Raw genomic sequence first — 57671 nt, 5'->3', positions numbered from 1 at the left:
GTTCGCCTATTCAGACACCTGGAGCGACGGCACTGCCTCATACCTCGCAATGATCACGCCACGCCTGATCCTGATGCGTGAACTGATGGCCGATACCGGGTCCATCTACGTGCATCTGGACTGGCATGTGGGGCATTACGTGAAGCTGGTCTTGGATGAGGTGTTTGGCAAAGAACATTTTCAAAATGAAATTACATGGCAAAGGACAGCATCACACAATGACACAACCGGAAAATTTGGTCGGACAAAAGACTCAATTTTCTTTTTCACAAAGAGCAGCAACTATCCATTCGAAAAACAATACCTTCCATATTCAAAAGAATACATAGACGCTGAATGGAATGAACTACCAGACGGAAGGTTTTGGAAATCGGAAAACATGCTCGATCCACAAGGAAGGATGGAATTGTTCGACTTCCACGGAACATCCGCAAGATGGAGGACCAACGCTGAAAAAATGGAGGTGCTTTGGAACGCACCTCAAACGGCGGTGCCCGGCAGTCATGGACGAATCAAACTGGGGCGTAATGGACTCCCAATCAAACGTTGCAAGATCGTTTTTTTAGACGAGCTTCCCGGGGTACCACTTAGCGACATTTGGACAGATATCTCGTACGTTGCGGGCGGTTCAGGACAAAGTCTCAACTATGGAACCCAAAAGCCTGAGAAACTTCTTGAAAGAATCATCCGATCTTCGTGTCCTGATAACGGAATCGTCGCTGATTTCAATGGAGGATCTGGCACCACTGCAGCTGCGGCAGAAAAACTAGGCCGCCGCTGGATCACCACCGATCTCGGCAAACCCGCCTGCATGATCATGCGCAAACGCCTGATCGACCAAGAGGCCAAGCCCTTCCTTTACCAGGCCATTGGCGACTACCAAGTCGAAGCAGCCAAAGCCACTTTAGGCCGCGATTTCCGCATCGGTGATTTGTCACAAATTGTGTTGTCGCTCTACGGTGCCCTGCCCCTGCCACCCGATGTGAACCCGCAGCGCAACCTTGGGCAAATCGCAGGCATGGCACTCGGCGCTGGCCGGGGCAGTAAAACCCTGGTGCTGGCCGACTCGCCAAACAAGCTCACCGGCATGGCCACACTCAAAAAGGCCATCGCACAGCGCGACAACCTCATGGGCGGTTGGGACCGTGTGGTGGTGCTGGGCTGGAACTTTGAGCCATCAATTGGCGAAACCATCACCGCGCTCAACGACAGCCGCCTCGAAGTGCTGGTCATCCCACCGGACCTGATGGACCGGCTCAAGAAGAAAGGCGGCATCGACAAGCTGCGCGGCCAAGTACGTTTCTCGTCATTGCAATACCTAACCATTGAGCCGATCACACGCATGGTGTCATCCAGTGCAGGCGATGAAACCCCGACCGAAACACTCACCGTCAAGCTCAAAAACTATGTGCTGCTCTCGCCCGAAGCCATCAATCTGGACGACGCCAACCGCCAAGCCTTGCAGCAAGTGGCCAACAAGGAGCCGCTGGCCCTGATCGAGTATTGGGCGGTGGACCCAGACTACGACGGCAAGGTGTTCCGCTCGGTCTGGCAAGACTACCGGGGCAACACCGCCAACGATGCCGATGTGTTGCGCGTGGTCACTCAGGCGCAGGTGAGCGTTCCTGCAAAAGCCGGGGCTCGCAAGGTGTGCGTGCGCGTGGTCGATGTGTTTGGTTTTGAAGCCGAAGTGGTGACCACTGTGGAGGCCGCATGAGCAGCACGACCCACAAAGCCGATGACCAATTGGCCCTGGCCGCAGGCCTGACCGCCAAAACCAATCAGCTATGCCTGGGACTGGAATCGGGTGCAGCAGAAATTCTGGAACTGGTCACCACCACCACGGCCGACTTGCTGGCCTGGTGGTTTGGCGAAGACATGGTGATGGCCCGAGGCGGCCTGAACTTTCACGCCGGACAAAAGCAGGCCATCTTGAACGCCATCGTGGCGCACGAGGTGCTGGGCGCTGACCTTGAGCGCTGGACGCTGTTGGACTTGTACCGCGCCGCTGCCCCCGATGCGCTGCTGACGGGCACGCGCCTTGCCGAAGTGTCTGCCGACAAACACGGCCACCCCAAGTACTGCCTGAAGATGGCCACGGGCACGGGCAAGACCTGGGTGTTGCAAGCGCTGATGATCTGGCAGCTGCTCAACAAAACCGCTGCACTGGCCGAAGGGATTGACGACCCACGTTTTACCCGTCAGTTCATGGTGGTGGCGCCGGGCCTGATTGTTTATGAGCGCTTGCTCGATGCGTTTTGCGGCAAGCTCATTCCAGGGGGCAATGGCTCGCGTGACTTCGCCAGTTCGGACATGGCCAAGTTTGCCGACCTGTTCATCCCCGAGGCGCACCGCGAATCGGTGTTTGCCTTTGTGCGCGGCAATGTGTGCAGCAAAAACGAGATCGGCCTCAAAGCCACTGGCAACGGCATGATCGCCATCACCAATTGGCACCTGCTGGCCGAAGGTGGCGATGTGACGGAAGACATCGAAGAAGTCGAAACGCTTGGCGCGCCCATGGCCCCGCAAGACGTGGTGGCCCAAGTGCTGCCGCTGACGCCAGGACGTGCCACAGGCAACAGCTTGGATGTATTGGACCGCCGCTATGCACGCGGCAATGTGCTGGAGTTTTTGGCCCAGCTGCCCGAGCTGATGGTCTTCAACGACGAAGCGCACCACATCCACGAGTTCAAACGTGAAGGCGAGACAACAGAAGTGGAATGGCAAAAAAGCCTAAGCCGCATCGCCCAGACCAAAGGCCGCCGCTTTGTGCAGGTGGACTTTTCGGCCACGCCTTACAACGACGTGGGCTCGGGCAAGAACAAACGCAAGGTGTTCTTTCCGCACATCGTGACCGACTTCGACCTCAAAAGCGCCATGCGTGCCGGGCTGGTCAAGTCGCTGGTGCTGGACCGCCGCAAGGAAATCGGCGCATTGCCGCTGGAGTTCAAAGCCGAACGCGACGAATCGGGTAACCCCGCCCTGAGCGAAGGCCAGCGCGTGATGCTGCGGGCAGGCTTGGCCAAGCTGCGCAAGCTCGAAAAAGACTTTGCGGCTATTGATCCGCAACGCCACCCCAAGATGCTGGTGGTCTGTGAAGACACCACCGTGTCGCCGCTGGTGGCCGAGTTCTTGCGCGACCAGGAAGGCCTGAACGAAGACGAGGTGATGACCATCGACTCGGGCAAAAAGGCCGAGCTGGGTGAAAAAGACTGGGCCCCTGTGCGCGAGCGCCTGTTCAGCGTGGACCACCACGCAACCCCGCGTGTGATCGTGAGCGTGCTGATGCTGCGCGAAGGCTTTGACGTGAATAACATCTGCGTCATCGTCCCGCTGCGCTCCAGCCAAGCGCAGATTTTGCTGGAGCAAACCATTGGGCGTGGCTTACGCCTGATGTGGCGCGATGCGGAATACAACGACATCAAACGCGAAAACCGCGAACTGATCGAGGCCAGCAAAGAACCCGGCAGCTTGCTCGATGTGCTGTCCATCGTGGAGCACCCGGCGTTTCAGTCTTTCTATGACGAGCTGATCAACGAAGGCCTGGCGGGCACCACAGGCGATGACGACGGTGACGGCAGATCGGCCACTGGCGACGTGATCGCCGCTGAGTTGCGCGAAGACTTTGAAGCCTTTGACTTCGGCATTCCGTTCATCCTGCAAGAAGCCGACGAGCTGCGCGACCATAACCAGATCGACGTGACCGCCCTGCCCGCCTTCACAGCCATGACGGCGGACCAGCTCAAGGGCATGCTGGGCAAGGGCGACACCTTTGTCTCGCAAGACCTGCAAAGCGCCACGCTGTTTGGCGACTACCGGGTGGACGGCGCGGTGATGAACGTGAGCGGCTACAACGATTACCTGTCGCGCCTGACGCGGCGCATCAGCCAGGCGCTGAGTGAGCCACTGCCCAAAGGCAACAAGATTGCCACGCACCTGGCCAAGCCCTATCTGCAAGTGAACACCGCCGAGCTGACGGGCTGGATTGACGACTACGTCTGGACGCAACTGTTTGCGGGCACCTTCAACCCGCTGGAAGATGAAAACTGGCGCTTGCTGCTGTTGCAGCCCGTGGTGGACCACATCACCAAAGTGTTTGCCGTCGGTTTGCTTGAATCGGAAGAAAAACACACCACAGGCCAGACCGAAGTGCATCTGCGCCATTTGAGCGAAGTGCCCAAAATCATGGTGCGCGAAAGTGCATCGCTGGAAGTGTCCAAATGCATCTACACCCGACTAGGCTGGCCCAGCCGCAACGGCGGGCTGGAACGCGCCTTCATCCACTGGGCACAAGCCGACACACAAGTGCTGGCGTTTTGCAAGATCAGCGAAAACCGCCACACCTTTGCACGCTTGCGCTACGTAAAAGACGACGGCCTGCCCGCCTTCTATTCACCCGACTTTCTGGTGCGCACCGCTGGCGCGGTGTATCTGGTCGAAACCAAAGGCCAGGAACAAACCATCCACCCCAACGTGCAACGCAAACTGAAAGCCGCGCTGGCTTGGTGCGAACGCATCAACAATCTCACAGAAGAACAACGCGGCGGACCGCCATGGCATTACGTGCTGCTGGGTGAGGCTGCGGTGTATGAGTGGCAAACAAAGAAGGCAAGGCTGGCGGAACTGCTGGACTTTGCACGGCTGCGGCCACTTGGTGAGGCTTCGTTGCAGCAGCGGTTGATTTGAGGGGCTGTTCTGTTACATGTACTGTCTTACTCGATCTGAAATTTCTCGGCCATTCCTGCAAAGGTTCATTTCCCAGTACTTTTATCCCCGTGACTTGATTCTTTGAAATTTTGGCCTTTTTTTGTGTTTACTTTGGTATCTAATCTTGCATTCCGTTCTGGTTTGCAGATTCGATATGCCCAATTTCAACCCATCCCCCAAAGTCCTCACCGTCACCAGCCCGGCCATCCCCCAAGTGGCAGGTGCTGCCGCCTTGGTGCCCCTGAAGCTCTCGGGCCATGAGGCCGTCAACTCCCTCTTTGAGTACACCCTCATCCTGCAAAGCCCAGACGCCTTGCAGTTTGCCGCCAACGACGCCAGCAACTTCCCCCTGCACGACATGGTCGGGCGCGAGATCACTTGCGCCATCGCACTGGACGGCCACGGCAGCTTTGTGGCCGGTCTGGCGGGCAACTTGGGCGCAGCCAACCAAGGCGCAGGCGTTCGCGAACTGTCTGGCCTCATCACCGCCGCCCGCCACCTGGGCACGGACAGCCGGCACGCACTGTACGCGCTCACCCTGCGCCCCTGGCTGCACCTGGCCACGCTGACCAGTGACTGCAAAGTCTTCCAAGACCAAACCCCGGTTGAAGTCATCCGCGCCGTCCTCTCTGACTACGCCTTTGCCACAGAAGTGCGGTTGATCGAGACGTATCCGGCCCGCGACTACTGCGTGCAGTACAACGAAACCGACTTTGAATTCATCACCCGCCTCATGCAAGAGTGGGGCATCAACTTCCACTTTGAGCACTCGGGCGGCGTGCACCGCCTCATCTTGAGTGACCACAACGGTGCCTTCAGCCCCCTGCAAAAGGACCAGAGCGACAGCGCTTACCACCGCATTGCCTACTACCCCCCTGGCCACAAGGTGGACGAGGAATACATCCACGCCTTCACCCCCACCGAGCGGCTCACAGCAGGCCAATACGCCAGCCGCGAATACGACTACACCCGCCCCAAAGTGGCCCTGGGCGCAAGCCAAGCCCAGCCCCGCGCCACTGGCCAGGCCAACCAAGAGGTGTACTTGTGGCGCGGGGGCAAAGTGCGCACAGGCCAAGCACCTGGGAATGACAGCGGCATCGGCAGCACCGCCAGCGGCAGCCTGCCGGGCAGCGACTACGCACAAGAAAACAAAGGCTCTGATACCGCCCAGGCCAACCAAACCGAGCCCCAAGGCCAACACCTGGCACGCCTGCGCATGCAAGCACTGCGCCAGGCAGGCCAACGCGCCAGCGGCGCAGGTCATGTGCGCGGCATCGCCACGGGCCACACCTTTGCCCTGCACAAACACCCGCAAGACGCGGCCAACATCGAATACCTGACCCTGTCCACCCACACCGTCATCGAAAACGTCAGCGAAGACACGGCGCGGGATAACAGTAGCAACAAGAACAACATCGGCCAAGCACTCATCCCGCAAGGCCTGTCAGACGCCCAACGCCTGTCTGGCCAATGGCGCATCGACGTGCGCTTTGAAGTGCAGCCCACCACCGAGCTGCTGCGCCCCGAAGGTATTCAGCCCAAACCCCACACCCACGGCCCCGAGACGGCCCTGGTCTGCGGGCCAGACGCCGACACCGCACAAAGCGACATCTACACCGATCCTTTAGGGCGCATCAAAGTTCAGTTTCCGTGGGACCGCTATGGCGCCAAGAACCACAACAGCAGCTGCTGGGTGCGGGTGTCTGCCGCTTGGGCGGGTAACCAACTGGGTGCCATGCACGTGCCGCGCATCGGGCAAGAAGTGATCGTGGACTTTCTGGGGGGCGACCCGGACCAGCCCATTTGCACCGGGCGGGTCTACAACCAGATGAACACGCCGCCTTGGGCGCTGCCTGCGCAGCAAGCGCTCAGCGGCTTCAGAAGCCGCGAGCTCAAGCCCGGCGGAGGCAACAGCGCAGCGGGCAGGTCCAACCACTTGGTGCTGGACGACACCGAACAAAAGATCCAGGCGCAAATCAAGAGCGACCACCAGCACAGCAGCTTGAGCCTGGGGCACATCACGCGCATCGAAGACAATGCGGGCCGCAAAGACCACCGTGGCGAAGGCTTTGAGCTGCGCACCGACGGACACGGCGCAGTCAGAGCCAAAGACGGCCTGCTCATCAGCACCGAGGGCCGACCCAACGCCAATGGCCACATCACCGACCTGAGCGAGACCACAGCGCGGCTGGCGCAAGGGCAAAGCCAGCACGACAGTCTGGGCGACTTGGCGCTGCAATACCAAGCGCAGGAAGAAGGCGACCAAGGCGACGTAGCCAAAGCCATTGAATTGCAAAACAAAGCCATTGCAGGGGACGGCAAAACAGAAGGCAAATTCCCTGAACTGCAAGAACCCCACCTGATCCTGTCCAGCCCAGCGGGCATCGAGAGCACCACACCGCAAAGCACGCACCAGCACAGCGGCCAGCACCACGCCATCACCAGCGGCGGGCACACCAGTGTGAGCGCGGGCAAGAGCCTGCTCGTCAGCGCCAAAGAGGCGATCCGGCTGTTTGCCTACAAAGCGGGCATGAAACTCATCGCCGTTGGGGCCGATGTAGAAATCAAATCACTCAGCCAAAACATCCATTTGCTGGCCAAGCTGGACATCACCCACACGGCCAACAGCATCGAGATCAACGCCAAAGAAGAAGTGCAAATGAACGGCGGCGGCAGCTACCGCCGCTGGAACGCCAGCGGCATCGAAGAAGGCACCAGCGGCAGCTGGACAGCGCATGCGGCAAGCCATGGCATGAATGGGCCGGCCAATGCGCCGGTGCAGCTGCAAGTGCCGCCGGTGATGCCTTTGACAGAGGAGTTGTGGCTGAATCTGTCAACGCAAGCCAATGCGTTGGGCGGTAGTTTGCAAGAAGGTGAGCCCTATGAACTGCTGCGCGATGGTTCGGTGGTGGCGCGGGGTGTGACCGATGAATGGGGGCGAGTCTTGGTCAAAAAACATACCGACGGCACTCAGCGTTACCAAGTTCGCTTGAGCAGTGGTGCCGTATTTGATGTGCCGGTTTCAAAAAGCTTGCAAAACCCAGCCCAAACCGCAAGCAATCAGGGCCAGCGGATGCAGCAAAGTGCGCCGCCCCAAAACTGAGCCGAGCCAGCCCAATTCACCGAAAGATCCATGGAGAACGACTTATGGCCAAACCTGCCCCCGACCTGCTCAAGACGCAAAACCCGCAGACCGTACACATCGACTTGCAAGGGCGTACAGCCACTTGCTCCTTTCAGTGGTTGCTGGAAAAAAGTCAAAGTCACCCCATTCGCACTGGCAACACTTTGCAAGCCTTCATTGGCGGTCAAGAGGGTTTTGCAGCCATTGCAGCCGATATTGAAGCGGCTTGCGAAAGCATCGATTTGGTGTGCTGGGGTTTTGATCCCGGCATGGCCTTGGTGCGCAAACAGTGTCTAACTGCCTATCCGTGGGCCAATGGTGAGCCCTACGGTGAACTGCTCAGGCGCAAAGCGGCGCAGGGTGTCAAAGTGCGTTTGCTGGTTTGGTACAACCCCAAAGGTTCAGCCAAGCAAAATTCACTGGTCGGTTACGTTAACACGGCAGAGTTTCTGGTGGGAGGTGTCATCAATCGGACCAGCCAAGAAATGCTGTCTACCACGCAAACCATGGCCGCTGGTGCGATGTGCTACCCCAGCTTTGCTGGCCCAGCCAAAGTAACATCCTCAGTCCAAGAGCAACGACAGGACTATTGCACCAAGTGGTGGCGTGAGGCTACCAGCGGACAGATTCCCAACCTGGAGGTGCGCTGCCGCGATGGCATAAGCGCCAAAGTGAAATCCAGCGTGGCTGACGAGGCCGATAAGCCGCAAGCAACGGCCAGCACCCATGGCGGTTTGGTGTCAGAGCAAATGCTGATCGAGGACAACGCCACCCACCACCAAAAGCCCATTTTGATTGACTACGCGCATGAAGACGGCAGTCATGCTGTGGGTTACATCATGGGTTTAAACAGCGTGAGTGACTATTGGGACACCCTAAAGCACCAAGCTGATGATCCCGCACGTGAAACAGACCACGAAGGCAAGAGCGACGATGCCGCCAAGGCTGCAGCCAAGCGGGGGCAACCAATCAGCCGAAAGCCACTGCAGGACTACGCGCTACGCATAGAAGGGGCTGCATTGGTTGATGTGAACAAAAACTTTTGTGCTGCTTGGAACCGAGCGCAACTGCTGCCCAAGCTGGCAGCAGCCAGCAACGCCCGCCATCAAGCAGTGCGAAGCGCGGACCTGAACGCTAGCCTGCAACCCAAGCGCCTGGCCAAAACGGGCAAAGATGCGCAGGCCTTGCGTTTGCAGGTGTTGCGCACGCAGCCCGAGGAAGGCTACACCGATGCAGAAAAAGCCTGGGCTTTTGACAAATCCATCAAGCACGCCTACTTCCAAGCCACCAGCTTTGCTCGCAACTACATCTATCTGGAAAACCAATATTTTTTCTACGAAGAGTGGGCCAGGCACCTGAAGGCCAACCGACAAGCGTTCATGGAGTGGACGCAAGCGGCAGGAAAAGCGAGCAAAGATGCGCGGCTGTTGCACCTGCTGGCTGTGATCCCCAAGCCAGAAGACGATGGCATGGTGCCGCGCACGTATGACACGTTCAAGAGCCTGGGGCAAGCGAACGCAATGCCAGGGCAAAAAGCGATGTACGACGCACAAGAAAAGGCCCATGCCGATCAACAGGTCTGGGATGAACGTTACAACGCGCTCCCCCCCGACAAAAAGCGCAGCGCATGGCAAGTGCTGGGGCCCCGGCCTGTGGGCGGCCTGGGCACCGTGGCGCAAGACGCACACAAGGTCAAAGAACCCAGCCTCAACAAGGAAGGCGTGCTCATGCAAGACGGCAAGAGCTTGGGCCTGAAGGTGCTGGTCTGCAACATGGTGGCCCCCAACCAAAGCGGCAACAAGGCGCTGGGCGTGGCGCGTGACATCTACATCCACAGCAAACTGTTGATGGTGGACGATTGCTTCATGACGCTGGGCAGCGCCAACCTGAACCTGCGCAGCATGTCGGCTGACAGCGAAATCAATGTGGCGACCGACTCGATTGCGCACACCCGGGCCTTGCGGCAAAGGGTGTGGGGGATGCAGACAGATGGTCAATTTGATGGTGGAGTGGGAACGCCCAAGTCAGATGAAATGGTTGAGATTTTTGAAAATTGGAAAAAGCTCGCCAAAGCAAATGCGGAGGCGATACTCCAAAAGAACGCAGCAAAAATCCAAGGCCACCTCGCCCAATTCGAAGACAAACGCGTGGCGTTTCATCGTTACGGCTGAAAGAGAGCGCCCATGACCGCCCCCCGCCGCCTGCACCCTGCCATCGTCCCCGTGGTCTTCTTCGCCTCGGTGTTCCTCATTCTGTTTGCTGTTTACCGCCTCATGCTGCCCACCGCCTACGCCCAGCCCTTCACCGCCCAATCTGACCTGGCCTTGCTGGCCGAGAAAGACGTGTTGCCGCGCAACATCCACCTCAAGGCCTTTGACCCGCACCGTGATGCAGAGGGTTTCACCTGTCGCATGCAGGCCGAGCACGCGCCCAAACTCACCCCTGCCGCGCAAGCTCTGCACGAAGAGGCTCTGCAACTGAGCAGCCCGGCGCTTTGGCCCAACGAGCGCAACTGGCCTCGGTCCATGCAGCTGTGGCAACAAGCGGCAGCCCAAGGCCACTGGAAAGCTGCGCTCATGCTGCTGCAAGTGGCCCGCAGCGGCCAGGGCATCAACAGCGAGAAAGGCCAGTTCAAGGTACCCGCGCCAGAGCCCGAAATCGTGCTGAAGGGCATGGAGGCGCTGATGCGCCAAGGCGTAGCCGATGCCTTCTTCTGGATGGGGGTATTCTGGGACGAAGGCTATGGCTTGCCCAGGATCGACACCAGCCGCGCCTGGGCCATGTGGGAGCTGGCCGCCGATCTGGGCAGCCCGCTGGCACAGACGCGCTTGGCGAAGGTGATGGGTTTTGCTGAGCGCGAACAGGAAAAGCCGAATGTGGCTGAGTGGGCCAACATGCCCCTGATGTTCCAACTGCTTGAATGTGCGCATGCTCAAGGACATGGTGAAGCCAGTCATTTGCTAGGGCTAAAGTTAGATGTTGCAGCCGACTCATCTAGGCGCCTGCCCCGCTTCAAAACCCCCGAAGAGCAATACCGCTACGCCCTGCAAGTGCTGCACGATGGCGTCAAGTTCGGCAGCGAAGATGCGGCGGGATATTTGTTTTCTTCCTTCGACCAAGGCGCCCCTTTGGTGGGCTCTGCATTCATCGATAAAGCACGAGCCAAGCGCTACATTGAATTTACTAAAGCCCTCTACAACAACCCCGACCTGCGTTTCCCCAACCTGGACCGCGTGCTGCCCCTGCCGCCCGCCAAGCTGCCGCACTGGAACATGGCCGATGTGGACGGCCTCATCCGCGCTGCGCAAGCCGTGCGCGTCACGCCCAAGCTGCCCCGGCAACCCGCCGCCAACGAACCAGGCCGCGCCCACATCCCCGAAGGCCACAGCCTGGTCATACCCGCTGACCGCAGCCAGTGGGCCGAGAAGCCCATCATGGGCTACAAAGACATCCTCTCAGCCCCCGGTGTGCGCACCGGCTTGTCCATGGCCGCATTCGAAGGCTACTACCAGCCCCTGCACATCTGGGCCACACACCCGCAATCTCGCCCGGCTGGCGGCATCCCGCCAGGCGAGTACGAATCGCTGCGCATGCGCGCCATGGCCGGTGTGCCCCCACTGCACTACCGCGCTGGCGAGCCACTGGACCTGCGCACTGCCGATGCCTGGAACATGAACCACTACTTTGCGCAAGAAGGCGATCACCGTTTGGTCTACTGGCGTTATGTGGGCCGTGCGCAAGCGGTCACGCCCCTGCAAGACCACCTGGCCAGCGCCGGGCTGGTGCAAGCCATCGCCCAAGCCACAGACACCCGCTGCGCCGACGGGCAAAGCTGCCCCACCAGCGGCATCTGGCAGCCCGAGGTGACGAACACCGAGCACCCGCTGGCCCAGGTCTTCAACGGCACGCTGGCAGGCGAGAGCTGGCGGCGTCAGGCCTTTGTGCCGTCAGGCCAAAACCTGCCCCAGTTCGCGGTGCAACTGGCCCCGGTGCTGGCCGAGGGCGAAGGTGCGCAGTTGCAGGTCAAGTGGCGGCTGATGGTGGCTTGTGAGGCGGGGTTTGAAAAGATCGCCTGAGTTGTTGCCTTGCGCCAGCAGGTTTCAAGTGCTGCACACCTGCGAGCGAAGGATCTGATCGCGTACCTTTCTGCGCTTTGAAATGCAGTTTCCCTGGGACCGCTACGGCGCCAAGAACCACATCAGCAGCTGCTGGGTGCGCGTGTCTGCCGCCTGGGCCGGTAACCAGCTGGGCGCCATGCAAGTGCCGCGCATCGTACAAGAAGTGATCGTTGATTTTCTGGGCGGAGACCCGGACCAGCCCATCTGCACCGGGTGGGTGTGTACGCCATGTAGCGACCAGGATAAATTCAGCCACCCAGTCACCTGGGTGTTGCGTTGATGTCTAAAGGCGGGTATCTCGGGCCTGCCCGTTAATACACCGGCTGATGCTGCTTCAAGTCCGCGATCACATCCGCTGTCAGCACAAACCCCGCGCCATAGAGTGCCGCCAATTCAGCACAGCGCTTGGCAAACGCATCCACGCCTTGGCCATAGATGAACTGCAGCGCGCCACCGGTCCAGGCCGGAAAGCCGATGCCGAAGATCGAGCCGATGTTGCCGTCGTGCACCGAGGTCAGCACGCCTTCTTGCAGGCAGCGGGCGGTTTCCACGGCTTGGCGGTACAGCAGGCGGTCTTTGATGTCTTGCTGGCTATAGGCCACGTCGGCTTTTTCAAAGCGGGTTTTCAGTTCAGGCCACAGCGTCTTTTTCTGGCCAGTGGGGTAGTCGTAAAAACCACCGCCTGCGGCGCGGCCGGGGCGTTTGAGTTCTTTGACCATGCGCTCGACCAGCAGCTCGCCGGGCGTGGCGGTGTGGGTTTTGCCTTCTTTGGCAAAGTCTTCTCGGGTTTGGTCCAGCACATGCACAGACAGCGACAGCGCCGTTTCGTCCAGCACGGCCAGCGGCCCCACGGGCATGCCCACTTGCATGGCCAGGTTCTCGATCACGGGGGCAGGGATGCCCTCGCCCAGCATGGCCGCGCCTTCCATCACAAAGGTGCCGAAGGTGCGGCTGGTGTAAAAGCCGCGCGAGTCGTTCACCACAATCGGCAGCTTGCCCAGCGCCTGCACGTAGTCGTATGCACGGGCGATGGTTTCGTCGTCGGTCTGCGCACCACGAATGATCTCCACCAACTGCATCTTGTCCACGGGGCTGAAGAAGTGGATGCCCACGAATTTCTCGGGCTTGGCGCTGGCAGTGGCCAAGCCGCTGATGGGCAAGGTCGAGGTGTTGCTGGCAAAGAAGCCACCTTCGGCCAGCATGGGCTCGGCCTCTTGCGTGACACGGGCTTTGAGTTCGCGGTTTTCAAACACGGCCTCGATGATCAGGTCGCAGCCCTTCAGGTCTGCAGCGCTGGCTGTGGGCTGAATCAACGACAACAAGGCCGCTTGTTTCTCAACCGCCATGCGGCCTTTGTCCACGCGTTTTTGCGTGAGCTTGTGGCTGTAGGCCTTGCCTTTTTCTGCGGCTTCCAAGCTCACATCTTTGAGCACCGTGGCGATGCCCCGGCTGGCTTGCGAATACGCAATGCCCGAACCCATCATGCCTGCGCCCAAGATGCCCACTTTTTGGGGCTTGTAGCGCGGTGCAGCCTTGGGGCGGCTTTGGCCGCCCTTGATGCTGTTCATGTTGAAGAAGAAGGTGTTGATCATGTTGCGCGCCACCTGGCTGGTCATGAGACCTGCGAGGTAACGGCTTTCAATGCGCATGGCGGTGTCAAAGTCCACCATGGCGCCTTCGACCATGGCGGCCAGCGCCGCTTCGGGTGCGGGGTACAGGCCGCGTGTTTTTTGTTTGAGCACGGCCGGGGCCACACTCAGCATGCCCGCGATCTTGGGGTTGCTGGGCGTGCCGCCGGGCATTTTGTAGTCTTTGCGGTCCCACAGGTGTTGGGCGGCTTCGGGCTGGCCTTGGCTTGCGGCAATGTGCGCCAAAGCGCGGGGGCGCAGCTGGTCGTCGCTGGCCACGATCTCGTGCACCAGGCCCAGTTTTTGCGCTTCTTCGGGGCCAAAGAGTTTGCTCTCCAGCACATAGGGCTGCGCGGCCAGCAGGCCCAGCTGGCGCGTCATCTTGGTGATGCCGCCGCCACCGGGAATCAAGCCCAGCGTGACTTCGGGCAGACCAAACTGCGTTTTGGGGTTGGCGGTGGCGATGCGGTGGTGGCCGATCAGCGCCACTTCCCAGCCGCCGCCCAGCGCCGTACCATTCAGGCAGCTGACCACGGGCACGCCCAGGGTTTCAATGGTGCGGAAGCTTTTCTTGATGCCTTCGATCTCGGCAAAGACACGCGGGCCGTCCGAGGCTTGCGAGCGCATCACGCCCTTGAGGTCGGCCCCCGCAAAGAAGGTCGACTTGGCCGAGGCCAGGATGACGCCCTTGATCTGGGCTTTGTCTTGGAGCACTTGCTCGGCCGCCTGGGCCAGATCGGCCTGCCATTGCAGGCACATGGTGTTGACCGGCGAGCCCTGCTCGTCAAAGGTGATGGTGGCGATGCCGTCCGCCAGTTCGTAGCGCAGTGTTTTCAAAATCATGATGGTGTCTCCCCGGTCAAACGCGTTCAACGATGGTGGCGATGCCCATGCCGCCGCCCACACACAAAGTGGCCATGCCGTACCGCAACTTGCGGCGGTGCAGCTCGTCGATCAGGATGCCAATGATCATCGCGCCCGTGGCGCCCAAGGGGTGGCCCATGGCAATGGCACCGCCGTTCACGTTCACTTTGTCGTGCGGGACATGCATCTCTTGCATGAACTTCATGGGCACAGCGGCAAAGGCTTCGTTCACCTCGAACAAATCGATCTGGTCAATCGTCAGGCCCGCCTTGGCCAGCGCCTTGCGGGCCGCTGGCATGGGGCCCGTCAGCATGATGGTCGGATCGGCCCCGGACAAAGCCACGGACACGATGCGCGCACGCGGTGTCAGGCCGTGGGTTTTGCCTGCGGCCTCGGACCCGATCAACACGGCGGCTGCGCCGTCCACGATGCCGGACGAGTTGCCCGCGTGGTGCACATGGTGGATGCGCTCGACCTGTGGGTAGCGCTGCAAAGCCACCGCGTCAAAGCCCATGTTGCCCAGCTGTTCAAACGAGGCTTTGAGGCCGGCCAGCGTTTCCACCGTGGTGCTGGGTTTGATGAATTCGTCTTGCGCCAGGATGACCTGACCGAGCTTGTCTTTGACCGGCACCACCGAGCCATCGAAGTAGCCCGCAGCACGCGCAGCCGTGGCGCGCCTTTGCGACTCGACCGCGAAGGCGTCCACATCGTGGCGGCTGAAGCCACTCATGGTGGCGATCAAGTCGGCGCCAATGCCTTGGGGCACAAACAGCGTGGCGCTGTTGGTTTCGGGGTCTTGCGCCCAAGCGCCGCCGTCCGCACCAATCGGCACGCGGCTCATGCTTTCAACGCCACCGGCCACGACCAGGTCTTCCCAGCCGCTGCGCACTTTCATGGCGGCCATGTTGACCGCTTCCAGGCCCGAGGCGCAAAAACGGTTGAGCTGCACGCCCGAGCAGCGCCAGTCCCAACCGGCCGCCAGCGCCGCCACTTTGGGGATGACCGAGCCCTGCTCGCCAATGGGCGAGACCACGCCCATGACCACATCGTCCACCGCAGCGGTGTCGAACTGGTTGCGGCTTTGCAGCTCGCGCAGGACGCCGCTCAAAAGACTGATCGGCTTGACTTCGTGCAGGCTGCCGTCTTTTTTGCCTTTGCCACGCGGTGTGCGTATGGCGTCATAAACAAATGCTTCGCTCATGCTGTCTCCTAGGGGTCATTTGGGGGTTAGCCCGCTGTTGTGAGGTTTGCCTTTCAGTATAGACTTTTACCAAGCAAACGCTTTGTAAAAATACCAACCCCCAAGTCTTGAAGGTGACACCATGATTGAACGCACACTGTTTTCCGCCGACCACGAAGCTTTTCGCGACAGCTTTCGCCGCTTCATGGACAAGGAAATCGCCCCCCACCACGACGCCTGGGAAGAACAAGGCTATGTGGACCGCGCCGTCTGGGACAAGGCCGGTGAAAACGGCTTTTTGTGCATGACCCTGCCCGAGGCCTATGGCGGCTCGGATGCCGACAAGCTGTATTCGGTGGTGCAGATGGAGGAACTCTCACGCGCAGGCTTTACCGGCATCGGCTACGGCCTGCACAGCGAGATCGTGGCCCCCTACATCCTGCATTACGGCACCGAAGCACAAAAGCAAAAGTACCTGCCCAAGCTGGCCAGCGGCGAGATGGTGGGCGCGATTGCCATGAGCGAACCGGCTGCGGGCTCGGACCTGCAGGGCGTGAAAACCACGGCCATGCTGCAAGCGGACGGCACGTATTTGATCAACGGCAGCAAGACCTTCATCACCAACGGCTGGCACGCCGACCTGGTGATTTTGGTGGCCAAGACCGACCCGGCTGCGGGTGCCAAGGGCACCAGCTTGTTCTTGATCGAGCGCGGCACACCCGGCTTTGAAAAAGGCAAGCGCTTGAAGAAGCTAGGACTCAAAGCGCAAGACACGTCCGAATTGTTTTTTGACAACGTGAAGGTCAGTGCCGACCAGCTGCTGGGCGGCACCGCCATGCAGGGCAAGGGCTTCATTTGCCTGATGGAGCAGCTGCCTTGGGAGCGCCTGCAAATCGCCATTGGCGGCATCGCGGCAGCGCAAGCGGCCATCGACTGGACGGTGCAGTACGTGAAAGACCGCAAGGTTTTTGGCCAGGCCGTGGGCAACTACCAAAACACCCGCTACACCCTGGCCGAGTTGCAGACCGAGGTGCAGGTAGCCCGCGTGTTTGTGGACAAATGCTGCGAGCTGGTCAACGTGGACAAACTCGACACCGCGACCGCCAGCATGGCCAAGTACTGGTGCTCGGACCTGCAATGCAAAGTGATGGACGAGTGTGTGCAGCTGCACGGCGGCTACGGCTACATGTGGGAATACCCCATCACCCGCGCCTATGCCGACGCCCGCGTGCAACGCATTTACGGCGGCACCAACGAGATCATGAAAGAAGTGATCTCGCGCAGCATGGGTTTGGCGGGACGTTGAAGGTGCCATCGCCAGCGAACATGATGTTGGCTTTTTGTAGGAGCTTGCCTGCAAGCGATCACCCCTGGATCACGCTCGCTCATCGCCAGCAGGGCTGGCCCCTACAAATGACAAATAAGCAAGCATGACTGAGCTGGCTGAACCCAAACGCGCGCGGGGTCGCCCCCGCAAGACCGAGAACGAGCGCGACGACGGCAACCGCCGCCAAGCGCTCATTGCGGCCGCAGCGCGCCTGTTTCACCTCAAGGGTTATGACGCCACCAGCACGAGAGAAATCGCTGCACAGGTGGGCATGCAGCCGGGCTCGCCCTTTTATCACTTTGGCAACAAACAAGACCTGCTGCTGGCCGTGATGGTGGAAGGCATGAAGCAAGCCATTGAGCGACAAAGGGCTGCCTGTGCAGCGCAAGGCCAAGACCTGAGCGCCCGTGAACAACTGCGCACCCTGATCCGCAACCAGTTCGATGTGCTGCTGGGTCCTGACAGCGATTTCATTCCGGTGATGCTGTACGAATGGCGTTCGCTGAACGACGCACAGCGTCAAACCATCACGCGCATCAAGGACGACTACGAAGCGGCCTGGAATCCGGTGCTGCAAGCCCTGCACAACAAGGGCCAGCTGCGGGCACCTGTGGGCCTGGCCCGACTCATGATTTTTGGCGCACTCAACTGGTCGGTGCAGTGGTATGAAGCCCCCAGCGCCACAGCCCCAAGCTCACCCACCCGACGCGCGACCCTCGATGAACTGACCGAATCGGCTTTGCAGCTGTTTCTGCGAGACGATGCGCCAGCCCCTGCAGCATAAACAGTCAAGCCATCCCCCCACGGAGACCCCCCATGCAATACACCCACGAACACCGCGAAATCCAGAATACGCTCAAGCGTTTCATCGAAGCCGAGATCAACCCCCATGTGGACGAGTGGGAAGCGGCCGAGATCTTTCCGGCGCACGAGGTCTTCAAAAAGATGGGCGACTTGGGGCTGCTGGGCCTGACCAAGCCCGAAGCCTTTGGTGGTGCGGGCCTCGACTACTCCTACAGCCTGGCCATGGCCGAAGCACTGGGGCACATCGACTGCGGCGGCATCCCCATGGCCATTGGCGTGCAGACCGACATGGCCACACCCGCTCTGGCCCGTTTTGGCAGCGACGAATTGCGGGCGCAATTTTTGGCACCGGCCATTGCGGGTGACATGGTGGGCTGTATCGGCGTGAGCGAGCCTGGTGCGGGCAGCGATGTGGCGGGCATCAAGACCGTGGCCCGCAAGGACGGCGACGACTACGTGATCAGCGGCCAGAAGATGTGGATCACCAACAGCCTGCAAGCCGACTGGATGTGCATGCTGGTCAACACCGGTGAAGGACCGATCCATAAAAACAAGAGTCTCGTCATGGTGCCCATGCGGGAAAACGGCAAGTTGCTGCCTGGCATCGAAGTGGGCAAAAAGATCAAAAAAATCGGCATGAACAGCAGCGACACCGGGCTGATTTATTTTGACGAAGTGCGCGTGCCGCAGCGCTACCGCATCGGCGCCGAAGGCCAAGGTTTCATCTACCAAATGCAACAGTTCCAGGAAGAACGCCTGTGGTGCGCGGCCAGCACGCTGCAATCGCTGACCAACTGCATCCAGTGGACGGTGGAATGGGCGCAAGAGAGAAAACTCTTCGGCTCGACCCTGGCAGACCAGCAATGGGTGCAGTTCAAACTGGCCGAACTCAAAGCTGATGTCGAGAGCCTGCGCGCGCTGACCTACCAGGCTTGCGAACACTACATTGCCGGTGAAGACGTGACCGAGTGGGCAACCATGGCCAAGCTCAAAGCCGGTCGCCTGAACCGCACCGTACCCGACACCTGTCTGCAGTTCTGGGGCGGCATGGGTTTCACCTGGGAGAACAAGGTCTCGCGCATGTACCGCGATGGGCGCCTGGCCTCGATCGGCGGCGGCGCAGACGAGGTCATGCTGGGCATCTTGGCCAAGATGATGGGCATTGCCAAACGGCCGCAAAAATGAGCTGCAAGGCCTGTTGATTCAGTGTCAAGGCGCTTGGACACTCCTGGCCGCTGAAAAGCGAGGCATCAGGCGAGCACGCCGCGCACATCACTCAGCAAGCTCAGCGGTTGTTTGGCCTGTTCATCGAGGTGCAAGCACGCTTGGCGGTGGGCTGCTTCAATCAAAGATGTCGTGCAGCCAGGATTTCTTGCGTTTGTAGCCGTCGCGGTCACCAAATCCATAACGCCCATCCCCATAGGCCTGTGTGTGCGGTTGAGCCGCAGCCGACTGGGGCGCATGTGGCACAGGCGCGGCGTGCGCAGGGCTGGCTGCAAGGGCGCGGTCAAGCAGTTTGTCCAGTTCGCCACGATCGAGCCAGATGCCCCGGCATGCAGGGCAATAGTCAATTTCAACACCTTGGCGCTCGGCCATGACCAGGGGTGTGTCGGTGCAAGTGGGGCATTTCATGATGACTCCTTTGAATTTGGACAGACGCAGCATGTGATTGGCTTGTGGGTGGATTCCCTTGCGTCATTTGTCAGTGCAGGACCACCCCAAACAAGGGCGAATGGCCATTCAAGGCAGCACCGTCTTGGCGCAAGGTGTCTGAACTTTATGCAGCTCAAGCACTCTGAAAAAGAAGACAATGCCTGATCAACCTTCTTAAAAAATCTGCTCATGCGCACCACCTTCAACTACAAGCACTTGTATTACTTCTGGGTCGTGGCCAAGGAGGGCGGCATCACTCGCGCTGCTGACAAGCTCGACATGGCCGTGCAAACCGTCAGTGCCCAGGTGCGCGAACTGGAGCGCTCTTTGGGTTACGCCTTGCTCAAACCCGCAGGTCGCGGCTTGGTGCTGACCGATGCGGGGATGGCGGCCATGCAGCAAGCCGATCAGATTTTTCAGCTGGGCGAAGATCTACCCGCCAAAGTGCGCGATGCCGTCAGCTCGCCCACCGTGCGTCTGGCCGCTGGCATATCGGATGGTCTGCCCAAGCTGGTGGTGCGCCGCTTGATGCAGCCCGTGATGAGCGAGCCAAATTTGCGCTTACTCTGCCACGAAGGCGAGTTTGACGAACTGCTGGGCGACCTGGCCTTGCACCGCCTGGACGTGGTGTTGTCGGACCGTCCTGCGCCCAGCAACGCCAACATCAAGCTTTACAACCACGCACTGGGCTCATCGCCTGTGTCCTGGTATGGCAGTGCAGCACTCTTTAAGTCGGCCAAAAAGAAGTTTCCGGCCAGCCTGGCCGATGTTCCGGTGCTGCTGCCCACTGGCCACACCGCTGTGCGCGCCCGGCTGGACCATTGGTTTGAACAACACGGTATTCGTCCACGCATCGTGGGCGAGTTCGAAGACAGCGCCTTGCTCAAGACCTTTGGTGAAAGCGGCATGGGCGTTTTCCCTGCCGTAGAGTGGGTGCACGACGAGCTGCTGGCGCACTACGATGTGCAGCGCCTGGGTCCCTGCGAAGGCGTGAAGGAAAACTTTTTCGCAATCGGCACAGAAAAGAAAGTGCATCACCCGTTGGTGCAAAGGCTCTTGCAAGCCAGCGACTCAGCCCATTGAGACTCGCAGACTCCGCAGCTTTAGACATGAAAAAGCCCTCAGAGCTTGTGACCCTGGGGGCTTCTTCAAGAGCGCAGCGCGTCAGGCTTTGGCCGACCGCACACTCAACAGCATAGTCGCGGCCAAGATGCCAACCACCACACCCAGCGAGACACCCACTGGAATCTTGAACACATCGATCAAGCACATCTTCGTGCCGATGAACACCAGGATCACAGCCAGACCGTAGTTGAGCAGGTGGAACTTGTTGGCCACTGCCGCCAGCAAGAAATACATGGCACGCAAACCCAGGATCGCGAACACGTTGCTGGTCAGCACGATGAAGGGGTCTGAAGTGATCGCAAAAATTGCCGGGATCGAATCCACCGCAAAGATCACATCGGTCAAGGCGATCAGACAGATCACCATGAACAAGGGGGTGGCGATTTTTTTACCATTTTCGATGGTCCAGAATTTTTCACCGTCGTAGTTTTTACTGACGGGCAAGACCTTGCGCAACAACTTGAGCGCCGGGTTGTCTTCCAGATCAGGTTCTTTGCCAGCAGCCCACCACATCTTGACACCCGTGAGGATCAGGAAAGCACCGAACACATAGAGCACCCAATGGAACTCGGACAGCAACCAACCGCCCACCAAAATCATGATGGTGCGCAGCACGATAGCACCGATGATGCCGATCATGAGCACACGCTTTTGGAAATTGCTGGGTACGGCAAAGTAAGTGAAGATCATCAGGAAGACAAAGATGTTGTCCACCGCCAATGATTTTTCAATCAGGTAACCGGTCAGGAATTCCAGCGATTTGGTGTTGGCAAGCTCCACCGAACCGGTGGTGTCCTTGATGGCCCACCAGAACAGCCCGTTGAACAAAAAGCTCAGCGCAATCCAGATCAGCGACCAATTGAGCGCTTCCTTGACACCAATGTCGTGGGCACCTTGCTTTTTCAGCACCACAAAATCCACGAACAGCGACACCAGAACGATGGCCACAAAGGTGGCCCAGAGCCACAGGGGGGCAACGGTTTCCATGAAATACCTCTTTGTTATTGAAGACACACATCAGCAGGACCGAGCCATAAACTGGCTTACAGATAGTTTCTCGCCACTTGAACTTCAGGTCCTTTTGAAGGTCTCTATTTTTACTGAATAAAATTACTTTTAATTCCTAAAAAACAAGAGTGTCAGACTGAATTTTCTTTCTGTTTTCTAATGCCGAGCATCGGCAACATGCCTGCATCGACCCACTGGACATGTCATGCCTGTATTCGACAACTTTCGGGCCTCCCTGAAAAAAGCATTGCCCACCCGCGAATCCCTAGCCCAACACACTTGGTTGCGTCCAGTCGCACATCACCTGCTGCAGCCACATCTGTGGCGCTTGCAACATGAATCGGTGGCAAGAGGCGTGGCCATTGGTACCTTTTGGGCGTTCGTGATTCCCTTGGGTCAGACTTTTGTCGCCGCAGCCCACTGTACTTGGTGGCGTGGCAACATCCCTGCGGCAGCGGTCATGACCATGCTGACCAACCCACTTACTTTCGGCTTTTGGCTGTGGCTGGCTTATCCGGTCGGTCATTTTTTCATGGGAGAGACCCTGCCGGCACCAGCCTTACCCAATTCAAGCTGGACCAGCAGTTTGCAAGAAGTCGGTGCCCCGGTGTTGTTGGGTATGGGTATTTTTGGTGTGGGCGGCGGCGCACTGTCTTATTTGCTGGTGAAACTCGGGTGGCGTCTGCGCGTGGCCGTCAGACGCCAACGCTCCAACTCGGGCAAATCACAGCCCTTTTGAGGGTAAAAACTTCAAAAAAAAATCGCCAGATCCTTGCGGGTGCTGGCGATTTTTCATGCAGCAGTTGCTGCTGGATTTACTTCTTGTCGCTGAAGTAGCCCGAGGTCACTTTCCAGCGGCCGTCGGTGATCTGCGACATGCGCGAAGCGTTGCTGCCCAAGCGCTTGGTGGCGGTGAAGGTCATCTCGCCAGTGCCGAAAATATCGGGTGGGATCACCATGGTGTCCATGGCTTTGATGATGCTTTCGGTGGTCACGTTGTTGCCGGACTTCTCGACCGCACGCAAGAACGAATCGATGGCGTTGTAACCATAAACCGAGAACACGGTTGGATCTTCGTTGAACTTGGTCTTGTACTTGTTGGCCCAGAAACGGATGGGCTGAGCGGCCTCGTCCAGATAGGGGTGCTGGGTCGACATGGTGGCGTAGAAACCATTCATGGCAGGACCGCCCAACTTGTGGATCAGGTCGGTATAAGCTGCACTCGAACCCAGGAAAGTGGGGTTGAAGCCCAAGCGGCGCGCGGTGGCAATGCCGCCAATGGTTTCACGGATGATGGTGCCCATGACCACAAAGTCGCACTTGGACGAGGCCAGCTTTTGCATCTGCGATGCAAAGTCGGTCGCGCCGCGCTTGTAGGTGGTGACTTCCGCGAACTGCATGCCCATGGTTTTGAGGCCAGCCTCGGCACCGCGGAACACTTCCAGACCGAATTCGTCGTCCTGGTGCATCGCGCAGATTTGCTTGGCGTTCTTTTCCTTGACCAGGATCGGCACACCCAGACGCATCTGGTCGTAGTAGGTGGCGGCAAACGAGTACTTGAGCTTGTGGAAGGGCTCGTACATTTCACGCGCGGCCGTGACGGGGAAGAAGTTGATCACGTTCTTCTGGAACTGAACAGGCATGGCCGCCATGTTTTGCGCGGTTCCGATGTGGCCGATCATGGCGAAAATCTTGTCCTGGTTAACCAGCTTTTGTGCGGCCAGCACGGCGCGGCGGGGGTCATAGGCCGAGTCTTCGACCAGCAGCTTGAACTTGCGGCCATTGATGCCGCCTTGCTCGTTGGCTTCGTCCACGCGCAGCATCATGCCCAGGCGCACCTGCTTGCCAAAGCCGGCCAGCGGGCCCGACAAATCCTGGATGGAGCCGAGCACGACTTCGTTTTTGGACACGCCTTGCGTCTGGGCCATGGCCGCGCCAGCGGTCAGGGCCATCGCAGCGGCGACGAGGCTGAGTTTGATTTTCATGTTGCAGGTCTCCTGTTGTAGAAAAGGGTGAGGTGAATCAGCGGTACATCGCCTCGATCTGGGGCGCGTATTTGTTCTCGACCAGTTTGCGCTTGAGCTTCATGGTCGGGGTCAGTTCTTCGTCTTCGGCCGTCAGTTGGGTGTCGAGCAGCCAGAATTTCTTGATCTGCTCCACGCGGGCAAACTTCTTGTTCACGCGGTCCACTTCGGCCTGGATCAGGGCCTGCACCTCGGCGCTGTGCGTGAGGCTGGCGTAGTTGGAGAAGGGCACGTCGTTGTCCTGCGCGTATTTCTCCACGTTTTCCTGGTCGATCATGATGATCACGGTCAAATAAGCCCGCTTGTCGCCAATCACCACCGCATCGGTGACGTAGGGCGAGAATTTCAGTTCATTTTCCAGCTCACTCGGGGTGATGTTCTTGCCCCCGGCTGTGATGATGATGTCTTTCATGCGATCGGTGATGCGGAAAAACCCTTCCTCGTCCACCACGCCCACGTCGCCCGTGTGCAGCCAACCATCGGCATCGATGGTCTCGGCGGTTTTTTCGGGCAGGTTCAGGTAACCCATGAACACATTGGGGCCGCGTACCAAAATTTCACTGGTCACCGGGTCCAGACGCATTTCGTTGTACTCGGCGGCCGGGCCAATCGAGCCGGGCTTGATCCGGTCAGCGGGCACACCCGTGGATGCACCGCAGGTCTCGGTCATGCCCCAGACTTCGAGCATGGGCAAGCCCAGCGCCAGATACCAGCGCACCAGATCCGGGGAAATGGGGGCCGCACCCGTCACCAAAAAGCGTGCGCGGTGGATGCCGATCATCTTGCGCACGTTGTTGAGCGCCAACAAACGCGCCACATGAAAGCGCAGCTTGAGGCTGGCGGGCACTGGCTTTTGTGCCAGCACCAAATCGGCCACTTGCTGGCCCACGCCAATGGACCAGCCGTAGACCGCTTGCTGTAAGCCGCCCGCTTCCTTGAGCGCGATCATCACGCCCGAGTAGAACTTTTCCCACACACGGGGCACGGCGGTGAACACGGTGGGCGCGATTTCGCGCACGTTTTCGGGCACGGTTTCAGGGTTCTCGACAAAGTTGAGCTTGGCCCCGGTGTACATCGAGAAATACTCGCCACCCATGCGCTCGGCGATGTGGCACAGCGGCAAGAAGCACATGCACTCGTCGCGCTCGTCGCGGGCAATCAAGGTGTTGTAGCCGCGCACGGTGTAGACCAAACCGTGGTGGCTGTGCATGCCGCCCTTGGGTTTGCCGGTGGTGCCCGAGGTGTAGACCAAGATGGCCAAATCTTCCGGTTTGCAGGCAGCGCTGCGCTGCATGAGCATGTCGGGGTGTTGCTGGGCATGTTCGCGGCCCAAGGCTTGCAGCTGTTTGAGGCTGATCACCATAGGGTCGTGGAAGTCGCGCAAACCGTCCATGTCGAAGACGACGATTTTTTGCAACAAGGGCAAGGTCTCGCGCACGGCCAGGGCCTTGTCGAGCTGCTCATCGTCTTCGACAAACAGCACGCGGGTGCCCGAGTCTTCGCACAGGTAATGCACCTGCTCGGCCGCGTCGGTCGGGTAAATGCCGTTGGACACGCCGCCCGCGCTCAGCACAGCCAGGTCGCACAGCACCCATTCGATGTTGGTGTTGGACAGGATGGAGGCGGTGTGCCGCGCCTCAAAGCCCAGCGCCATCAGGCCGTGGCCGATCTCGCGCACGGCTTGTGCGGTCTCGTTCCAGGTCCAGCTGCGCCAGATGCCCAAGTCTTTTTGGCGCATCCAGACATTCGGGCCGCGAGCGGCCACCGCGTTCCAGAAAATGGCGGGGATGGTCTCGCCCGCCATGACGACATTTTTTTGCGGCGCGATGCCGGAGGTGTCCCAGAGTTGGCTCATGTCTTATCTCCAGGTTTTCTTCTTTTTCCAGCGGCGGTCAGCGCGCACGCCTTCTTCCTTCATGCCCAAGTAGAACTCCTTGATGTCGTCCTTTTCACGCAAACGGGCGCAGCTGTCTTCCATGACGATGCGGCCGTTTTCCAGCACATAACCGTAGTCCGAGGCGTTGAGGGCCATGTTGGCGTTTTGCTCGACCAGCAAGATGGTGGTGCCACGCTCGCGGTTGATGCGCACCACGATCTCGAAGATTTCCTTGGTCAGTTTTGGGGACAGGCCCAAGCTGGGTTCGTCCAGCAAGATCAGATCGGGGTTGGCCATCAGCGCCCGGCTGATCGCCAGCATCTGCTGCTGCCCACCCGAGAGCAAGCCTGCGTCTTGCGCAGCGCGCTCGCGCAGGATGGGGAAGTAGTTGTACACGGCTTCCATGTCGCGCGCCACGCCATCGCGGTCCTTGCGGGTGAAGGCGCCCATGAGCAGGTTGTCGCGAATCGACAGCAGCGGAAACACCTCGCGCCCTTCGGGCACATGCATCAGGCCGCGCTGCACGATGATGGCCGGGTCTTGCGCTGTGATGCTTTGGCCCTTGAACTCGATCGAGCCCTTGCGCGGGTCGATGATGCCGCTGATGGTTTTGAGGATGGTGGTCTTGCCCGCGCCGTTGGAGCCTAGCACGGTGGCGATTTCGCCTTGGCGCACCTGCAGGCTCACGCCACGGATGGCCTTGATCGGGCCGTAGGCACTCTCGACGTTGAGCAGCTTGAGCATCACGTTGTCCGCTGCGGTCGCTGCCGCTGTGTTCAGGCTTGCTGCGCTCATGCGGCACCTCCAGGCACATAGTTTTCGCGGCGCAGTCCCGACACATCGTCCACCGAGCCCAAATAGGCCTCGATCACACCCGGGTCGCTTTGCACCTGGCTGGGCGTGCCGGTGGCCAGTTCTTCGCCCTGGCTCATGGCCAGCACGCGGTCCGAGACTTTGGACACCAGGCTCATGTCGTGCTCGACCATGAGCACGGTGATGCCCAGCTCGTTTTTGATATCCGAAATCCAGAACGCCATGTCCTCGGTTTCTTCGACATTCAGGCCTGACGACGGCTCGTCGAGCAGCAGCAATTTCGGCTCGGTGCACAAGGCCCGCGCCAGCTCGACCACTTTGCGCACGCCATACGGCAGGCCCGCCACCATCGAGTCGCGGTGGTGTTGCAGGTCCAGAAAATCGATGACCTCTTCGACCTTTTCACGCGCCTCGATCTCGGCCGCACGGGTTTTGCTGCTGAAGAACATCTCGCTCCAGACGCCCGTCTTTCGGTGCGTGTGGCGGCCAATCAGCAGGTTTTGCAGCACGGTGGCGTGCTCGAACAATTCAATGTTCTGAAACGTGCGGGCAATACCCAGGCCTGCAATCTGGTGCGGCTGCTGGTCGGTCAGGCGCAGCGTGCCTTGTGGCCCAGCGTAGTCGATCACGCCCGTGGTGGGCGTGTAAATGCGGCTGATCAGGTTGAACACGGTGGTCTTGCCTGCACCGTTGGGGCCGATCAGGGTGAAGACCTCGCCGCGCTTGACGTCGAAGCTGACCTTGTTCACGGCCAGCACGCCGCCAAAGCGCACGCTCAGGTCTTGTGCGGATAAAAGGATGTCTGCGTTCATTTCAGGCGGTCCGACTTCTGGAACGATTTCTGGCGCTTGAACAGGCCACGGCGGTAAAACGGGAACAACTGGAACCAGGTGCGCACCTTGAGCCAGCGGCCATACAGGCCCATGGGCTCAAACAACACAAAGGCGATCAACACCATGCCGTAGACCGTGCCCTGCAAGCCAGCTGCACCGCCAATGGCGGCTGGCAAAAAGTCTTTGCCCAGCGCAATCAGTTGTGGCATCACAATCAGGAAGATCGCGCCCAAAAACGCCCCGTGGATTGAGCCCAAGCCGCCAATCACCACCATCAAGAGCAAGTCAATCGACTGGATGATGCTGAACTGCTCGGGTGAGAGGAACTGGATTTTGTGCGCGTACAAAGCGCCGCCAATGCCCGCCAATGCGGCCGACAAGGCAAACGACAAGGTCTTGTACCGCGCCAGGTGGATGCCCATGCTTTGCGCCGAAATTTCGGAGTCACGGATGGCCACAAAAGCGCGGCCCGTGGACGAGCGCAGCAGGTTGACGATGGCCAGCGTGGCCCCCACCGTCACCACCAGGCAAAGGAAGTAAAACTCTTCGGTGCTGTCCAGTGTCCAGCCGCCCAGTGTGGGGTAGGTGACCATCAGGCCCGCATTGCCGCCCGTGACGCTTTCCCAGCGGGCCATGCCCTCTTCGACAATAAAGCCGAAAGCCAGTGTGGCCATGCCGAGGTAAATGCCTTTGACGCGCAGCGCAGGCAGGCCCACGATCACGCCCGCAATGGCCGAGAACACGCCCGCACACACCAGCGCCAGCGGAAACGGCACCCCGGCATTGACCATGACAGCCTGGGTGTAAGCCCCCACGCCCAAAAACGCAGCATGGCCCAGCGAGAACAAGCCCGTGAAACCCGCCAGCAGCATCAGGCCCAGGCCCACCACCGCGTAGATCAGCACAAAGGTCAGCTGCGCCAGCCAGTACTCTGGCACGGCCCAGGGTGCCACCACCAAAAAGATGGCCAGCAAGCTGTACCAGAACACATGGCCGCCGTGTTTGGCCAGGGTGATGTCCTGGTTGTATTCGGTTTTGAAGATGAAACGCATGCCGGAGCCTCAGACTTTCTTGCGCAGTTGCTCGCCGAACAAGCCATTGGGCTTGAGCACCAGCATGAGCAACACCACGATGTAGGGCGCGATGTCCTTGAAACCTTCGGGCAAATAAAAGCCCGAAAGCGACTCGACGATGCCGATCACCAGACCGCCCACGATGGCACCGGGCAAGCTGCCAAAGCCCCCCACCACCGCAGCCGGAAAGGCTTTGAGGCCAATGAAGCCCATGTTGGCGTGCACAAAGGTGATGGGTGCCAGGAGCAGACCGGCCACCGCCGCCACACCGGCCGCCAGCCCCCAGACCAGGCCGTTGATGCGCTTGACCGGGATGCCCATGTAATAAGCGGCCAACTGGTTTTGCGAGGCCGCCTGCATGGCGATGCCCAGCTTGCTGTACTTGAACATGGCAAACAGGCCCAGGCACAAGATGCCGGTGGCGCCAATCACCACCATTTGCTCGGCCGCGATCACCAAGCCACCCAGGCGCAACACCTCACCCGCATAGGGCACGGGCATGGTGTGGGTGTCGGTGCCCACATCGGGGATCATGGTGATCAGGCCGCGCAGCACATAGCCGACACCAATGGTCAGCATGACGATGGAAAAAGCCGGTTGCCCCAGGATGGGGCGAATGACCAGGCGCTCGACCAAGACACCAAAAATGCCCATGGCCACGATGGCTGCGGGCACCGCAATCCAGAAGGGAAAACCCAGCAGCGTCATGGCGGCCAGGCCCGAAAAAGCCCCCACCATCATCAGGTCGCCCTGGGCAAAGCTCACCGTTTCGGTGGCCTTGTAAATCAGCACAAAACCCAGGGCAATGAGTCCGTAAATACAGCCCTGGGCCACACCGCTGATCAGCAGTTGCAGCAATTGCACACCTGTCTCCTCTTGGTTCTGTCAAGCCGAGTCCGCTGAGCTGGGCCGGGCACTGTTTCAGCACCGTGCAAAGCATTTGCGAACGACCGTGCGATTATGTCTGTCTTACACGAGACTTTCCCTAGGGGTTGTCCCCCATTCGAACTCACACACAAGGCTTCAATATCCCTTCATGACAAATGCCATACGCATCGGATCCGGGCTCGGGTTCTACGGGGACAACTGGGAGCCCGTGGTCGCCAGCATCGAACGCGGCCAGGTGCAATTCATCGCCAGTGACCACCTGGCCGAATTGACCCTGGCCATCTTGCAAAAAGACCGCCAACGCGACCCCACACTGGGTTACGCCCGCGATGTGCTGCCCATGCTTTTGCGCCTGTGGCCTTTACAGATCTGGGCGCGCATGGTGCTGCACACGCCCTCCAAAGCCGTGGCCGATGGCTTTGGCAGATTGTTCCCCTGGATGGCTTTGAGCGGCCAGGCCTAAACCTGCGGCTTTCAGGGCATGAACAGCGCCAGCGCTTTGCTGGGCATTTGGCCCACCTTGATTCCGCGCGACCGAGTTCAAGTGCGTGTTGACATTCTGGAGCCCGGCGCATGACCATCGCACCTCTTGTGAAGAATCCCTTGGCCCGCATCGCCCATGCCCGCAGAGGCGGCAAAGCCGATTGGGTGGACTTTGTGGCCTGTTTGCCTGGAACGAGGCGGGCTATCGCCTCCTGGAACGCGAAGTCACAGCAGCCAAAGTGCAGGCGCACTTTGCGACTTGGCTCCCGGGCCAGGCGGACGCCTGGCCTTTGCCCAACATTCTGACCCTGAAGTTCGTGCTGCACGGCGCTTTGCAAGGCGGCGGCGCACGCAACCTGCGCCTGGACAACCTGGGCAAAGCCATGGGCGCGGCGCTCTTGCGCCTGGAAATCGAAGTCAGTGCAGAGGAACTTGAGCAGGCACAAAAAAGCCCCCGAAGGGGCTGGTGGCCAGAGGTGACATCGCCCCGGACTTGATCCGGGGTCCAGGCTTCAAACGCGCTCGATGATCAGCGCAATGCCTTGGCCCACGCCGATGCACATGGTGCACAGCGCATAGCGGCCAGCGGTTTGCTGCAGGCGGTTGATGGCGGTGGTGGCCAAGCGGGCACCGGATGCACCCAGCGGGTGACCCAAGGCAATCGCGCCGCCCCAGGCGTTCACGCGGGCGTCGTCGTCTTTCAGGCCCAACATGCGCAACACGGCCAGGCCTTGCGCGGCAAAGGCTTCGTTCAGTTCGATCACGTCCATGTGGTCGATGGTCAGGCCGGTTTGCGCCAGCACCTTGAGCGTGGCGGGCGCTGGGCCAATGCCCATGACGCGTGGGGCGACACCTGCCGTGGCCATGCCCACAATGCGGGCTTTGGGCGTCAAGCCGTTTTTGGCAGCGGTGGCTTCGTCGGCCAGCAACAAAGCGCAAGCGCCGTCGTTCACGCCCGAGGCATTGCCTGCGGTCACGGTGCCGTCCGGGCGCACCACGCCTTTGAGCTTGGCCAACGCTTCGAGGCTGGTTTCGCGGGGGTGTTCGTCGGTGTCCACCATGATCGCGTCGCCCTTTTTCTGGGGAATGCTCACACCCACAATTTCGCGAGCCAGATGACCGGCCTTGATGGCGGCCACGGCGCGCAGTTGGCTGTTGTAGGCCATCAGATCTTGCGCTTCGCGCTCAATCTTGTAATCGGTGGCCACGTTTTCGGCCGTCTCGGGCATGGAGTCCACGCCGAACTGGGCCTTCATCAGCTTGTTGATGAAGCGCCAGCCAATGGTGGTGTCGTACACGGCGTTGTTGCGGCTAAAAGCCGTTTCGGCCTTGGGCATGACAAACGGGGCGCGGCTCATGCTTTCCACGCCACCGGCGATCATCAAACCAGCTTCACCGGCCTTGATGGCGCGCGCGGCGGTGCCAATGGCATCCAGTCCTGAGCCGCACAGGCGGTTGATGGTCGCACCGGGCACGTCAATCGGCAAACCCGCCAGCAAGCTGGCCATGTGAGCCACGTTGCGGTTGTCTTCACCCGCCTGATTCGCGCAGCCGTACAGCACATCGGTCACGGCGGCCCAGTCCACGTTGGGGTTGCGCGCCATCAGGGCACGCAGGGGCACCGCGCCCAGGTCGTCGGTGCGCACGCTGCTCAAGGCACCGCCGTAGCGGCCAAAGGGGGTACGGATCGCGTCGCAAATGTAGGCTTGGTTCATTGTTGTCTCTTGAAGGTGGGAGGATTGTCTGCGTTTAACATGCAGTGTTGAGCTGACTTTTTCATTTTATGCCATTCACCGACCGATCGGTCGGTTTTTCCTCTGAACCATGTTGATCCAACCTTCTCAAGCCGATGTGCGGCGCTTTTTTTGTGGTGTCTACGCCAAAGCCCGCACGACTGCAACGCTCGAACCCATGGAAATGCTGGTCAGCCAGTGGATCGATGAGCACCCCGAATACCACGCCGAATTGGCGGATTTGGACGCCGCACTCTCCAGAATGCACCAAGCCGACCCCCACCGGGAAAACCCCTTTTTGCACCTCTCGATGCACCTGTCCATCAGCGAACAATGCAGCATCGACCAACCCCGGGGCATTCGCCAGGCGGTGGAACTGCTCACGCACCGACTCAACTCGCTGCACGACGCGCACCACCGGGCCATGGAATGCCTGGGACGCATGGTCCACGAAAGTCAGCTTTCAGGTCGCATGCCAGATGGCGCCGCCTACATTGACTGCGTGCAACGACACGCCACCCAAGACTGAAGCGCAGCCCCACTCGAACAACACGAACAAACAACAAAAAACCCGCCAAGGCGGGTTTTTTGTGGGGCATCAGGCTCAGCCCAGCCAGTTCAGCGGAACTTGGACTGGGGCACAACTTTCATGTCGCCATCCAAAGAACCAATGTAAGAGGCCATGGCTTTCAGTTCTGCATTGGAGAACTGCTTGGCAATGCCGCCCATCACGCCGTTGTTGCGGCCCCAAGTGGACTGGTTTTCGACTTTGTAGGACTTGAGCGCCACAAACAGGAAGTCTTTGTGCTGGCCTGCAATTTTGGGGTAGCTCGGGTCTATGGGCTTGGCGAAGTTGTCGCCGTGGCAAGAAATGCAAGCGCCCTTTTGCAACAAGGCAGCCACTTTGGCATCAGGTGCCTTGGGGGCTGTGGCCACAGGTTCGGTCTTGCCGTGCAATTCATAGTAAGCACCAAGATCGGCCATATCCTGATCGCTCAGGCTATCGGCAATGCCGCGCATGGTGGGGTGCTTGCGCTCACCTTTTTTGTAGGCATTGAGGGCGGACACAATGTATTTGGCGTTTTGGCCCGAGATCATGGGCACGCGATAGACCTCAGGGAAGCTGGCTTGGTAGCCTTTGATGCCATGGCAACCAATGCACATGGCAATTTTTTGCTCTGCAGCTTTGGCGTCGCCCTTGATCTCTTGGGCATGGGCAGATACAGCGGTCACAGAAGCGACAGCCAAGGCAAACATCGAGGTCAACAGCTGGTTCATTTTGCTTACACAATCCAAGTGATTGATAAAAATCAACTGCGGATTATATCGGGCTGGCCCTCATAATCCTGACAAGCCCCTTTCCCTTTTTTGAGAAGTTGACGCCATGAAATTCCAAGGTACCGAAAACTACGTCGCCACACCGGACCTGATGCTGGCCGTGAACGCCGCCATGACCCTCAAACGCCCCCTTTTGGTCAAGGGCGAACCCGGCACCGGCAAAACCATGCTGGCCGAAGAAGTGGCCGAAGCCTTGGGCTTGCCGCTGCTGCAGTGGCACATCAAATCAACCACCAAGGCCCAGCAAGGCCTCTACGAATACGACGCCGTCAGCCGTCTGCGCGACAGCCAACTGGGTGACGAAAAAGTCAAGGACATCGAGAACTACATCATCAAGGGCGTGCTGTGGCAAGCGTTCACTTCCGAAACGCCCGTGGCCATCCTGATCGACGAGATCGACAAGGCCGACATCGAATTCCCGAACGACCTGCTGCGCGAGATCGACCGCATGGAGTTCTATTGCTACGAGACGCGCCAGCTGATCAAGGCCAAGACCCGCCCGCTGGTGTTCATCACCTCCAACAATGAGAAAGAACTGCCCGACGCCTTTTTGCGCCGCTGCTTTTTCCACTACATCAAGTTCCCCGAAGCGGACACCATGCGCCAGATCGTGGATGTGCACTTCCCCACGCTCAAGAAAGACCTGCTGGCCCTGGCGCTCAAGACCTTTTACGACGTGCGCGGCCTGCCCGGCCTGAAGAAAAAGCCCTCGACCAGCGAACTGCTCGACTGGCTCAAACTATTGGTGGCGGAAGACATCCCGCTCGAAGCCTTGCAAAGCGCAGACCAAAAGGTGTCGGTGCCACCGCTGGTGGGCGCCTTGCTCAAGAACGAGCAGGACGTGACCCTGTTTGAAAAGCTGGTCTTCATGAACCAGCGTAACCGCTGAGACATGCCAGATGAGCTCCCCCAACCCCTTCCTTGAAGGCATTTCGGATGCCGTAGGCTTTGTCGGCGGTGCCTTGGCCGGTTACTGGGCTGGCCAATGGCTGGGTCTGAATATTTTCAGCGCCGGCTATGACAACGCCAGCATCGGCGGCATTTTGTTGGTGGGCCTGGGCGGTGGCGCAGGTCTGCACTTGGCGCGCTTTTGGCGCAGCAAACAAAAAGCCAAAGACACCGACCCATCATGAATCACTGGATCGCGCCCATGTCGCTCTCAGGTCAGCACGTTCAGCTCGTGCCTTTGTCACACGAGCACCGCGATGACCTGGCCGAAGCCGTGCGCGACGGCGATTTATGGAACCACTGGTACACCGCCATCCCCACGCCCGAAGGCATGGCAGCCGAAATCACCCGCCGCCTGGACTTGCAGGCCAAGGGCAGCATGTGCCCGTTTGCCGTGATCGACCCGGCAACTGGCCAGGCCGTGGGCATGACCACCTTCATGAACATCGACGCGGCCAACCGCCGGGTGGAAATTGGCTCCACCTGGTACCGCCAAAGCGTGCAGCGCACACCGCTGAACACCCAAGCCAAACGCTTGCTACTGGCCCATGCCTTTGAGCACCTCAACTGCATCGCGGTGGAGTTCCGCACGCATTTCTTCAACCAGCAAAGCCGCCGAGCCATCGAGCGCCTGGGCGCCAAGCTCGACGGCGTGCTGCGCAGCCACCAGATCAACCCGCACTCATCGGGCGCTGGCGCACTGCGGGACACTTGCGTGTACAGCATCATCGCCAGCGAATGGCCCAATGTGAAAACGCATCTGGATTACCAGTTGTGCCGTCATAGTGCGTGAACCATCATGAACAACCACATATTGCTTGAATTACTGGAATACAAATCTTGGGCCGACCAGGAACTGATGCACTGTCTGTGTGAAAACCAAGATCGGTTGGAGCCTGAAATGTTGAAAAAAACTGTTCGCCTGATGAATCACATTCATGTTGTGGACTGTATTTTTGCAGCGCACTTGACTGGACAAAAGCAAACCTTCACCAGCACCAACACCGATGCAACGCCAGAACCCGAAGCACTGACTTGGGCGATGCAAGAAACCAATCAGGCCTTGCTGAAGAACCTTCAAAAATTGCATGAATCAGAAGCGCTGTCACGCATCCATTTCCAATTTACAGATGGCGACCCTGGATGCATGAACCCCACAGAAATGCTTTTGCATGTTGGTGTCCACAGCACTTATCACCGCGGACAGGTGAGTCAAATGCTCAAGGATGCAGGCATTGCACCGCCTCGGGAACTACTGACGCGCAAGCTGCATGCGCAAGAACCAGAACGCAGAAAGGTTTGACGCATGCTGATCGATTTCTTCTACACCCTGCGCGCGGCCAAAGTGCCGGTGTCGGTGCGTGAATTCCTGACACTGCTCGAAGCGCTGCAAGCCAATGTGGTGGGCCCGGCCTCTGATGCTTGCAGCATCGACGACTTCTACCACCTGTCGCGCACCGTGATGGTCAAGGACGAAAAGCACTTCGACAAGTTCGACAAGGCTTTCGGCGCTTATTTCAAAGGCGTGGAGATGGTGACCGACTTCACCAAGGACGTGCCGCTCGACTGGCTGGAAAAAATCCTGCAAAAGGAACTCACGCCTGAGCAAAAAGCCGCCATCGAGAAAATGGGCTGGGACGAGTTGATGGACACGCTCAAAAAGCGCCTGGAAGAACAAAAGGAACGCCACGAGGGCGGCAACAAGTGGATCGGCACTGGGGGCACCTCACCCTTTGGCAACGGCGGCTACAACCCGCAGGGCATCCGCATCGGCGGCAAGGGCGGCAACAAAAGCGCGGTCAAGGTCTGGGACCAGCGGGCCTACAAAGACTATGACGACAGCCAAGAGCTGGGCACGCGCAACATCAAAGTGGCCCTGCGCCGCCTGCGCCGCTTTGCGCGTGAGGGTTCGCAAGAAGAGCTGGACCTGGACGGCACCATCCGCAAGACGGCGGCCAACGCGGGTTATCTGGACATCCTGATGCGCCCGGAGCGCCACAACAATGTGAAAGTGCTGCTGCTCATGGACGTGGGCGGCACCATGGACGAACACATCGCACGGGTCGAGGAAATGTTCTCTGCTGTGAAGGCCGAGTTCAAGCACCTGGATTTTTATTACTTCCACAACTGCGTGTATGACTTCATGTGGAAGAACAACAAGCGCCGCTACGCCGAGAAATTCCCGACCTGGGATATCCTGCGCAAGTACAACAAGGACTACAAGCTGATCTTCATCGGGGACGCCACCATGAGTCCCTATGAAATTTTGCAAAAAGGCGGCAGCGTTGAATACAACAACGAAGAAGCCGGGGCCGAATGGCTGCAGCGCCTGACGCACACCTTCCCCAAGTTCGCCTGGATCAACCCCGAGCCGCAAGGCGTGTGGCAATACCGCCAAAGCATCTCCATCATCCAGCAACTGATGAGCAACCGCATGTACCCGCTGACCTTGAAAGGGCTGGAGGACGCCATGCGTTTGCTCAGCAAGTGAGCCAAAGCGCTTTGCACCCTGGGCTGCGTGTGTGCAAGTTTTTTGCATGGCCAGGCAGTCTGATGCCCCAAACGATCAGCCCGCCCACTCACCCCATCGGGCACTGGCTGCGCGCCCTGTGCATGGCCGCATGCCTGTTGGCACCCTCCGCGCGGGCACAAACCAGCCAAGACACCCCACCCGTGCCTGCCACCCAGGCTTTTGAACTGGTGGTCCTGACGGAATCGGCCCCCATGGCCGCCTGGCTGAGCCAGCACCTGGATTTGCAGCGTTACCGCCACTTGAGCGATCTGGACGACGCCGAAATGGCCCGCCTGCTGCGCGACGCCGATGTGCAGGCGCGCGACTTGATGGCCACGCAAGGATTTTTCAACCCGTCCCTGGACTGGCTGCTGACGGCCACACCTGGCCGGGCACATTTTCGCCAAGTGCAGCTGACCGTCCTGTCGGGTCCGCAAGCACGCATTGGTCAAGTAGACATCCGCTGGCAAGGCGACATCGACAAGCGACCGGAAGCCGAGGCACAGCGCCGCGATGTGCTTCAGAAATGGGCCCTTCCGCCGGGGGAGGCTTTCACGCAAGAGGAATGGACCAATGCCAAAACAGGCGCTCTCAGGCAGTTGCTGGCCGAGCGTTACCCTGAGGGGCGCATCGCCCACAGCCAGGCGCTGGTCGACCCGGAAACCAACCTGGTCCAACTACAGATCACACTGGACTCCGGCCCCGCCATCCAACTGGGGCCACTGGTCATCACGGGCGCCGAACGCTACGGCAGTGAGCAGGTCGAACGCCTGGCGCGCCTGAGGCCGGGCAGTATTTATCGCCAAAGTGATTTGCTTGAAGCGCAGCAGCGCCTGGTGCTCAGTGGTTTTTACGACTCGGTGTTTGTGAGCCTGGACCCCGACAGTCAAGACACGGCGCGCCCCGTCAAAATCGAGCTGAAGGAAGCCTTGCGCCAAAAATGGGTGCTGGGCCTGGGGGTGCGCAGCGAAAGCGGTCTGCGCCTGACGGTCGAGCACACGCAGCACAAGTTGCCCGGACTGGAATGGCGCGCCGTGAGCAAACTGGCCCTGGACCGCCAATTGCAACGTGTCGGTGTCGATCTGCTGGCCCCACCGGACCCCAGTCTGTGGCGCTGGAACCTGTCTTTGCAACACGAGAATGAAATTCTGACCAGCTACACCGTGAGCAGCCAGCGTTTGCGGGCCGGGCGCATTCAGCTGAGTGAACGCATCGACCGCGCTTATTACGCCCAATACGACGGCGCCAACACCTCAGCCGACCTGGCCGGTCAACGTGAATCGGTCAGCCTCAACTACGCCTGGACTTGGCGGCGTTTTGACAGCCTGCCTTTTCCCAGCCAAGGCACCGGATGGGGCCTGGAGCTGGGTTACGGCGTGACTTTGGGCACGCCGCGTGAGCCCTTTGGGCGCTGGCTGGCGCGGGGCATGTGGCTATTGCCTTTGGGGTCGCAATCGGGCCGTCTGGCCCTGCGCGCTGAAACAGGCAGTGTGGTCAGCAAGAACGCCACCGCCCTGCCCACCACGCAATTGTTCATTGCAGGCGGCGACAACAGCGTGCGCGGTTATGCCCCGGGCAGCCTCGGCATCACACAAGCCAATGGCTCGATCAGACCGGGTCAATACCTGTCAGTGGGCAGCCTGGAGTGGCAGCGCCCCATCCGCTGGAACCAGCAACGCACCGACTGGGAAAGCGCCGTTTTTGTGGATGCGGGCGCCGTGGCTGACCAACCCTCTCAGCTGCATGCCCAGCTCGGTTATGGCGTGGGCGCCCGCTGGCGCAGCCCAGTGGGGCCCCTGCGCATTGACCTGGCCTATGGTCAAGCCACACAACAATGGCGTCTGCACCTGAGCGTGGGGTTCACGTTTTGATGCATACGCCTGAATCACACCCGCCAGAGACCTCGCCCGAGGCATCCAGCCCGGTGCCCCAGCAGGTGCACACAGGCCCACGCCCTGGGCGCTGGCGAAGGGGCATGGTTTTGTGGATGACGCTGTGCCTGTTGCTGGTCAGCGCCCTGGGTGCTGCATGGCTTTGGTCAGGCAGTCAGGGGTCTTTGGCCACCGCGCTCCACGGGATCAGTCGCCTTTTGCCCCAAGGGCAAACCTTGGTCAGCGCCCAGGTACACGGCAGCGTGCAGCGGGGCGGCCGTCTGGGGCTACTGCGCTGGCAACACAATGGGCTCGACGTCCAGCTGCACAACACCGAGCTGACGCTTGACTGGTCCAAACTGTGGCAGGGGCAACTGCCCTTGACCCGCTTGCACGCCGAGGAGTTGCGCATCGAGGACAACAGCCCACCCAGCTCGCAACCGGGCATGAGCCCCATGGTCTGGCCGTTGAAAGTCCAACTGCCTTGGCAAGTGGATGCACTGCATTGGGCAGGCCCCACGCCCCTGGAGGTTCGGGCTTTGGCGGGGCATTACGCCTTTGATGGTCAGCACCACCAGCTTCAACTGGCGCCCTTTGCCCTGGCCCAAGGCCAATACAGCCTGACGGCCCGGCTTCAAGCGGCAGCGCCCATGGCGCTGGATGTGCAGCTGCAAGGACAGGTGCAAAGCCCCGCCGCTGCGCGCACCCCCACCCTGACGCTGCAAGCCCACGCCAGCGTGCAAGGCCACTTGTTCGGCCCCCAAGCCCTGTTGCAGGTCAAGGCCCACTTGAGCCCTGAAACCCAAACGCCCTCAGACCTGCAATTGGACCTGCAGGCCCAAATTCACCCTTGGCAAAAACAAGTTGTGCAGCAAGCCCTGGGCCATTGGCAACTGGTGGACTTGGCGATGCTTTGGCCCGGCGCCCCGCAAACCCGCTTGAGCGGCCAAGCCAGCCTGATGCCCGATGCGGCAGGTTGGCAGTGGGCCACCCAATGGCGCAACGCCATCCCCGGCCCCTGGGACCGGCAACGCTTGCCACTGAGCCAACTCAATGCCAAGGGACGTTACGAACAAGGGCTGTGGCAAATCCTGCAACTGGACTCGCGCCTGGCCGGTGGTCATATTCAGGGACAGGGCCAACAAACCGCAACGGGCTGGACAGGGCACATGCAGGCCCAAGGACTGATCCCTTCGCAACTGCACAGCGCGCTGGCCCCGGAGCCGGTGCAAGGACACTTGAAGGCTCAGGACATCGGCACGGGTGGCGTGCACATCAGCGCAGATCTGCGCAGTCAGACAAACCCTGCACAAGGGGCGCGCTCGCCCGCCCCAGCCCTGCGCTGGGAACATCTGCACATTGAAGGTCTGTGGCAAGCTGCCCAGTGGGACATCCAGGCCCTGGACCTGCGCGCCGCTGACGCTCGATTGCAAGGCGAATTCAAAATCCAAATGCCGCAAGGGCGCACGCCCGCAGCCGCACAAGGTCAACTGCAGCTGAATGCGCCAGGCTTGAACGCCAAGGCCCAAGGCCAATTGGCCGCCAAAACGGGCACGGGCAGCCTCCACATTGATGTGCAAGATGCCGCGCTGAGTCAGGTCTGGCTCAGCCGCTGGCCCGGGGCCACAGAACAGCTGCGCGGTCTGCAAGCCTCGGGGCCGGCACACCTGCAGGCCCAGTGGCAAGGTGGCTACGCCCAAGAAGACACGCCTGTGCAAGTGCGCCTCCAGCTTCCGCGCCTGAAGGGGCAGACCAGCGAAGCCACCCCTTGGTTCATCCATCAAGCCCGCATTCAAGCCCAAGGCACCCTGAAAAAACTGGATATCCACACCCAAACACAACTGCAGCGGGGACGTTTGTCGGCGCAATCGGACACACGCCTAAGTGCAGCCCCTGAACCCACCGGGACCGCTTCGTCCCGCTTTGGCGCTTGGCAGGGCCAAATCATCAGTTCCACGGTCAAGGTGCAAAACGCGGGCTCAGCCCAGACTTGGCATGCCCAGCTCCAAGAGCCGCTGCCTTGGCAATGGTCGAATCGCGCACCCGGCCCGACAGGCCGCTGGGGTGCTGGCGCCTTCAGCGTCAAAGGCCCTGCGACAGGTCTGGCGCAACTGAGCTGGCGTGCAGGTCAATGGGCCGCCCCACAGCCTGGACATGGGGCCAAGCTTGAACTGAATGCCCGGCTGCAAGATGTACCGCTGAACTGGTTGCGTGGTCTCATCAGCACAGAACTCCAAACCGATGTCTTGTTGCAAGGCGAGCTGAACTGGTCGCAGCAAGAGCAATTGCGCATCCGCGCAGTGCTCGAACGCAGCGGGGGCGATTTGCGCATCGCAACAGACGGCGCGACAGGACAAAAACTGAACGCCGGATTGCGCCAAGCACGCTTGCAATTGCAGGTGGATGGCGAAGAAGTGCGCACCCAAATGCACTGGGACAGCGAACAAATGGGTCAAGCCCAGGCCCAAGCCCAAACCCGCCTGAGTGCCAACGCCAAAGGCTGGCACTGGCCAGAACAAGCCCCCTTGAGCGGTCAGCTGCAGGCCAACTTGCCCCGTGTGGGGGCCTGGTCCTTGCTCGCCCCACCCGGCTGGCGGGTGCAAGGCACGCTGAACGCCAGCGTCAGCTTGTCGGGCACGCGCGCGCTGCCACAGTGGCAAGGCCAGTTGCAAGCCGACAAGCTGGAGGTGCGCTCAGCCGTGCAAGGCATCGAATTCAGCCAAGGGCAACTGCGCGCCCAACTCCAAGGCCAGCAAGTGGAACTGACCCAGCTGAGCCTGCGTGGCGCTGGGGCCCAAGGCGGCGAACTGCAAACCCGTGGCTGGCTCAAATGGCTGCCACCGTCGAGCACGTCAACCACGGCGCCACATCACCCCTGGGGAGATGTGGAAATGGCCTTGCAATTGCACATGCAGAACCTGCGCGTGAGCAATCGGGCCGACCGCCGCCTGACGGTTTCTGGTGATGTCAAAGCACAGATGCAACAAGGTCGATTGCAACTGCGCGGTCAGGTGCAAGCTGATCAAGCCTTATTCATCTTGCCCGACGACAGCACGCCCAAGCTGGGCTCGGATGTGCTTGTCCTGGACAAGCGCCAAAACCTTAAAGCCAGCAAGACGGTGATCACCGGCACGTCCTGGATGGGGACCCCTGATGTGCAAGTGAGCCTGGATCTGGGACCAGACTTCCAAGTCAATGGCTTGGGACTGAGCACACGCCTGGCAGGCCAATTGGTCCTGGTCAGCAATTCGGCCAGCCTGGGTCAGCCTCGACTGACCGGTCAGGTGCGCACCGAAGGTGGCCGTTACAGGGCCTATGGTCAACAACTGGTGATTGACACTGGCTTGCTGCGCTTCACTGGACCCTATGACAACCCCAGCCTGGACATTCTGGCCATACGACCCAATTTGCCCCAGCGTGTGGGCGTTCTGATCACCGGTACCGCCTTGCAACCGCGCATTCGGCTGTATTCAGACCCTGACATGCCCGACGCCGACAAGCTGGCATGGCTTGTGCTAGGTCGATCCGCCGCAGGTGGCGGGGCGGAATCGGCGGTGCTGCAACAAGCGGCACTGGCCCTGCTGGGGGGCAATGGCAAGACACTCAACAGCGAATTGGCCGGCGCCCTGGGGCTCGATGAAATCTCGCTGGCCAAAGGCAGCCGCAGTGACGCCACCGCCACAGGTGCCGCCGTGACCCTGGGAAAACGACTGTCCAAAGATTTTTACATCGTTTATGAAACCAGTCTGCGCGGCACCTTTGGCAGCTTTTATGTGTTCTACGACCTGTCGCGCCGCCTGACACTGCGCGCCCAAACCGGTCAGGACAATGGACTTGATCTGATCTACACCATCCGCAAGGACTGAGGCTGGATGGCAGGCAGGGCCCGGTGAGCACGTCACTGCGCAGCGGTGCGGTGAAATCCTGGGGCCAGATGCGCGTTTCTTGCGCCTATCCACCCGCCCCGGTCATACCGTCAAGACAGCGGCTTATCAACGCCAAGCCGAGGCACAACACGGGCGACGCCGCAAAGGGCCAGAACTGGCGCCGATTACAATCAAGCCCGCTCAGCCACCGTAGTTCAATGGATAGAACGACTCCCTCCTAAGGTGTAAATACAGGTTCGATTCCTGTCGGGGGCACCAAACCTGAATCCGCACACGTTCAAAACGGTGCGGATTTTTTTATTCCCCCTCTGAAAACCCGTTTTCGTTGTCCATTGTGGTCCGTTGAAGTTTGCCACATTCCGGGGGCACATGGGGGCACATTAGGGGGCATCTTTTCTGAAAGTGGGGGCACATTTCAAAAAGCACCAGGGGCAAGGCCAGGCGGGCGCAGCGTAAAGCCGTGGGGGCACATGCCCGGCCCGTGGGGGCACATCGGGCAGTCGGTGGGGGCACATATCCGGCCCGCCGGGGGCACATCGGGCAGTCGGTGGGGGGCGCATGTCAGGCCCGCCGGGCACCACATGGCCACCGAATGACGATCATGCAAGGCCCGCCCAAAATACAACCCCCCTAGGAAAAAAATTGAAACTAGAAATTCATCAAGGCTCAAATCACCCGCCCGGGAACCCCCCAGGGAGTACCTTTGAGAATTTGCAGCGGTCAGGCATGACAGGGCGAAGACCCAGACAGCAGCGCCAGCAAGGGCGCAAAGTGGGGGCACATTTTGGGCGGTTTGCGTCTGTTTTGCTTCCCCCCCTTGCGTTTTTGTCTGGGGACAGTGGGGACAGTGGGGACACCGCATAAACAGGGGCTTGCGGCTGTCCCCACACTTTTTGAGCAGTGGGGACAGTGGGGACAAAATCGCAGTTATCAACAGCAGAAAAATACTTATCAACTGATTTTGATCAATAAATAAGCAGATTTCTTACAGCGACTGTTAAAAAGCATCACGTCAAACGGGAATCACATTTGAGGCCATCAACGTCCGGCCATCAGTCGGACAGATCGCCGCCGGGTCTGGATCGTGTGGGCGTGGCCAATGGTGGGCTTCGGTATTTGCCTTGCATGGTGCAGGGGTCGTGCCCTCAGCTTTGCAGCGCGAAGGGTGTTCCTGCCCGCCCCCCTATCGGCGGGCCACCAGTGCAGGCAAGGCCCGGCTTGCAACACAGCACCAGGCGAAGGGCTGGGCATGGGCAGTGGATCAAGCCACCGGCAGGCCGTGGCCACCAGCAGCCGCACCACGTCAACACCGAACAGCAGGCCAGCACCACAGCGCCGCCTGATCCGGGCCGGGGTCTTGCCCTTGCCCTTGCCCTTGCCCTTGCCCTTGCCAGCAGGCAAACCGCCCGGTCATCGCTGGCGCAGGGCATCGGGCTGGGTTGGATAGTGTGGGCGTGGCCAATGGCGGGGCTTCGGTATCTGCCTGCATGGTGCAGGGTCTGTGCCCTCGGCTTTGCAGCGCGAAGGGTGTTCCTGCCCGCCCCCTTATCGGCGGGCCATCAGCGCAGGCAAGGCCCGGCTTGCAACACAGCACCAGGCGAAGGGCTGGGCACCGTGGGCAGTGGATCGCCGCACCGGGCCAACACCTCAAAGCGCCCCACTGATAGGGGGGTCAGATTTTGACCCACCCCTTAGGACATTAGCGCCAGCAAGCAACCCGCCCGGCCATCGCTGGCGCAGGGCATCGGGCTGGGTTGGATCGTGCAGGCGCGGCCAATGGTGGGCTTCGGTGTCTGCCTTGCTTGGTGCAGGGGCCGTGCCCTCAGTTTTGCAGCGCGAAGGGTGTTCCTACCCGCCCCCCTTATCGGCGGGCCACCAGTGCAGGCAATCACCGGGGTGATTCCAAACGGAATCATCAAGACCAGCACCAGGCGAAGGGCTGGGCACCGTGGGCGCTGAAAACTGCATCACAGGTCAAGGGCGAAAATATCCGGGGTAATCAGGTAGCAGCGCATCAGGCCGATTGCAGGCAATCGCGGTTTGCAGTCGTATGCCCTGCCCTTTTCAGGCTTCAAACACCCGTGTTCAAGCAAGACACGGGCAACCGCCAAAGGATCAAAGCCCTTGCAAACCTCGCCCTTGAATGCCTCGGAAAATATGTAATAGGCGTTTTGGCGTTCTTCACCGCTGTCCGGCCTCGGTGCGCCGTACTCCATGGCCGGTAGGAATTCCCCATCCCTGCCCATCTCACGCCGATAACCAACACGGCTAATTGTTTTGGGGGCGTGGCTTTCTTCTTTTGTTCGGTTCCATGAGGTGAACCGTCCTTCACCGTGGGCTTCAAGAAATGCCCGCACTTGTCGCAGCATCGCGGTTACTTCACTGTTCCCAGCCCCGCCCCTTGCATCGACAAAGGCGTTAAAGCACGTCACCGCCGCCCGTTCGCTCTCGCCCTTTGGCCAGCCGGTCAACCCCGCCGCCGTGGCCATCTCACCAGCAACAGCCACCAAAGCAAAGCGCCGCCCTACACGTTGAACCTGTCCGTTTGCCGATTGGGGGATCATGCGCGAACACAGATCATCAATGCGCTTTTCCAGTGTGCTGGGTAGTGACGCTGAATGTTTGGTCAGCAAGCGCAGCCACTCTATCCCGGGGGCACCATGGAACATCTGCACAGCCTTGGAAATCTGAACAGCAAAATCACTCGGAATTGGATGATCGTGCAAACATTCAAACACACCGAAACCAGCGTGAGCGTCAGCGGGAATATCGGCCATTCGTGTTTCCTGTCCGGCCTTGATTTGATTGCCTGCCTCTGCCATGAATTGGGCCAGTGTCTTTTCGCCGCTACTCAAAAACAGCAACCGCCATTTAAGCCGTGGGCGTGGTGAACCGCTGCGAGTTGATCGGGCCTTTCCCATTCCGTTGCCCAGCATGTATGCCGTTTGACCAATGACGCGCGGGTCAATTTCCCCGATTTCATCCAACACCAAAAGGCAGTGATTGTGTTGCGCCGCCATGCCTTCAATGGCGTTGTCGGTTGCTCTCCATGACTGTTTGTAATTGGGGCCACCGTAAACACTTGCGGCCATAGATTGGGCAGATGATTTGCCGGTCGAACCATCGCCGCGAAGGTGAAAGCCGCCCGATTCAACCCCAGCGTGTTCCAGCAGGGGGCCAGCGAAGGCGCAGGCCACAGAAAAGGCCAGGCGTGAATTACCTACACACAGCGCCCCCACATTTTCACGCCATTGGTCAGCCGTTCCTTTGACTGTGAATGTGTTTTCAATGGCCTGATCGCTTTGGAACAAAATCCGTTCACCTTCATCGCCAATTGTTTCAGTAGGCAGAACAAAGGCCGGGCCGTGCCAGCCTGTTCGGTCGGTGCAAATGGTGAAGTCCTCAGGCTGGCGCGTCTGTATGTATTGGGTCAACAGGTTACGGGCTTGGGGGTTGGTTGAAATGCTCAAGCCTTGCGCCATCAGGTAAGCGCGATACTCACCGCCGTCAGCGGCCAGCATACGGGCGGGCATGGGCCATGATTTGACGCGCCCCAATGGATCGGCAAAGCGCAGGTGATAACCCCAGCCGCCGCCGTCTTGATCGCGGGTTCGGGCCAGTACATCCAAACGGCTGCACAGCCATTCGGGGCTTTTGGGTTTGCCGTACTTGTCAACACCCGCATAAAACACCCCTTCATTGGTCACGCTGAAACGGTCCCACTCGTTCGCAGGCTTGCCGCCCGTGTGGGCACCGCCGCCGCCGTGGTCATCGTTGCCGCCATCGCCACCAGCAGCGCCAGCACCGGCCCCGCTTGAAGGCTTTTTCTTTCGTGCTGGGGGCTTGGTCTTGCCGGGCGCATTTGCGGGGCGCGTGGCTTCGTCTGGTGCGCCCTGTGCGTCATCGGGCGCGTCATCCTGTGCGGCCAATGCTGCCAGTTCGTGATCGGCAATCGCAGACAACACACAGTCACGCACAGCGTCAAGGCCGTGGGCTTGGTGCATGTCGTTGAAGTCGCTTTGATCCGGGGCCAGATCGGCCGGAAAAATGGCCACACCTTGCACAGCCACCGCCGCCGCCGTGGCTTTGATCTTGCCGGGGTTGTTGCCCGTCTTGGTGTACGTGGCTTGGTCATCGTCACCACACAGCACCAGCAGCGCCGCCGGGTATTGCTGGCGCAGGGCGCGGGCCACTTTGTCCAGGTTGCCCGCATCGAAGGCCACAGCGCAGGGGTAGCCCGTGGCCTCGTGCAGACTTGCCGCCGTGGCGTAACCCTCTGCCACCAGGATCACCCGGACAGCCGCCGCCTGATCGCCGCCATGTTCGCCCGTCTGATCGCCATCACGGGCACCATCGCCAGCCACAGCAGCCGGGGCAGGCACCGCCCCCAGCATGTGCCAAAGGCCGGATTTACGGCCATCCTTCATGAACCGCTTTTGGCCGTCAGGCTTCACGTTTTGCAGGTTCCACAGCTTGCCCGTCAGATCACGCAGGGGCACCATCAAAGCGCCGTCAGCCGCCGTGTAGCGCAGGCCGTAACCCTTCACGCCTTTTCGCACCAGGTATGTGGATTCGCCTTGATCGCTGCCCGCCCCCCATGCGGTCAGGGCTGCAACAGCCACCGCCTCATGGCGCAGGCTTTGGGCTTCGGCTTCGCGGGCCATGGCTTCGGCCTGTTCGTGTTGTCGCTTGGCCAGCACTTCGGGCGAAGGCTTCGCCGCTGCCTGCCCGTCTTTGGGCAAGGTGTAGCCGTGTTGTTTGGCCAGGTGGATCAATGAACCCATGGTCACAGACCCGCCCGCCTTGAAGGACTTCCAGGCCGTCCGGCAATCGCTGGCCTTGAAGCCCGGGGCGGTTTCAGACCATTGGGCGAACAGGTCATAACCGCCGTCATCGGGGAATTCTGATTTGATCGCCATGCCTACCCGTGCCCATTCATCGCGGGGCAGGTTTGCCGGGATATGCGCCAGGGCTTGCCGGGTTGTTTCGTGTGTGTGGTGGTGGGTCATGGGTTGAAGTTCAATTCACATTGCCGGGTGTCCGTCACTGACAGCACGTAAAGCCCAACACGGTTCACGGAACCATCGGGGTTTGTGCGGACAGTCTTGTCTGTTTTGATCGGGTGTCCGTGTCTCCGTAGCTCAGAAACACGTTTGCGGGGATCGGGCGCGTTGCAGTCGGTGGACAGTTGATCCACCGTAGCCGGGCCGCTGGCCAGCCTGTGCAAGATCGCCAGGCGCTGCCCTTTGGTGTCGTTGTAGCGGGGCTGGGTGTTGGTGGTTTTGTCCATCACGTCACCGCCGCATTGGTAAGCGCCGGGCGCTGGCGCTGGGTCTTGCCGTGGGGCGGGTCAGCACCAGCTTTTGAAAGGCCGTGCCGCCCTGCCTGCCCTCGATCACGTCCAGGCCGTGCAAGCGCAGGCGCTGGGCTTGCAGGTCTTTGGGGTTGCTGGGCGTGTTGCTTTTCATGGCATCAATGGCCCGCATCAATGGCCCGCATCAATTGCCTGCATCGCTTGGTGCGTCCAGTGCCTTGGATTTATGCCCGGGTGGTGGGCTGTCCTCACGGCTTCAACCCTCACGCTCAGGCCGTGGCTTTGGCCCTCATGTGCGCCAGCCAAAACGCCTACTGAAGCAAAGCCACAAACAACAACAGGATCACCATCGCTCAGGGCTTGCAGGGCTTCAATGTCGGTCTTGGAATCGCTCAGGCAATCACAAACTTGGCTCACCCCATGCCTATCAACTGCCGCCATGCGCCAGGTTGCAAAAACCCCGCCGATAGTGGTCTTGTGTAGCGTCACCACACCGCAGAGGTGTCCGGAAATTTTGGTGTTGATCATTTGGCTACCCCTTGCGGTCTTGCATCTGTGCGGGCTGCAATCCATGCCAATACATCGGATTCACGCCAGGCCACAGCGCGGGCACTGATCCGAACGGGCGTGGGAAAAGTCGGGGGCTTGTTGGCCATGCCTGCATAAATGGTTGACTTGCGAAGGCCGGTTAAGCCCTCAACAGCAGCCAAGCGAAGCAAGCGCCCGGGCGGGGTTTGCTGGGTGTTTTTGGTGGTGGTCATACGTCTTTCCATTGGGGTTTCGGTGGATTGATTGAACACCGCCAAATTCCAGCCGCCGCCCGGCGGTTGGAATTTCTGCACGTCAATTGAAAACACCTTTACAGCCTTGCACATGTCTTAACCCGTGCCCTTCACTCTGAAAAATGGTCGGTATCCATTGCCGCTTGAACGTGAAAAAAAATCTTCGCCGCCCTCGGACTTTCTGTGTCTTTTCTGCACCTTTTCAATCGAACATGTGTGTTTTGGCTACACCATGCGTTACGACCGGCAAAGGGCGCACCAATGCACCGCATCAAGTGGGGGCAGTGCTGGCGCTGGGTCTGTCCACCAGGGCAGGCGAAGGCATCGCAGCAAGCAACCCGCCCGGCCATCGCTGGCGCAGGGCATCGGGCTGCACTCGATCACGCCACAGGCCGGGCCGTGGCCAACAACAGCCGCACCAGGTCAACACCACAGCGCCGCCTGATCCGGGGCCGGGGCCGTGCCTGCCCGTGTCGCCTTATCGGACAGCAGCGCCAGCAGGTGCGGGCGTGTGGGTGGGTTTGTTCAGGCGGTTCAATGCCCCCAATGCCTGCACCGCTTTACGGGTAGCGCCGGGGATGTTGCCCGCACTGGATCGCAGGTAGTGCAGCGCCATGGCCAGGGCGTTTTCTGCCTCTTGGTGCGCTGCCATCGTGGCCAGGTCGTGCGGGGTGTTGGTGGGTGTTGCCGTGCTGGGTCGGCGGGTCAAGTGAATGACGTTGGGTGTCATGGCTTCATGCTCCTAACTGAGACTTGAAAACCACTCGCCACGTTTTCAAGCGCAGCGGGTGGGCGGGATGTTGAAAACACGTAGTTAGACGTGCGCCGGGCGTTGCCGCTTCGGCCATCCCGCCCGAAAACCAAAACCCTCGCCGCCGTGGCGTGGGCATGTTCAGACGTGACAAAACGCCACTATCGGGGGCGTTGCACCGCTAACTACAAAGGTGTTTTCAAGCACCGGCCCCGGTCAGGGGTTGGGCGAATTATTGCACGGGCTGGTGCGTAGGTGTCGCAGGCATCAGGACAGGCGAAGGCATCGCAGCAAGCAACCCGCCCGGGCATCGCTGGCGCAGGGCATCGGCTGCACTCAATCACGCCACCGGGCAGGCCATGGCCACCAGCAGCCGCACCAGGTCAACACCACACAGCGCCCGCCTGATCCGGGGCCGGGTCTTGCCCTTGCCCTTGCCCTTGCCCTTGGGCGTGGCCGTGCCCCTTTGCCACCGCACCGCACCGCACAGCAGCGCCAGCACCAGCAAGCAACCCGCCCGGCCATCGCTGGCGCAGGGCACCGCCTGCACTCGATCACGCCACCGGGCTGGCCGTGGCCGGTAGCAGCCGCACCAGGTCAGCAGGCCATCAGGCCATCAGGCCGGACAGCAGCGCCGCCAAAGGTGGGGCCATGGGGGAACCCTTTTCGCGGCCTTTTCCGGGGGTGTCCATTGCAAGCCGGGGCCGTGCAACACCGGGCACCAGGCAAAGGGCACCGGGGCCGGGGTCAGTCAGGCCACCGACAAAGGCCGGGGCGAAGGTCACAGCACAGGGCAAGGCATGGGGCAAAAAACGAACGGTTGAAGGGTCTGAATGTATGTAAATGAGTAATTTTTTTCACATACTGATACTGTCCCCGCTTTGTCCCCGCTTTGTCCCCGTTTTGTCCCCGCTTTGTCCCCGCACCTCAAACGGCTGCAAACCCGCATAAATCCTCAGTTCTTCCAATTTGTCCCCGCTGTCCCCGCACTTTTTCAAAATAGCAGCCGCCAAAAAGCGCCAAACACACCGCCCGGGCGCAAAAAAACCGCCTCGGTGGGCGGTTTCCGCTGGGGGTGTCTCGCAAAGCGCGGGGCCGGGCTGGGTCAGATCATGCGGCCCTGTGCGTGGCCAGGTCGATCACTTCGGCCCCCTTTGCCCTTTGGTCCAGGTAGTCAGCCCACCATTGCAGCAAGTCGGCCCGGTCTTTCATGTAGGTGGATCGGTGGTAAGCCGCCCGCACCTGATCGCGTTCTTTGTGGGCTAGCTGGCGCTCGATCACATCGCGCAGGCTTCGATCATGCTCGTTCATCACCGTGGAAAACAGCGCCCGGAACCCGTGCGCCGTGGCCGTGTTTTTGTAACCCATGCGGGCCAATGCTGAATTGAACGTGTTTTCACTCAGGGGCTTTGAAGGGTAGAAGGGCGAAGGGAAAACCAATTCCCTGTCACCGCTGATCGGGCGCATTGTTTCCAGCACTTGCAGGGCTTGGCGTGACAGCGGAACCCTGTGTTCTTCGCGCATTTTCATTCGGTCGGCGGGGATGATCCAAAGGGATTCGGCTGGGTGAAACTCGCTCCAACGTGCGCCCCGCACTTCACCCGGGCGGGTGGTGGTCAGCAGCAGCAGGCGCAGGGCTTGCACCGTGTTGGTGTCGCCTTGGTAGGCGTTCAGCTTCACCAGGAACCCGGACAGGTCACGGTCAGACAGCGCGGCCCTGTGCTTCACTTCGCGGGGTTTGAGTATCTCGCCGGGCATCAGGTCGAGCATGGGGTTAGCCTCGATTCGCTCATGGGTCACAGCCCATCGGTAAACCTGTTTGATCCGTTGCAGCACCCGGGCCGCTTGATCGCCAGCGCCCCGGGCCTCGATCTTTTGAACCGCCTTCATCACCTCGCTCGGGCGAATGCTGGCCAGCGGGCGGGTACCCAGCACGGGGAATATGTCGGTTTCAAGTGAAGCCAAAACCCGGGCCTTGGTTGCAGGCTCCCAGCGGGTTGACTGGTGCGCCATCCAGTCAGCGGCCACCGCCTGCAAGGTGTTGGCCGTTTCAAAAACGGTTTGGGCCTTCGCGGCCTTTTTGGTTTCGCCGGGATCGTCACCGGCTTGCAGCAGCTTGCGGGCCGCTTCGGCTTTTTCCCGGGCATCTTTCAGGCTTACAGCCGGGTACACCCCAAAGGCCAGGCGCTTTTCTTTGCCGCCGTGCCGGTACTTCATGCGCCAGTACTTGCCGCCCGCTGGGGTCAGTTCCAGGTAAAGCCCTGCACCGTCAGCATGTTTACCCGGCTGGGTCAGGGTCCGTAGCTTCGCATCGGTCAGTTTCATGGGGGGTATCCTTCGCAGTGTGGGGGCACATTTGGGGGCACATTTGACCACACTGAAAACGAAAGCACCAGTTCATGCGGGTTTTCGGGCTAAATTCGATGACTGTCGGGGGCACCAAACCTGAATCCGCACACATTCAAAACGGTGCGGATTTTTTTGTTTGATGGACCCAAGCGAATGCCACGAGCCAGATCGCGGGGACGACCTGCTGCGATCTTCAGCCTCGCAATGGGCCTGGTGCGACAAGACGCGTCAGCACGCGGCGAAGGCTTTCGGGCCAGCGTGCGGCTTGCAACTTGGAATCCAGGCTGTAACGGTGACCAGAAGGCAGCATGTGAATGACTACACCCAGCATTTCCATCTGCTCTTCAAGCCCCACGTCGTCCACGTTGGACTGCATCCTGCTGGGATCCACCACCGTGACAGCGCCCCGGCCGATCACCTCAATGCTGCGATTGCGCTCAATCACCAAGGCTGTGTCTTCATCAATGCCCACACCCAGCAAGTCAGGTCGCTGAGCCAAAGTCGACATCAGCCGGGCCAGCCGGCGGCGCTCGGAAAAGTGCTGATCGACCACCGCGTTCGAAACAAAACCCAAACCAATGTCTGTTTCGGTGGCCCATTTAATGGGCCGAAGCACAGCGGGGCCCTGCGAGATCATGTGCCTGGACATCACGGCCGCTCCGGCGCTGGTTCCGCCCAGGCAACAAGCGTGAAGATGAAAAGCCTCATGCAAGCTGCGATACGCTGGCGTTTCCCAAATCACGTCCATCAGGCGGCCCTGATCCCCGCCGCTGATAAAAATACCATCCGCTTGAAGGATTTCCTGCGACAACTGAGGTGCAAAAGCACTGTCGCGATCGGTCAGGGCCAACTGCTCAAAGTTGTCTACGCCCAACTCTGAGAACACCGCGCGGTAGCTCTCCCACGTCATGGCTGGCTGCGCACTGGCGGTGGTGATCAGTCGGATTCGTGCCCTTGATCCACCACAGTACTCCACAAATTTGCGCAAAATCACGCGGTCCTTCAAGCGATCTTCAGCGCCCCCAATGACCACCAAGCGTGCCGTCTTTGCAGGCTGAGCCCCCAGCGTTGACGCGAAGGCCAATCCAGTCACGGCAGCCATCCACTGCCTGCGATCCATTCCAGATTGAAACAAGCTCATAGGCTCTTGGGATTCCAACACAGGTCATGGCAAATGCGACGCCATTTGCAAAGGCAAGACTTCATCCTTCTCGTCTCACACATTCAGATCAGCTGACTTCAATGTGGCGGCCCGAAATCCAGGTTGTTGCAAGCTTCACAGGGCTCCTGAAAAACACCCAACTTGACGAGCAGCGCGTGAACTTGGCAGCCCAGGCAATAACCCAGCACGGCCTCGAACCACATGAACCCCAGACACACCCACACCATCACCAAGGGCAACCAACGTGGCAAGTATTGTTCCGTCGTCGGAAGCCAATGGCTTTGGGTCATGAAATTCAGGGCTGCCGCGAATTTCTCAGGGTGGAAAAACACCAGACACACGCTGATCATGGATGCGCCAATGGTCCAGGCAAATCGCTTCGGCGCCAATGGCTTCCATACGGGGCTTGCCCTTCGGGCCAAAAAACTAGACAACCAGATCGTGGGAGAAAGATAAGCCGTTTTGACACTCATGCCGAGCAACATTTCAATCAAGGCATACATCAACAACCAGGTTTGAACCGTGTAGTCATAGGTTCTTCTGACCGCCTCAACCATGTACAAAATTCGACCGTCAAAGTCAGTTTCAAAGGTGTCCTTGATGACCTCGCCGGTCACCACCCATCGGCTACCAAAAATGATGTCCAACAACGTGAAGACCATGAACACTGGAATGGCTAACAGAATGCCCGCACGGATTCGAACCGCCGTATCGTTGATGAAGGGGGTCACATCATCACGGCTTCTGAACCAAAGCTGCGACCACGGCATTGCAGAATGATTTTGCATTGAAACAGCCATTGTCCTGCTCCTGTCCTTCACCCATTACAACCAGTTTGCCAGGGCCGAAAACGGCCATTGCCAAACACGAATGTCACTGCGCAGTCTGATTCAGAACGCTTCTTTTTCTGCCTCAAGATAGGCCAGACTGATGTATTTGCCTATGTTGCCTTCAAACCCCTGCATCGACTTGGCGCGTGCTTGCACGCGCGGGTCTTTGAGAACCATGCTGCGCGCATCGGCTTCACTCTTGCCATCTTTGACGGCTTGCAAGCAAGGCTCCCAAATGCCTGCCATGAACTCGCCATAAGTCTTGAGCAAGTCTTTGCTGCCCATGCCATGGCCGGGCACCCACATCTGTTCGCCCGTGGCCGCCATCAGCTCTTGGTAATACTTGAACGTACCGGGGTAAGAACCGTCGTCCATGTTGGCAATGCGGTTGGCCATGGCGATGTCGCCCACCGCGGTGAGTTTGTCTTGAATGACCTCGACACACAAATCAGAGGGGGTATGGGCCGTACCGTAGTGGTGCATGCGAAAGCTCACATCACCGATCTGAATCACTTGCCCATGCTGCACGGGCGTGTTGGGCACCACCACCTGGGTGCCGAAGGTGGACTGGTTGGTCCAGCGCTCCATCAGGCTGCGCCACAAATTGCCTTCGGTGCCTTTGATTTTTTCAATGGTGTTGGGCAGTGCATAAATGGGCAGCTTGTCCCCATAGGTTTTGACAAAAGCGTGGTTGCCCAGCCAATGGTCACCGTGGTAGTGGCTGTTGAACACCGCCACCACGGGTTTATCGGTCACCTTGCGGATCATGCGAATGGCCATTTGACCAATTTGCAGTGAAGCACCGGAGTCGATCACCACGACACCGGCAGAGGTCACCACAAAAATCACATTGGACATCATGCCCCGGTTTTCAACGGTCGGAAAACCGTCCGGAGAGAACACCATCCACACATGTGGCGACAGTTGTTTGGCGGGGATATCGGCCACAGGCGGGCCTTCCACGAAGTCTTGAGCTTGCTGCGCCAGCAAACGAGCTTCGGGCCACATGGCCACGCCACCGATGGCCGCGCTGGCCCACAACAGTTGTCTTCTTTTCATGGTGATCCCTCCTTCAAAAGTGCAGCGCTGATGGTGCTGTGTGGCGCCGCACGCACACGTCAAGCGGCGTAGCCCTTGTTGGGTAATGCGCCCATGATTTTGGGCGCGTTGAGTTGGCGAGGCTTGACGCGTCCGCCTTGCGCCTTGAGCCAGGTCTCAACCACTTCCCACACCTGCTTGTTGCCTTGGTTGCGGGCCTCTTCGGCCACAGGCGCCCAGCCCGCCACCTTGTACTTCTTGCCTGATTCGATGAGCTGCCCCTTCAAACGCAAATCGCCAATGCGGTTGCCCATGGTGCCCACGGGGTTGCAGCTGTAGCTCAAACCACCCACGCGGACCATGTCGCCGCCTTGCTGGTAATACGGATCGGGGTTGAACAAGTTGTCTGCCACGTCTTCCAGCACCGTCTTGATGGTGTCGCCCGTCATCTCGGTCACGGTGGCATACGAGTAAGTGGTGGCTGTCATGTCGAGCAACCACTCGCGGGTGATGGCTTGGCCCGACAAGAGCGTGGTACCCCAACGGAAGCCAGGTGAGAAAGCGATCTCTGCACCTTGCACGTCGAGCAGTGCGTCCACCAGCAACTGGTCGCCGGTGCCATTGAAGTTGCCCCGGCGGTAAAGCAAACCATCGGTCACCGCCAGTTTTTCGGCCAGCTTGCTTTCGTAGGGCGCACGGATCTTGGTGATCAAGGCGTCCATCTCCTTGTCGGCGGGCAGCATGTTGGAGAACACGGGCAGCAGCTTGTAGCGGAAGTCGCTGACTTTTTTGTCCTTGACCTCGAAGTCGAGCACACCCAAAAACTTGCCATTCGAGCCCGCATTGGTGACGATGGTCTTGCCACCCTTGTTGGACACGATGGAGGCCACGGGCATGCCGTCGTGCGTGTGGCCACCCATGATGGCATCGATGCCGCTCACGCGGCTGGCCATTTTCAGGTCCACGTCCATGCCGTTGTGGCTGATGACGACGACGACCTGCGCGCCTTTGCCACGTGCCTCGTCCACCATCTTTTGCATGTTCTCGTCCTGGATGCCGAACTCCCAGTCGGCCACCATGTAACGCGGGTTGGCAATCGGGGTGTAGGGGAAAGCCTGGCCAATGATGGCGCAGGGCACGCCATTGATCTCGCGGATCACATAGGGCTTGAACACCGGATCGCCAAAGTCGCTGGTCTTGATGTTTTGCGCCACAAAGTCGACCTTGCCTGCAAAGTCTTTTTCGACGATTTCCTTGACGCGCTCCATGCCCAGGGTGAATTCCCAGTGGCCGGTCATCACGTCCACGCCCAACAGTTTGCAGGCATCGACCATGTCCTGTCCGTTGGTCCACAAACTGGTGCCCGAGCCTTGCCAGGTGTCACCCCCGTCGAGCAGCAAAGCGCCGGGGCGGCTGGCCTTCATGCGCTTGACCAGTGTGGCCAGGTGCGCAAAACCACCCACCTTTCCGTAGCGCTTGGCGGCTTTTTCGTAGTCCAGGTAAGTCAGCGCATGGGCTTCTGCCGTGCCCGGGCGGATCTTGGCCACTTGCAACAAATACTCACCCACCAAATGCGGCAAATTCCCTTCCATGGAACCAATACCCATGTTGATGCTGGGCTCACGGAAATAAATCGGCTTGAGCTGGGCATGGCAGTCGGTCATGTGCAGGAATGACACATGACCGAACTTGGGAATGTCGTACAGCCCGTTCGATGCGGTGGCCGCACTGGCTTCGGCAAAAGAGCCCATGCTCATGCCAGCCATCGTGCCAGCGCCCATGACCTGGATAAATTCGCGTTTGGAGAGATTCATATTTGCAACCACTGATATATAGAAACTTTAAAAACCCGGACCAGCCGGGTTTTCAAGGGATTACTGATTGACAGGAGATTTTGGATCGAGCAACAAACCCACGATGTGGCGGACCTGCGTTTCGTTCAAGATGCCCATGTGGCCAGCGCGGGGCATGTTGGAGCAGGCGTTGTAGGCCTTGGCGTTCCAGATCTTGCCCCAGGTGTATTCCACAATGGCTTTGCTGGCTGGATCGTTCGGGTTAGTGACACCGCGGATCTTGCCGTAGTTGTAGAGGCTAGGACCAATGGTGCCGTAAGAAATTTCTTCTTTACTGATCTGGTGGCAGTTGTAGCAATTGCCACCATTGACCGCGGTGGCCGAATCGGTCCAGGTCAAACCACGACCGCTTTGCGCAATGGCTTCACCTTGCTTCCAGTCACCGATGAATTGGCCGTCCGATGGCCATTTGACGGCTTTGAGGTTGGCTTCTTCGATGGCCTTGGCCGTTTTCTCGTCCAGTGGTTTGCCCGCCACATCGGCTTCGCTGCAAGCGCGGTTGGTGTCGTCGGTGGCGGTGATACGCTCGACCTTGACATGCGCCTCATCACGGAAAGAAGCCTTGACGATCTTGTCGGTCAGGGCATTGAGCTCGGCCACAGAGGGGCCAGATGCGCAGCCTGCAGCCACCAAAGCGGCCGCCAAGCTGGCCAAAACGAGTTGGGTCTTTTTGTTCATGGGTTTCTCCTGCTTGGGTCAGCGTTTGATGGCCGGTGCAACCGAGGCAGAGCCCTTGGCGTTCACACCCAAATATGTGGACAAAGCAACAGTGGCGTCACTGGCAAAACCGGGATAGGGGAAGCGTTGTTGCCGGTAACAATCGTTCAGACGCAGTTGCATGCTCCACATTTGACCGTTCGAAACGCGGTAGGCCGGCCAAGCGGCGAAGCCCACGCCGTCCCCCGGGTTCTTGGTCAGGATGGGCAGGTCTTGCAAGCGGATGCGCTTGCCTTCTTCACCGTGGCAAGAGGCGCAGGAGAAGTCATGCGGGCCACCACGCTGGAAGAACAGGCGCTTGCCCACTTCATAAAAAGTTTTTTGGCTCTGATGAATTTCAAGTGGGTTGCCCAGCATGAGGATTGATAGCGTGGAAGTCGAGTCTCCCGGCGATCAAGAAGATGACAGTCTTGATCGTTGTGATTCGCGTAAACCCACGCGCACGACGCTTGGATGCCTGGAACAAACCGTTGATGGCTTCGAGGAATCCGTTGGTCTGGCGTGTCTGCGCCCAGGCCACGATGCCTTCCATATGAGCGCGGATCATCTTGGCAACGTCCTTCATCGGTTCGACCTTGGAGCGCATCACGCATGTGCACCAGTGATCCAGCATGGTTCGCACAACGTTGATCTGCTTTCGATCAAGGATCTCACGCAACTGCTCTTTGTAGGACCACGCCCTGGCCGTGCGTTTGACGGTCATCTTGGCCATCAACGCATCCAGTTCAGCTGCCGCCTCCGGTTTGAGCTTGGCTGTGTCTTTGAGCAAAGTCCAGCGCATGCCCTTGAGAGACTTGTCGGTCTTCTGCTCGATCCGGCGCATCTTGTCCACTGCAGTGCTTGCGTGACCGATGATGTGAAACTTGTCAAACGTGATCCGGGCGTTGGGCAAATGCTGGGTAACCCCCGAGATGAAGGCGGGCGACATGTCGATGCTGGTCTGGATGATGTTTTCGCACGGGCAGCCATGGTCTTCCAGGTAGGACGCCAGTTCCTTGATGGTTTTAGCATCGCGCCCTTCGGTTACAAACAACACGCGCCTGGCAACGGCATCAGCG

At 59.6% G+C, this 57671-nt stretch carries 46 protein-coding genes, 1 tRNA gene and 2 pseudogenes (1 of these 49 running past the window's edge); 22 read left to right on the top strand and 27 right to left on the bottom strand.

From position 1 onward, the window contains the following. The 6 genes and pseudogenes from AMM33_RS12080 to AMM33_RS12055 form a co-directional block, all read left to right on the top strand. Nucleotides 1-1717: the 3' portion of a site-specific DNA-methyltransferase gene (locus AMM33_RS12080; protein ID WP_090141583.1), read on the top strand. Its footprint begins 458 nt before the window's first position; the window shows 1717 of its 2175 coding nt (coding positions 459-2175); its start codon lies beyond the left edge, outside the window; it ends in the stop codon at nt 1715-1717. Then, nucleotides 1714-4686: a DEAD/DEAH box helicase family protein gene (locus AMM33_RS12075; protein WP_090141582.1), complete on the top strand. Its 2973-nt coding sequence runs from the start codon at nt 1714-1716 to the stop codon at nt 4684-4686. The genes AMM33_RS12080 and AMM33_RS12075 overlap by 4 nt, the downstream gene beginning before the upstream one ends. Before the next feature lie 175 nt (nt 4687-4861). After that, the gene (locus AMM33_RS12070; RefSeq protein ID WP_090141581.1) at nt 4862-7810 is read left to right on the top strand and encodes a type VI secretion system Vgr family protein; all 2949 of its coding nucleotides are present in this window, start codon (nt 4862-4864) and stop codon (nt 7808-7810) included. Between the two features lie 44 nt (nt 7811-7854). Next, nucleotides 7855-10002: a phospholipase D-like domain-containing protein gene (locus AMM33_RS12065; protein WP_090141580.1), complete on the top strand. Its 2148-nt coding sequence runs from the start codon at nt 7855-7857 to the stop codon at nt 10000-10002. Nucleotides 10003-10014: 12 nt separating this feature from the next. After that, nucleotides 10015-11907 (top strand): SEL1-like repeat protein, encoded by a 1893-nt coding sequence (locus AMM33_RS12060; RefSeq protein ID WP_090141579.1) that lies wholly within the window; start codon nt 10015-10017, stop codon nt 11905-11907. Between the two features lie 73 nt (nt 11908-11980). Then, nucleotides 11981-12169: pseudogene (locus AMM33_RS12055) on the top strand (phage baseplate assembly protein V); the annotation flags it as partial. 91 nt (nt 12170-12260) lie between these two features. Here the strand turns inward: AMM33_RS12055 and AMM33_RS12050 are convergent. Both AMM33_RS12050 and AMM33_RS12045 read right to left on the bottom strand, forming a co-directional pair. Then, the gene (locus AMM33_RS12050; protein WP_090141592.1) at nt 12261-14414 is read right to left on the bottom strand and encodes a 3-hydroxyacyl-CoA dehydrogenase NAD-binding domain-containing protein; all 2154 of its coding nucleotides are present in this window, start codon (nt 14412-14414) and stop codon (nt 12261-12263) included. A gap of 22 nt (nt 14415-14436) precedes the next feature. Continuing rightward, nucleotides 14437-15642, bottom strand: a complete 1206-nt coding sequence (locus AMM33_RS12045) for an acetyl-CoA C-acetyltransferase (protein ID WP_090141577.1) — start codon at nt 15640-15642, stop codon at nt 14437-14439. A gap of 121 nt (nt 15643-15763) precedes the next feature. Between AMM33_RS12045 and AMM33_RS12040 the strand changes: the two genes are divergently transcribed. The 3 genes from AMM33_RS12040 (at nt 15764) to AMM33_RS12030 (ending at nt 18937) form a co-directional block, all read left to right on the top strand. After that, nucleotides 15764-16927, top strand: coding sequence for an acyl-CoA dehydrogenase family protein (locus AMM33_RS12040; RefSeq protein WP_090141576.1), 1164 nt, complete (start codon nt 15764-15766; stop codon nt 16925-16927). Nucleotides 16928-17051: 124 nt separating this feature from the next. Beyond that, nucleotides 17052-17732 carry a TetR/AcrR family transcriptional regulator gene (locus AMM33_RS12035; protein ID WP_090141575.1) on the top strand — a complete coding sequence of 227 codons (681 nt, stop codon included), beginning with the start codon at nt 17052-17054 and terminating at the stop codon, nt 17730-17732. A 32-nt stretch (nt 17733-17764) separates the two neighbouring features. Further along, complete coding sequence (locus tag AMM33_RS12030; RefSeq protein ID WP_090141574.1) at nt 17765-18937, top strand: acyl-CoA dehydrogenase family protein; 1173 nt, start codon at nt 17765-17767, stop codon at nt 18935-18937. Between the two features lie 156 nt (nt 18938-19093). On the opposite strand, the gene AMM33_RS12025 is transcribed toward AMM33_RS12030, so the two are convergent. After that, on the bottom strand, nt 19094-19384 hold the full coding sequence (locus AMM33_RS12025; protein WP_090141591.1) for a TFIIB-type zinc ribbon-containing protein: 291 nt from the start codon (nt 19382-19384) through the stop codon (nt 19094-19096). Between the two features lie 210 nt (nt 19385-19594). On the opposite strand from AMM33_RS12025, the gene AMM33_RS12020 reads away from it, so the two are divergent. Then, nucleotides 19595-20488 (top strand): LysR family transcriptional regulator, encoded by an 894-nt coding sequence (locus tag AMM33_RS12020; RefSeq protein WP_090141573.1) that lies wholly within the window; start codon nt 19595-19597, stop codon nt 20486-20488. Nucleotides 20489-20569: 81 nt separating this feature from the next. On the opposite strand, the gene AMM33_RS12015 is transcribed toward AMM33_RS12020, so the two are convergent. After that, nucleotides 20570-21517, bottom strand: a complete 948-nt coding sequence (locus AMM33_RS12015) for a TerC family protein (protein ID WP_090141572.1) — start codon at nt 21515-21517, stop codon at nt 20570-20572. A gap of 226 nt (nt 21518-21743) precedes the next feature. Between AMM33_RS12015 and AMM33_RS12010 the strand changes: the two genes are divergently transcribed. Beyond that, the gene (locus AMM33_RS12010; RefSeq protein WP_090141571.1) at nt 21744-22277 is read left to right on the top strand and encodes a DUF2062 domain-containing protein; all 534 of its coding nucleotides are present in this window, start codon (nt 21744-21746) and stop codon (nt 22275-22277) included. Between the two features lie 76 nt (nt 22278-22353). On the opposite strand, the gene AMM33_RS12005 is transcribed toward AMM33_RS12010, so the two are convergent. Genes AMM33_RS12005 through AMM33_RS11980 form a run of 6 tightly spaced genes read right to left on the bottom strand, consistent with a single transcriptional unit; the run spans nt 22354 to nt 29021 of the window. Continuing rightward, entirely contained in the window at nt 22354-23523 is a 1170-nt protein-coding gene (locus tag AMM33_RS12005; protein WP_090141570.1) for an ABC transporter substrate-binding protein, read from the bottom strand. A 37-nt stretch (nt 23524-23560) separates the two neighbouring features. Next, nucleotides 23561-25417, bottom strand: a complete 1857-nt coding sequence (locus AMM33_RS12000) for an AMP-dependent synthetase/ligase (RefSeq protein ID WP_090141569.1) — start codon at nt 25415-25417, stop codon at nt 23561-23563. Between the two features lie 3 nt (nt 25418-25420). Next, nucleotides 25421-26233 carry an ABC transporter ATP-binding protein gene (locus AMM33_RS11995; protein WP_090141568.1) on the bottom strand — a complete coding sequence of 271 codons (813 nt, stop codon included), beginning with the start codon at nt 26231-26233 and terminating at the stop codon, nt 25421-25423. Then, nucleotides 26230-27063: an ABC transporter ATP-binding protein gene (locus AMM33_RS11990; protein WP_090141567.1), complete on the bottom strand. Its 834-nt coding sequence runs from the start codon at nt 27061-27063 to the stop codon at nt 26230-26232. Before AMM33_RS11990 ends, AMM33_RS11995 begins: the two co-directional genes overlap by 4 nt. Then, nucleotides 27060-28136, bottom strand: coding sequence for a branched-chain amino acid ABC transporter permease (locus tag AMM33_RS11985; RefSeq protein ID WP_090141566.1), 1077 nt, complete (start codon nt 28134-28136; stop codon nt 27060-27062). The genes AMM33_RS11990 and AMM33_RS11985 overlap by 4 nt, the downstream gene beginning before the upstream one ends. Nucleotides 28137-28145: 9 nt before the next feature. Then, nucleotides 28146-29021, bottom strand: a complete 876-nt coding sequence (locus tag AMM33_RS11980) for a branched-chain amino acid ABC transporter permease (protein ID WP_062407557.1) — start codon at nt 29019-29021, stop codon at nt 28146-28148. Between the two features lie 172 nt (nt 29022-29193). Between AMM33_RS11980 and AMM33_RS11975 the strand changes: the two genes are divergently transcribed. Together AMM33_RS11975 and AMM33_RS11970 are read left to right on the top strand one after the other, a co-directional pair. Beyond that, entirely contained in the window at nt 29194-29508 is a 315-nt protein-coding gene (locus tag AMM33_RS11975; protein ID WP_228768096.1) for an acyclic terpene utilization AtuA family protein, read from the top strand. A gap of 181 nt (nt 29509-29689) precedes the next feature. After that, entirely contained in the window at nt 29690-30025 is a 336-nt protein-coding gene (locus AMM33_RS11970) for an AtuA-related protein (protein ID WP_228768095.1), read from the top strand. Nucleotides 30026-30040: 15 nt separating this feature from the next. Here AMM33_RS11970 and pcaF read toward each other — a convergent pair whose 3' ends face one another. Continuing rightward, nucleotides 30041-31243, bottom strand: coding sequence for a 3-oxoadipyl-CoA thiolase (pcaF, locus tag AMM33_RS11965; RefSeq protein WP_090141565.1), 1203 nt, complete (start codon nt 31241-31243; stop codon nt 30041-30043). Nucleotides 31244-31352: 109 nt separating this feature from the next. Between pcaF and AMM33_RS11960 the strand changes: the two genes are divergently transcribed. Further along, a complete protein-coding gene (locus AMM33_RS11960) occupies nt 31353-31790 on the top strand; it encodes a DUF1841 family protein (protein WP_090141564.1) in 438 nt (145 codons plus the stop codon). A gap of 89 nt (nt 31791-31879) precedes the next feature. Here the strand turns inward: AMM33_RS11960 and AMM33_RS11955 are convergent, their stop codons facing one another. Beyond that, nucleotides 31880-32539, bottom strand: a complete 660-nt coding sequence (locus tag AMM33_RS11955; protein WP_090141563.1) for a c-type cytochrome — start codon at nt 32537-32539, stop codon at nt 31880-31882. Between the two features lie 106 nt (nt 32540-32645). Here AMM33_RS11955 and AMM33_RS11950 point away from each other — a divergent pair, with 106 nt between their 5' ends. From AMM33_RS11950 to AMM33_RS11915, 8 genes are all read left to right on the top strand, one after another. Next, a complete protein-coding gene (locus tag AMM33_RS11950) occupies nt 32646-33488 on the top strand; it encodes an AAA family ATPase (protein ID WP_090141562.1) in 843 nt (280 codons plus the stop codon). A 10-nt stretch (nt 33489-33498) separates the two neighbouring features. Continuing rightward, the gene (locus AMM33_RS11945; RefSeq protein WP_090141561.1) at nt 33499-33732 is read left to right on the top strand and encodes a hypothetical protein; all 234 of its coding nucleotides are present in this window, start codon (nt 33499-33501) and stop codon (nt 33730-33732) included. Then, nucleotides 33729-34340, top strand: coding sequence for a GNAT family N-acetyltransferase (locus AMM33_RS11940; RefSeq protein ID WP_090141560.1), 612 nt, complete (start codon nt 33729-33731; stop codon nt 34338-34340). Before AMM33_RS11945 ends, AMM33_RS11940 begins: the two co-directional genes overlap by 4 nt. A gap of 6 nt (nt 34341-34346) precedes the next feature. Then, complete coding sequence (locus AMM33_RS11935) at nt 34347-34850, top strand: DinB family protein (RefSeq protein ID WP_090141559.1); 504 nt, start codon at nt 34347-34349, stop codon at nt 34848-34850. Nucleotides 34851-34853: 3 nt separating this feature from the next. After that, complete coding sequence (locus AMM33_RS11930) at nt 34854-36038, top strand: vWA domain-containing protein (protein ID WP_090141558.1); 1185 nt, start codon at nt 34854-34856, stop codon at nt 36036-36038. A 62-nt stretch (nt 36039-36100) separates the two neighbouring features. Next, the gene (locus AMM33_RS11925) at nt 36101-37930 is read left to right on the top strand and encodes an autotransporter assembly complex protein TamA (protein WP_194945423.1); all 1830 of its coding nucleotides are present in this window, start codon (nt 36101-36103) and stop codon (nt 37928-37930) included. After that, entirely contained in the window at nt 37930-41796 is a 3867-nt protein-coding gene (locus AMM33_RS11920) for a translocation/assembly module TamB domain-containing protein (protein WP_194945422.1), read from the top strand. The genes AMM33_RS11925 and AMM33_RS11920 overlap by 1 nt, the downstream gene beginning before the upstream one ends. Nucleotides 41797-42000: 204 nt before the next feature. After that, nucleotides 42001-42075, top strand: a tRNA-Arg gene (locus AMM33_RS11915). A 1709-nt stretch (nt 42076-43784) separates the two neighbouring features. On the opposite strand, the gene AMM33_RS11910 is transcribed toward AMM33_RS11915, so the two are convergent. From AMM33_RS11910 to AMM33_RS11840, 15 genes and pseudogenes are all read right to left on the bottom strand, one after another. Beyond that, nucleotides 43785-46826, bottom strand: coding sequence for a DUF927 domain-containing protein (locus AMM33_RS11910; protein ID WP_090141555.1), 3042 nt, complete (start codon nt 46824-46826; stop codon nt 43785-43787). Further along, entirely contained in the window at nt 46823-47107 is a 285-nt protein-coding gene (locus AMM33_RS11905; protein ID WP_090141554.1) for a helix-turn-helix domain-containing protein, read from the bottom strand. Before AMM33_RS11905 ends, AMM33_RS11910 begins: the two co-directional genes overlap by 4 nt. A 4-nt stretch (nt 47108-47111) precedes the next feature. Continuing rightward, nucleotides 47112-47285, bottom strand: coding sequence for a hypothetical protein (locus tag AMM33_RS11900; RefSeq protein ID WP_194945421.1), 174 nt, complete (start codon nt 47283-47285; stop codon nt 47112-47114). A gap of 17 nt (nt 47286-47302) precedes the next feature. Beyond that, nucleotides 47303-47659, bottom strand: coding sequence for a hypothetical protein (locus AMM33_RS22000; RefSeq protein ID WP_194945420.1), 357 nt, complete (start codon nt 47657-47659; stop codon nt 47303-47305). Next, on the bottom strand, nt 47656-47892 hold the full coding sequence (locus AMM33_RS11895) for a helix-turn-helix transcriptional regulator (protein ID WP_090141590.1): 237 nt from the start codon (nt 47890-47892) through the stop codon (nt 47656-47658). The genes AMM33_RS22000 and AMM33_RS11895 overlap by 4 nt, the downstream gene beginning before the upstream one ends. Before the next feature lie 499 nt (nt 47893-48391). Beyond that, nucleotides 48392-48643: a hypothetical protein gene (locus AMM33_RS11890; protein WP_090141552.1), complete on the bottom strand. Its 252-nt coding sequence runs from the start codon at nt 48641-48643 to the stop codon at nt 48392-48394. A 361-nt stretch (nt 48644-49004) separates the two neighbouring features. After that, a complete protein-coding gene (locus AMM33_RS11885) occupies nt 49005-49214 on the bottom strand; it encodes a hypothetical protein (protein WP_090141551.1) in 210 nt (69 codons plus the stop codon). Between the two features lie 560 nt (nt 49215-49774). Continuing rightward, nucleotides 49775-50989 carry a tyrosine-type recombinase/integrase gene (locus tag AMM33_RS11875; protein ID WP_090141549.1) on the bottom strand — a complete coding sequence of 405 codons (1215 nt, stop codon included), beginning with the start codon at nt 50987-50989 and terminating at the stop codon, nt 49775-49777. Between the two features lie 217 nt (nt 50990-51206). Continuing rightward, nucleotides 51207-52154 carry a cyanophycinase gene (locus AMM33_RS11870; protein WP_090141548.1) on the bottom strand — a complete coding sequence of 316 codons (948 nt, stop codon included), beginning with the start codon at nt 52152-52154 and terminating at the stop codon, nt 51207-51209. Between the two features lie 98 nt (nt 52155-52252). Next, nucleotides 52253-52975: a DUF4395 domain-containing protein gene (locus AMM33_RS11865; RefSeq protein WP_090141547.1), complete on the bottom strand. Its 723-nt coding sequence runs from the start codon at nt 52973-52975 to the stop codon at nt 52253-52255. Between the two features lie 90 nt (nt 52976-53065). Next, nucleotides 53066-54064 (bottom strand): MBL fold metallo-hydrolase, encoded by a 999-nt coding sequence (locus AMM33_RS11860; protein WP_090141546.1) that lies wholly within the window; start codon nt 54062-54064, stop codon nt 53066-53068. Between the two features lie 59 nt (nt 54065-54123). Continuing rightward, a complete protein-coding gene (soxB, locus tag AMM33_RS11855) occupies nt 54124-55857 on the bottom strand; it encodes a thiosulfohydrolase SoxB (RefSeq protein WP_090141545.1) in 1734 nt (577 codons plus the stop codon). Between the two features lie 60 nt (nt 55858-55917). Continuing rightward, nucleotides 55918-56574 carry a sulfur oxidation c-type cytochrome SoxX gene (gene soxX, locus AMM33_RS11850; protein ID WP_090141544.1) on the bottom strand — a complete coding sequence of 219 codons (657 nt, stop codon included), beginning with the start codon at nt 56572-56574 and terminating at the stop codon, nt 55918-55920. 18 nt (nt 56575-56592) lie between these two features. After that, nucleotides 56593-56934: pseudogene (gene soxA / locus AMM33_RS11845) on the bottom strand (sulfur oxidation c-type cytochrome SoxA); the annotation flags it as partial. Nucleotides 56935-56950: 16 nt separating this feature from the next. Then, nucleotides 56951-57671, bottom strand: a 721-nt coding sequence (locus tag AMM33_RS11840) for an ISL3 family transposase (protein WP_194945418.1), incomplete at its 5' end; no start/stop codon positions are given.

It is taken from the genome of Limnohabitans sp. DM1, assembly GCF_001269385.1.
Classification (GTDB): domain Bacteria; phylum Pseudomonadota; class Gammaproteobacteria; order Burkholderiales; family Burkholderiaceae_C; genus Limnohabitans_A.
The sequence above is the reverse complement of the archived record's forward strand: the minus strand, read 5'-3'. Positions and strand labels throughout refer to the sequence as shown.

Bases quoted from the DNA above. Each gene is read 5' to 3' on its own strand.
- AMM33_RS11910 (WP_090141555.1), bottom strand. From the start codon at position 46,826: ATGACCCACCACCACACACACGAAACAACCCGGCAAGCCCTGGCGCAT.
- AMM33_RS11920 (WP_194945422.1), top strand. From the start codon at position 37,930: ATGCATACGCCTGAATCACACCCGCCAGAGACCTCGCCCGAGGCATCC.
- AMM33_RS22000 (WP_194945420.1), bottom strand. From the start codon at position 47,659: ATGATCAACACCAAAATTTCCGGACACCTCTGCGGTGTGGTGACGCTA.
- AMM33_RS11955 (WP_090141563.1), bottom strand. From the start codon at position 32,539: ATGAACCAGCTGTTGACCTCGATGTTTGCCTTGGCTGTCGCTTCTGTG.
- AMM33_RS11960 (WP_090141564.1), top strand. From the start codon at position 31,353: ATGTTGATCCAACCTTCTCAAGCCGATGTGCGGCGCTTTTTTTGTGGT.
- AMM33_RS12035 (WP_090141575.1), top strand. From the start codon at position 17,052: ATGACTGAGCTGGCTGAACCCAAACGCGCGCGGGGTCGCCCCCGCAAG.
- AMM33_RS12015 (WP_090141572.1), bottom strand. From the start codon at position 21,517: ATGGAAACCGTTGCCCCCCTGTGGCTCTGGGCCACCTTTGTGGCCATC.
- AMM33_RS11865 (WP_090141547.1), bottom strand. From the start codon at position 52,975: ATGGCTGTTTCAATGCAAAATCATTCTGCAATGCCGTGGTCGCAGCTT.
- AMM33_RS12070 (WP_090141581.1), top strand. From the start codon at position 4,862: ATGCCCAATTTCAACCCATCCCCCAAAGTCCTCACCGTCACCAGCCCG.
- AMM33_RS12075 (WP_090141582.1), top strand. From the start codon at position 1,714: ATGAGCAGCACGACCCACAAAGCCGATGACCAATTGGCCCTGGCCGCA.
- AMM33_RS11925 (WP_194945423.1), top strand. From the start codon at position 36,101: ATGCCCCAAACGATCAGCCCGCCCACTCACCCCATCGGGCACTGGCTG.
- AMM33_RS12010 (WP_090141571.1), top strand. From the start codon at position 21,744: ATGCCTGTATTCGACAACTTTCGGGCCTCCCTGAAAAAAGCATTGCCC.
- AMM33_RS11890 (WP_090141552.1), bottom strand. From the start codon at position 48,643: ATGACACCCAACGTCATTCACTTGACCCGCCGACCCAGCACGGCAACA.
- AMM33_RS11950 (WP_090141562.1), top strand. From the start codon at position 32,646: ATGAAATTCCAAGGTACCGAAAACTACGTCGCCACACCGGACCTGATG.
- AMM33_RS11905 (WP_090141554.1), bottom strand. From the start codon at position 47,107: ATGGACAAAACCACCAACACCCAGCCCCGCTACAACGACACCAAAGGG.
- pcaF (WP_090141565.1), bottom strand. From the start codon at position 31,243: ATGAACCAAGCCTACATTTGCGACGCGATCCGTACCCCCTTTGGCCGC.
- AMM33_RS12000 (WP_090141569.1), bottom strand. From the start codon at position 25,417: ATGAGCCAACTCTGGGACACCTCCGGCATCGCGCCGCAAAAAAATGTC.
- AMM33_RS12030 (WP_090141574.1), top strand. From the start codon at position 17,765: ATGCAATACACCCACGAACACCGCGAAATCCAGAATACGCTCAAGCGT.
- AMM33_RS11935 (WP_090141559.1), top strand. From the start codon at position 34,347: ATGAACAACCACATATTGCTTGAATTACTGGAATACAAATCTTGGGCC.
- AMM33_RS12065 (WP_090141580.1), top strand. From the start codon at position 7,855: ATGGCCAAACCTGCCCCCGACCTGCTCAAGACGCAAAACCCGCAGACC.
- AMM33_RS11945 (WP_090141561.1), top strand. From the start codon at position 33,499: ATGAGCTCCCCCAACCCCTTCCTTGAAGGCATTTCGGATGCCGTAGGC.
- AMM33_RS11940 (WP_090141560.1), top strand. From the start codon at position 33,729: ATGAATCACTGGATCGCGCCCATGTCGCTCTCAGGTCAGCACGTTCAG.
- AMM33_RS11860 (WP_090141546.1), bottom strand. From the start codon at position 54,064: ATGAAAAGAAGACAACTGTTGTGGGCCAGCGCGGCCATCGGTGGCGTG.
- AMM33_RS12045 (WP_090141577.1), bottom strand. From the start codon at position 15,642: ATGAGCGAAGCATTTGTTTATGACGCCATACGCACACCGCGTGGCAAA.
- AMM33_RS11870 (WP_090141548.1), bottom strand. From the start codon at position 52,154: ATGAGCTTGTTTCAATCTGGAATGGATCGCAGGCAGTGGATGGCTGCC.
- AMM33_RS12005 (WP_090141570.1), bottom strand. From the start codon at position 23,523: ATGAAAATCAAACTCAGCCTCGTCGCCGCTGCGATGGCCCTGACCGCT.
- AMM33_RS11900 (WP_194945421.1), bottom strand. From the start codon at position 47,285: ATGAAAAGCAACACGCCCAGCAACCCCAAAGACCTGCAAGCCCAGCGC.
- AMM33_RS12025 (WP_090141591.1), bottom strand. From the start codon at position 19,384: ATGAAATGCCCCACTTGCACCGACACACCCCTGGTCATGGCCGAGCGC.
- AMM33_RS11995 (WP_090141568.1), bottom strand. From the start codon at position 26,233: ATGAGCGCAGCAAGCCTGAACACAGCGGCAGCGACCGCAGCGGACAAC.
- AMM33_RS12040 (WP_090141576.1), top strand. From the start codon at position 15,764: ATGATTGAACGCACACTGTTTTCCGCCGACCACGAAGCTTTTCGCGAC.
- AMM33_RS11990 (WP_090141567.1), bottom strand. From the start codon at position 27,063: ATGAACGCAGACATCCTTTTATCCGCACAAGACCTGAGCGTGCGCTTT.
- soxB (WP_090141545.1), bottom strand. From the start codon at position 55,857: ATGAATCTCTCCAAACGCGAATTTATCCAGGTCATGGGCGCTGGCACG.
- AMM33_RS11985 (WP_090141566.1), bottom strand. From the start codon at position 28,136: ATGCGTTTCATCTTCAAAACCGAATACAACCAGGACATCACCCTGGCC.
- AMM33_RS11875 (WP_090141549.1), bottom strand. From the start codon at position 50,989: ATGAAACTGACCGATGCGAAGCTACGGACCCTGACCCAGCCGGGTAAA.
- AMM33_RS11895 (WP_090141590.1), bottom strand. From the start codon at position 47,892: ATGACCACCACCAAAAACACCCAGCAAACCCCGCCCGGGCGCTTGCTT.
- AMM33_RS11975 (WP_228768096.1), top strand. From the start codon at position 29,194: ATGACAAATGCCATACGCATCGGATCCGGGCTCGGGTTCTACGGGGAC.
- AMM33_RS11930 (WP_090141558.1), top strand. From the start codon at position 34,854: ATGCTGATCGATTTCTTCTACACCCTGCGCGCGGCCAAAGTGCCGGTG.
- AMM33_RS12060 (WP_090141579.1), top strand. From the start codon at position 10,015: ATGACCGCCCCCCGCCGCCTGCACCCTGCCATCGTCCCCGTGGTCTTC.
- soxX (WP_090141544.1), bottom strand. From the start codon at position 56,574: ATGAACAAAAAGACCCAACTCGTTTTGGCCAGCTTGGCGGCCGCTTTG.
- AMM33_RS12020 (WP_090141573.1), top strand. From the start codon at position 19,595: ATGCGCACCACCTTCAACTACAAGCACTTGTATTACTTCTGGGTCGTG.